Annotated in this window: 51 protein-coding genes and 1 pseudogene (2 of these 52 only partly in view); 26 read left to right on the top strand and 26 right to left on the bottom strand. The window is 70.7% G+C overall.

Annotated features, from left to right (window positions below; genetic code table 11):
* Positions 1 to 156 (top strand): annotated as a pseudogene (locus HNR16_RS03810) (DUF933 domain-containing protein) (its annotated part extends 270 nt beyond the left edge of the window); the annotation flags it as partial.
* Here HNR16_RS03810 and HNR16_RS03815 read toward each other — a convergent pair.
* The 3 genes from HNR16_RS03815 to HNR16_RS03825 all read right to left on the bottom strand — a co-directional run bounded on the left by HNR16_RS03815 (position 136) and on the right by HNR16_RS03825 (position 3628).
* The gene (locus HNR16_RS03815; RefSeq protein ID WP_179558087.1) at positions 136 to 1446 is read right to left on the bottom strand and encodes an ISL3 family transposase; all 1311 of its coding nucleotides are present in this window, start codon (positions 1444 to 1446) and stop codon (positions 136 to 138) included. The pseudogene HNR16_RS03810 and the gene HNR16_RS03815 sit on opposite strands and share 21 nt — an antisense overlap.
* An 86-nt stretch (positions 1447 to 1532) precedes the next feature.
* A complete protein-coding gene (locus HNR16_RS03820; RefSeq protein WP_158041643.1) occupies positions 1533 to 1991 on the bottom strand; it encodes a hypothetical protein in 459 nt (152 codons plus the stop codon).
* Between the two features lie 1211 nt (positions 1992 to 3202).
* On the bottom strand, positions 3203 to 3628 hold the full coding sequence (locus HNR16_RS03825; RefSeq protein WP_225737955.1) for a GNAT family N-acetyltransferase: 426 nt from the start codon (positions 3626 to 3628) through the stop codon (positions 3203 to 3205).
* A 359-nt stretch (positions 3629 to 3987) separates the two neighbouring features.
* Here HNR16_RS03825 and HNR16_RS03830 point away from each other — a divergent pair, with 359 nt between their 5' ends.
* The 4 genes from HNR16_RS03830 (at position 3988) to HNR16_RS03845 (ending at position 5951) form a co-directional block, all read left to right on the top strand.
* Positions 3988 to 4614 (top strand): hypothetical protein, encoded by a 627-nt coding sequence (locus HNR16_RS03830; RefSeq protein WP_158041641.1) that lies wholly within the window; start codon positions 3988 to 3990, stop codon positions 4612 to 4614.
* A gap of 100 nt (positions 4615 to 4714) precedes the next feature.
* Positions 4715 to 5071: a type II toxin-antitoxin system Phd/YefM family antitoxin gene (locus tag HNR16_RS03835; protein ID WP_225737954.1), complete on the top strand. Its 357-nt coding sequence runs from the start codon at positions 4715 to 4717 to the stop codon at positions 5069 to 5071.
* Positions 5068 to 5499 carry a PIN domain-containing protein gene (locus HNR16_RS03840; protein WP_158041640.1) on the top strand — a complete coding sequence of 144 codons (432 nt, stop codon included), beginning with the start codon at positions 5068 to 5070 and terminating at the stop codon, positions 5497 to 5499. Before HNR16_RS03835 ends, HNR16_RS03840 begins: the two co-directional genes overlap by 4 nt.
* The gene (locus HNR16_RS03845) at positions 5496 to 5951 is read left to right on the top strand and encodes an NUDIX hydrolase (protein ID WP_158041639.1); all 456 of its coding nucleotides are present in this window, start codon (positions 5496 to 5498) and stop codon (positions 5949 to 5951) included. The genes HNR16_RS03840 and HNR16_RS03845 overlap by 4 nt, the downstream gene beginning before the upstream one ends.
* Positions 5952 to 6546: 595 nt before the next feature.
* Here the strand turns inward: HNR16_RS03845 and HNR16_RS03850 are convergent.
* The gene (locus HNR16_RS03850) at positions 6547 to 8382 is read right to left on the bottom strand and encodes a histidine-type phosphatase (RefSeq protein WP_158041638.1); all 1836 of its coding nucleotides are present in this window, start codon (positions 8380 to 8382) and stop codon (positions 6547 to 6549) included.
* Positions 8383 to 9110: 728 nt separating this feature from the next.
* Between HNR16_RS03850 and HNR16_RS03855 the strand changes: the two genes are divergently transcribed.
* Both HNR16_RS03855 and HNR16_RS03860 read left to right on the top strand, forming a co-directional pair.
* Positions 9111 to 9755 (top strand): dihydrofolate reductase family protein, encoded by a 645-nt coding sequence (locus HNR16_RS03855; protein WP_158041637.1) that lies wholly within the window; start codon positions 9111 to 9113, stop codon positions 9753 to 9755.
* 91 nt (positions 9756 to 9846) lie between these two features.
* Positions 9847 to 10200: a hypothetical protein gene (locus tag HNR16_RS03860; RefSeq protein ID WP_158041636.1), complete on the top strand. Its 354-nt coding sequence runs from the start codon at positions 9847 to 9849 to the stop codon at positions 10198 to 10200.
* Positions 10201 to 10334: 134 nt separating this feature from the next.
* Here HNR16_RS03860 and HNR16_RS03865 read toward each other — a convergent pair whose 3' ends face one another.
* On the bottom strand, positions 10335 to 10667 hold the full coding sequence (locus HNR16_RS03865) for a hypothetical protein (protein WP_158041635.1): 333 nt from the start codon (positions 10665 to 10667) through the stop codon (positions 10335 to 10337).
* Positions 10668 to 10950: 283 nt separating this feature from the next.
* Here HNR16_RS03865 and HNR16_RS03870 point away from each other — a divergent pair, with 283 nt between their 5' ends.
* Complete coding sequence (locus HNR16_RS03870; protein ID WP_225737953.1) at positions 10951 to 11850, top strand: alpha/beta fold hydrolase; 900 nt, start codon at positions 10951 to 10953, stop codon at positions 11848 to 11850.
* Positions 11847 to 12650, top strand: coding sequence for a DUF4241 domain-containing protein (locus HNR16_RS03875; protein WP_158041633.1), 804 nt, complete (start codon positions 11847 to 11849; stop codon positions 12648 to 12650). The genes HNR16_RS03870 and HNR16_RS03875 overlap by 4 nt, the downstream gene beginning before the upstream one ends.
* A 10-nt stretch (positions 12651 to 12660) precedes the next feature.
* Here the strand turns inward: HNR16_RS03875 and HNR16_RS03880 are convergent, their stop codons facing one another.
* Positions 12661 to 13359 carry a Pr6Pr family membrane protein gene (locus HNR16_RS03880; RefSeq protein ID WP_158041632.1) on the bottom strand — a complete coding sequence of 233 codons (699 nt, stop codon included), beginning with the start codon at positions 13357 to 13359 and terminating at the stop codon, positions 12661 to 12663.
* A 253-nt stretch (positions 13360 to 13612) separates the two neighbouring features.
* Between HNR16_RS03880 and HNR16_RS03885 the strand changes: the two genes are divergently transcribed.
* From HNR16_RS03885 to HNR16_RS03900, 4 genes are all read left to right on the top strand, one after another.
* A complete protein-coding gene (locus HNR16_RS03885) occupies positions 13613 to 14158 on the top strand; it encodes a hypothetical protein (RefSeq protein ID WP_158041631.1) in 546 nt (181 codons plus the stop codon).
* Between the two features lie 430 nt (positions 14159 to 14588).
* On the top strand, positions 14589 to 14957 hold the full coding sequence (locus tag HNR16_RS03890; RefSeq protein ID WP_158041630.1) for a lycopene cyclase domain-containing protein: 369 nt from the start codon (positions 14589 to 14591) through the stop codon (positions 14955 to 14957).
* Complete coding sequence (locus HNR16_RS03895) at positions 14950 to 15312, top strand: lycopene cyclase domain-containing protein (protein WP_158041629.1); 363 nt, start codon at positions 14950 to 14952, stop codon at positions 15310 to 15312. Before HNR16_RS03890 ends, HNR16_RS03895 begins: the two co-directional genes overlap by 8 nt.
* Entirely contained in the window at positions 15309 to 16877 is a 1569-nt protein-coding gene (locus tag HNR16_RS03900; protein ID WP_158041628.1) for an FAD-dependent oxidoreductase, read from the top strand. The genes HNR16_RS03895 and HNR16_RS03900 overlap by 4 nt, the downstream gene beginning before the upstream one ends.
* Here HNR16_RS03900 and HNR16_RS03905 read toward each other — a convergent pair.
* The 4 genes from HNR16_RS03905 to HNR16_RS03920 are packed head-to-tail and all read right to left on the bottom strand — an operon-like array spanning position 16840 to position 21851.
* The gene (locus HNR16_RS03905; protein WP_225737952.1) at positions 16840 to 18189 is read right to left on the bottom strand and encodes a cytochrome P450; all 1350 of its coding nucleotides are present in this window, start codon (positions 18187 to 18189) and stop codon (positions 16840 to 16842) included. The genes HNR16_RS03900 and HNR16_RS03905 overlap by 38 nt on opposite strands.
* Positions 18176 to 19846, bottom strand: a complete 1671-nt coding sequence (gene crtI, locus HNR16_RS03910; RefSeq protein ID WP_158041626.1) for a phytoene desaturase family protein — start codon at positions 19844 to 19846, stop codon at positions 18176 to 18178. Before crtI ends, HNR16_RS03905 begins: the two co-directional genes overlap by 14 nt.
* Positions 19843 to 20736 (bottom strand): phytoene/squalene synthase family protein, encoded by an 894-nt coding sequence (locus tag HNR16_RS03915; protein WP_158041625.1) that lies wholly within the window; start codon positions 20734 to 20736, stop codon positions 19843 to 19845. Before HNR16_RS03915 ends, crtI begins: the two co-directional genes overlap by 4 nt.
* A complete protein-coding gene (locus HNR16_RS03920; RefSeq protein ID WP_158041624.1) occupies positions 20733 to 21851 on the bottom strand; it encodes a polyprenyl synthetase family protein in 1119 nt (372 codons plus the stop codon). Before HNR16_RS03920 ends, HNR16_RS03915 begins: the two co-directional genes overlap by 4 nt.
* A gap of 277 nt (positions 21852 to 22128) precedes the next feature.
* Between HNR16_RS03920 and HNR16_RS03925 the strand changes: the two genes are divergently transcribed.
* The 3 genes from HNR16_RS03925 (at position 22129) to HNR16_RS03935 (ending at position 24207) form a co-directional block, all read left to right on the top strand.
* Positions 22129 to 22656 carry a hypothetical protein gene (locus tag HNR16_RS03925; RefSeq protein ID WP_158041623.1) on the top strand — a complete coding sequence of 176 codons (528 nt, stop codon included), beginning with the start codon at positions 22129 to 22131 and terminating at the stop codon, positions 22654 to 22656.
* Positions 22657 to 22852: 196 nt separating this feature from the next.
* Complete coding sequence (locus HNR16_RS03930) at positions 22853 to 23404, top strand: PadR family transcriptional regulator (protein WP_158041622.1); 552 nt, start codon at positions 22853 to 22855, stop codon at positions 23402 to 23404.
* The gene (locus HNR16_RS03935) at positions 23401 to 24207 is read left to right on the top strand and encodes an alpha/beta fold hydrolase (protein ID WP_225737951.1); all 807 of its coding nucleotides are present in this window, start codon (positions 23401 to 23403) and stop codon (positions 24205 to 24207) included. Before HNR16_RS03930 ends, HNR16_RS03935 begins: the two co-directional genes overlap by 4 nt.
* A gap of 334 nt (positions 24208 to 24541) precedes the next feature.
* Here HNR16_RS03935 and arfB read toward each other — a convergent pair whose 3' ends face one another.
* The 4 genes from arfB to HNR16_RS03955 form a co-directional block, all read right to left on the bottom strand.
* Positions 24542 to 24982, bottom strand: a complete 441-nt coding sequence (arfB, locus tag HNR16_RS03940) for an alternative ribosome rescue aminoacyl-tRNA hydrolase ArfB (protein ID WP_158041620.1) — start codon at positions 24980 to 24982, stop codon at positions 24542 to 24544.
* 70 nt (positions 24983 to 25052) lie between these two features.
* Positions 25053 to 25643, bottom strand: a complete 591-nt coding sequence (locus tag HNR16_RS03945) for a 1-acyl-sn-glycerol-3-phosphate acyltransferase (protein WP_158041619.1) — start codon at positions 25641 to 25643, stop codon at positions 25053 to 25055.
* A 176-nt stretch (positions 25644 to 25819) separates the two neighbouring features.
* Positions 25820 to 26473, bottom strand: coding sequence for a hypothetical protein (locus HNR16_RS03950; RefSeq protein WP_158041618.1), 654 nt, complete (start codon positions 26471 to 26473; stop codon positions 25820 to 25822).
* Positions 26474 to 26560: 87 nt separating this feature from the next.
* The gene (locus tag HNR16_RS03955; protein ID WP_158041617.1) at positions 26561 to 26920 is read right to left on the bottom strand and encodes a TraR/DksA family transcriptional regulator; all 360 of its coding nucleotides are present in this window, start codon (positions 26918 to 26920) and stop codon (positions 26561 to 26563) included.
* A gap of 203 nt (positions 26921 to 27123) precedes the next feature.
* Here HNR16_RS03955 and HNR16_RS03960 point away from each other — a divergent pair, with 203 nt between their 5' ends.
* Positions 27124 to 27504, top strand: coding sequence for a hypothetical protein (locus HNR16_RS03960; protein ID WP_179558088.1), 381 nt, complete (start codon positions 27124 to 27126; stop codon positions 27502 to 27504).
* 622 nt (positions 27505 to 28126) lie between these two features.
* On the opposite strand, the gene HNR16_RS03965 is transcribed toward HNR16_RS03960, so the two are convergent.
* A complete protein-coding gene (locus HNR16_RS03965) occupies positions 28127 to 28888 on the bottom strand; it encodes a GH25 family lysozyme (protein ID WP_158041616.1) in 762 nt (253 codons plus the stop codon).
* A gap of 299 nt (positions 28889 to 29187) precedes the next feature.
* On the opposite strand from HNR16_RS03965, the gene HNR16_RS03970 reads away from it, so the two are divergent.
* From HNR16_RS03970 to argG, 7 genes are all read left to right on the top strand, one after another.
* Positions 29188 to 30903 (top strand): choline/carnitine O-acyltransferase, encoded by a 1716-nt coding sequence (locus HNR16_RS03970; protein ID WP_158041615.1) that lies wholly within the window; start codon positions 29188 to 29190, stop codon positions 30901 to 30903.
* Positions 30904 to 31187: 284 nt separating this feature from the next.
* The gene (locus tag HNR16_RS03975; RefSeq protein ID WP_158041614.1) at positions 31188 to 33449 is read left to right on the top strand and encodes a CocE/NonD family hydrolase; all 2262 of its coding nucleotides are present in this window, start codon (positions 31188 to 31190) and stop codon (positions 33447 to 33449) included.
* A gap of 280 nt (positions 33450 to 33729) precedes the next feature.
* Positions 33730 to 35859, top strand: coding sequence for a CocE/NonD family hydrolase (locus HNR16_RS03980; protein ID WP_158041613.1), 2130 nt, complete (start codon positions 33730 to 33732; stop codon positions 35857 to 35859).
* A 54-nt stretch (positions 35860 to 35913) separates the two neighbouring features.
* The gene (locus tag HNR16_RS03985) at positions 35914 to 36975 is read left to right on the top strand and encodes a 3-oxoacyl-ACP synthase III (protein WP_158041612.1); all 1062 of its coding nucleotides are present in this window, start codon (positions 35914 to 35916) and stop codon (positions 36973 to 36975) included.
* Complete coding sequence (locus tag HNR16_RS03990; RefSeq protein WP_158041611.1) at positions 36972 to 39821, top strand: alpha/beta fold hydrolase; 2850 nt, start codon at positions 36972 to 36974, stop codon at positions 39819 to 39821. The genes HNR16_RS03985 and HNR16_RS03990 overlap by 4 nt, the downstream gene beginning before the upstream one ends.
* Positions 39818 to 40795, top strand: a complete 978-nt coding sequence (locus tag HNR16_RS03995; RefSeq protein WP_158041610.1) for an NAD-dependent epimerase/dehydratase family protein — start codon at positions 39818 to 39820, stop codon at positions 40793 to 40795. Before HNR16_RS03990 ends, HNR16_RS03995 begins: the two co-directional genes overlap by 4 nt.
* Positions 40796 to 40843: 48 nt before the next feature.
* Entirely contained in the window at positions 40844 to 42274 is a 1431-nt protein-coding gene (argG, locus tag HNR16_RS04000) for an argininosuccinate synthase (protein ID WP_158041609.1), read from the top strand.
* Positions 42275 to 42353: 79 nt separating this feature from the next.
* Here the strand turns inward: argG and HNR16_RS04005 are convergent, their stop codons facing one another.
* The 6 genes from HNR16_RS04005 to HNR16_RS04030 all read right to left on the bottom strand — a co-directional run bounded on the left by HNR16_RS04005 (position 42354) and on the right by HNR16_RS04030 (position 48082).
* On the bottom strand, positions 42354 to 43190 hold the full coding sequence (locus HNR16_RS04005; protein WP_158041608.1) for an ABC transporter ATP-binding protein: 837 nt from the start codon (positions 43188 to 43190) through the stop codon (positions 42354 to 42356).
* Positions 43187 to 44230, bottom strand: a complete 1044-nt coding sequence (locus HNR16_RS04010; RefSeq protein WP_225737957.1) for a FecCD family ABC transporter permease — start codon at positions 44228 to 44230, stop codon at positions 43187 to 43189. Before HNR16_RS04010 ends, HNR16_RS04005 begins: the two co-directional genes overlap by 4 nt.
* Before the next feature lie 5 nt (positions 44231 to 44235).
* Positions 44236 to 45279: a FecCD family ABC transporter permease gene (locus tag HNR16_RS04015; protein ID WP_179558089.1), complete on the bottom strand. Its 1044-nt coding sequence runs from the start codon at positions 45277 to 45279 to the stop codon at positions 44236 to 44238.
* On the bottom strand, positions 45276 to 46310 hold the full coding sequence (locus HNR16_RS04020) for an iron-siderophore ABC transporter substrate-binding protein (protein ID WP_158041605.1): 1035 nt from the start codon (positions 46308 to 46310) through the stop codon (positions 45276 to 45278). Before HNR16_RS04020 ends, HNR16_RS04015 begins: the two co-directional genes overlap by 4 nt.
* 113 nt (positions 46311 to 46423) lie before the next feature.
* Entirely contained in the window at positions 46424 to 47272 is an 849-nt protein-coding gene (locus HNR16_RS04025; protein WP_158041604.1) for a helix-turn-helix domain-containing protein, read from the bottom strand.
* 30 nt (positions 47273 to 47302) lie between these two features.
* A complete protein-coding gene (locus tag HNR16_RS04030) occupies positions 47303 to 48082 on the bottom strand; it encodes an alpha/beta fold hydrolase (RefSeq protein ID WP_158041603.1) in 780 nt (259 codons plus the stop codon).
* 53 nt (positions 48083 to 48135) lie between these two features.
* Here HNR16_RS04030 and HNR16_RS04035 point away from each other — a divergent pair, with 53 nt between their 5' ends.
* Positions 48136 to 49902 (top strand): GNAT family N-acetyltransferase, encoded by a 1767-nt coding sequence (locus tag HNR16_RS04035; RefSeq protein ID WP_158041602.1) that lies wholly within the window; start codon positions 48136 to 48138, stop codon positions 49900 to 49902.
* 50 nt (positions 49903 to 49952) lie between these two features.
* On the opposite strand, the gene HNR16_RS04040 is transcribed toward HNR16_RS04035, so the two are convergent.
* From HNR16_RS04040 to HNR16_RS04055, 4 genes are read right to left on the bottom strand one after another with little or no spacing between them, the layout of a single operon-like run.
* The gene (locus HNR16_RS04040) at positions 49953 to 51614 is read right to left on the bottom strand and encodes an ATP-binding cassette domain-containing protein (protein WP_158041601.1); all 1662 of its coding nucleotides are present in this window, start codon (positions 51612 to 51614) and stop codon (positions 49953 to 49955) included.
* A complete protein-coding gene (locus HNR16_RS04045; protein WP_158041600.1) occupies positions 51611 to 52423 on the bottom strand; it encodes an ABC transporter permease in 813 nt (270 codons plus the stop codon). Before HNR16_RS04045 ends, HNR16_RS04040 begins: the two co-directional genes overlap by 4 nt.
* A complete protein-coding gene (locus HNR16_RS04050) occupies positions 52420 to 53502 on the bottom strand; it encodes an ABC transporter permease (RefSeq protein ID WP_158041599.1) in 1083 nt (360 codons plus the stop codon). Before HNR16_RS04050 ends, HNR16_RS04045 begins: the two co-directional genes overlap by 4 nt.
* 56 nt (positions 53503 to 53558) lie before the next feature.
* Positions 53559 to 55127, bottom strand: a complete 1569-nt coding sequence (locus HNR16_RS04055) for an ABC transporter substrate-binding protein (protein ID WP_225737950.1) — start codon at positions 55125 to 55127, stop codon at positions 53559 to 53561.
* 324 nt (positions 55128 to 55451) lie between these two features.
* Between HNR16_RS04055 and HNR16_RS04060 the strand changes: the two genes are divergently transcribed.
* Complete coding sequence (locus HNR16_RS04060) at positions 55452 to 56114, top strand: DUF1345 domain-containing protein (RefSeq protein ID WP_179558090.1); 663 nt, start codon at positions 55452 to 55454, stop codon at positions 56112 to 56114.
* Positions 56115 to 56481: 367 nt separating this feature from the next.
* Here HNR16_RS04060 and HNR16_RS04065 read toward each other — a convergent pair whose 3' ends face one another.
* Positions 56482 to 56824, bottom strand: partial view of a MetQ/NlpA family ABC transporter substrate-binding protein gene (locus HNR16_RS04065; protein ID WP_158041597.1) — the final stretch only. It continues 455 nt past the right edge of the window; only the last 343 of its 798 coding nucleotides appear in the window; its start codon lies beyond the right edge, outside the window — the gene reads right to left on this strand; it ends in the stop codon at positions 56482 to 56484.

Genomic DNA, 56824 nt, shown 5'->3' on the forward strand with positions numbered 1-56824 from the left:
ATCAAGGCCGAGGTCATCTCGTTCGATGACCTCGTCGAGACCGGCTCGGTCGCCGAGGCACGCTCCAAGGGCAAGGCGCGCATGGAGGGCAAGGACTACGCAATGCAGGACGGCGACGTGGTGGAGTTTCGAGGCTCATCGCAATCGAGGGTGTAGCAGCGGTCTGAAGCCGCCGGTCTCGAGTAGGCTCCGGGCGATGTAGTTGGTGAGGTTCCGGAAGCCCAGGGCGGAGCCGCGGAGATGTTCGAGGCGGCCGTTGATCGCCTCGGTCGGGCCGTTGCTGGTGCCGGGTCGGGCGAAGAACGCGAGCACGTCGGTGGCGCGCTGTTTCAATGTCCGGCCGAGGCGGCGGATCTCTGTGAGAGCGGCCGGGACGCCGCTGCTGACAGCATCGATCACCTGCCGCATCATCTCCTTCCCCTTGGTCTTATCGGGTTCGCGGTAGGCAGCGACGATGCGTTGGTAGATGCCCCAGCTCGCTTCGACTTCGACGTGCTCCTCGATGGCGAACACCGCGTCGAGCCGTGCGGTCTGCTTCTCGGTGAGGAAGCTTGCGCCGGTGTGGAGGGTGCGCCGAACGCCGTAGAGCGGGTCACCGGCATGACCACGGTGCCCGAGCGTGTCCTGCTGAACACGCTGCCTCGTCCGGTCGAGCGCGTCGCCGGCGAGCCGGACGACGTGGAACGGGTCCATCACCGGGATGGCGTCGGGGAGCTCTTCGGCTGCGGCGGTCTTGAACCCGGAGAACCCGTCCATCGCAACGACCTCGATCCCGGCGCGGAAGCCTGGCGACTGCTGCGCCAGCCAGGCAGCGAACACGGCTTTCGAACGACCTTCGACCATGTCCAGCAGCCGCGATGGGCCCGTCCCGTCGCGCACCGGCGTCAGGTCGATGACCACGGTCACGAACCGATCACCGAGCCGGGTGTGTCGCCAAGCGTGCTCATCGACACCGATCACCGTGACGCCATCGAGCCGGGTCGGGTCATCGATGAGGCGACGGCGGCCCTCGGCAAGGACCGCGGTGTTCGCGGTGTGCCAGCCGACGCCGAGATTATCCGCGACCCGCGCGACGGTGAGGTGGTCGACCACGAGCGCGGTCAGCGCCCAGGCCAGCGCGCCACGCGACAGCTTCGATCTGGGCTCGGCCGCCATCGTCAGGTCCTGCCGCCAGAGGCGACCGCAGCCCGAGCACCGGTAGCGGCGCACCCGCACCAGGAGCGTGGTCGGACGCATCCCGAACGGCACATGCGCAAGCCTCCGAACCACGCTCCCGCGCGGGATGCCCTCGGCCCCGCAGCGGGAGCACCAGTCGTCTGGCTCGATCACCCGGCACTCGATGACCGCCCGATCCGGCTCGACTACCTGCCGCATCGCGACAAGCCCGAGTTCATCGAGACCACAGAACGCGGACAGGTCAGCAGGGACAAAGGTAGCGTTGAGCACGTCGAGGTCTTTCGGCTGGAAGGCGTAGGAACCTCCATCGTCGGAAGACCTCGACCCCTACCCGGGTAGCGACGCGCTACCCGCCACTACACCCTCGATTGCGATGAGCCTCCAAAGGCCTCAAGCAGGGTCTCCTGGCATATTCGTGCATGCTGATAAGCGAGCTGCGGTAACCAGCTGAATGCGCCGGGGTGGTTGCTGCGAAGTTGATTCGCCTTAAGAAGTTTGTCACTTTCATGGAGGCATTTGTCGCCAAGGTGGATACGCACGATTGGGCTCACCAGGTCATTTCGAAGCGCGTTCCCATCTGCAGTGCCAGCGCCGAAATAGTCAACGAGGACGTACTGGGCTATTTCGTCAATCGACATCGTGTGCGCTCGCCAGTCAGCGAAGTATCGCACGACTGCGTCTGAGGCGGCGAGATTGCTCAGGTGGGACAGGCGTAGAGCCTTGGCCTGATTACTTTTGATCCATACTTGCGCCTTCTCTCGGCCCCGCGTCACAAGATCGGAGGATTTGGGTAAGCCGGTGCGCGCTTGCTGCATTTCGACAGGTTAGGCGAAGCTGGCGGGTCGTGTCCATCGTGGCCGCTTCGTTGTCTCGCCACACCGCTGGGGCTGACGTACCCAGTGGAGTTCGTTTTGCGCGCTAACGTCTGCCAGAAACTTGGACTCAGACAGAGTAGAGTGCGCCTATGGAGAAACCTGGCGAGGTAAGTGAGACCATCGGCGGCTGGCTAGAAGACGCGCTACGGTCACCTGACGGGCCTGCCCTCTTTGCCAGCCCGTACCTCGCATACGACGTTTGTTGTATGTTGGCCGAGGCAGCTGAACGCTCGCCGCAGCCATTTGTCCTGTTGACGGTACTTGACCCAAGTGCCGTAGCGAACGGGTACCTCTCCGTGCAGGGTATGAGGCGATTGGTTGCCAGTGGCGTTCTTGTTCACCAGGTCGACAGACTTCACGCGAAGTGCTTCGTCGTCGGGTCGACGGGAGCTTTGGGGTCGGCCAATCTCACTGGAGCGGGACTCGGATCCTCTGCGAGTCCCAACAGGGAGCTTTCCATGGTCCTCGATTCTGAGCAGGCGGAGTCGGCGCGCCACCGCATGCTCAATTGGCCTTCGCGACTCATTGGCGCGAAAGAGTTTGATGACCTTGAAGTCCGCGCTGCTCGTTTGGGCAAGCAATGCAGTTTTCGAAACGACTCACTCGACCCTGACACAGCCCTTCAGCTCGCTGAATCCCTCCTTGCCGACGCGCGCGACGGGGAACGTGGCCTCTGGTTGAAATTGGAGTACGGAGAGCCTGCGCTCGATGGGTGGCGTGCGGAATCCTGGTTCGCAAGTCCGAAGAAGGGAAAGCCCGGCTTTCGCACGGGGGACCTTGTATTCATTTGTGCCAAAGACACCAAAGACTGTTACGCCGTTGTGGAAGTGAAGGGTGAATCCGAGTTTCAAGCCCACTTCTATGAGGCGTGGACCAGAACTCACGATGCCGAGGCGTTCGCGCGGTGGCCGTGGACCACTGCGACGACTCCTCGGCTCGTTCCGAGTCGACTCCTCGAGTTGAAACTCTCAGAGTTGGGCGTCAGTGGGCAGGCCCTTCAAAATGGGCATGTGCGCCTCAGACTGGACCAATTTACTCACGGAGTGAGAGCCTTGGCAAGGTTGTCCACGACCTGAACTTGCCGACTCGGCGAGCGATCAGGAAGCGTTCCGTAGACGTTGCTCGGCTACGAAGCGTGGTCGAGTTCCGGTTCAACGTGTGACGGGACGCCGGTCGCTGACCGGGCAGAGCGAGTCGAAACGCCCCCTCTCTCCGAACTGCACAAACGTGCGTATGGGGTGATCGAGCTCGCTTGTTTCGGCGAAGCCCATTGATTCGTAGAATGCGCGCTGTGACGGCTCATCGTCGGTGATGAGCACCTTTTGTCGGACGTCACCGAAGGGTGCAAACGCCCGTTGGAACAGCTCTCGTCCGATTCCATGGCGCCGATAGTCGGGCGCAATCAGGATGTCCTGCAGATAAGCGATAGTCAGTCCGTCGCCGACGAGGCGGGCGAGGCCGATCAACGTGCCGTCCTGGCGGGCAGTCACGACAGCGAGAGATGCGCGAACAGCGGCTGCCAGGCGGGCGGGGTCGCGTGTGTACGAAGACCACCCCACGCTGTTGTAGAGCCCCACGAGTTCATCCTGCGTCGGAGTGACACCGGAGTGGTACACGGGTGTGATCATCGGCCCATCGCGTCACATCTCTGGCGATGGCAGTCCGACTCGCTGCCGCCGATGCCTATCGACAACGAATCCGCGTGGAGTTCCGATTTCACCCGGAGCGCTGCGGGGACCGCGCAAGCAATTCGGCCCGGTGACAGCCGTCCTGCCGACGCGCATGGACGCGGCACTCGGGGCGTGCGCGGACAAGCGCCGATGATCGACGCGCAGACCAGGTCGACGGCACGGTCGCGTGGGCCCCTCGTCTGGCTCGTGGACAGGCAGGACTCGCGACTCACGAACGACCGGGCGTGAGTGGCTATGCTCGCGGCATGCTGCTCCCGGTCGACCTTCCCTCGCTCGATGCCATGCGTCATCGCTGGGCGATCACCGCGGCCGTGTATGCCCTGGACAGCTCCGACACCGACATCCGGGTCAAGGCCGATGGACCGCTGTGGCTGTACGACGATCACGGCGGGAGCTGGGCGACCCTGATCCCCCTTGCGTCGGGCGAAGCCGTCCTGGCGGGGAACGACCGAGACCATTCGACTCTCGTCGAGCTCTCGGAGCTCCTCGAGGGCATGCCTGACTGGGTGGGGGATGCCCTGCGCGGCCACGGGCCCGCCGGTTTCGGCTTCGTCTACGCCCACGTCGACGGCGGTTGGTGGCGTGCGCCCTACGGCACCAACGACGGCTTCACCCGGCTCCGTCTGCCCGCCGCCGGCGACGCGGAGCTTGCCGAGTACATCGCCGGCTACGTCGGCGATGGGTTCTCGGCTGACTACGCCGACGAGGACGACCTGACCGACTACCGGGACGTCGACCCGACTGCTCTCGCTGCGGCGGTCGAAGCGGGTCCCGGGGTCACCCGGGAGCAGCTGCTGGCGCTCGTTCGGTTCCCCGAGCTGGACCTCGGTCGCGGGCTGGCCGCGGCGGCCCGGTTCGGCACGAAGCGCTGACGAGTAGCGCCGCCGACCATTGTTTTCGTCGCTCGACGACCTTGTCGATACCGGCTCGGTCGCCGAGGTACGCGCCAAGGGGAGGCCTCGCACGGAGGACATGGGCGACGTCGAACAGATCGACGACTCGGTGGAGCCCCGGTTCAACGTGGAGCGCAGTTGTTACATTCGGCGCATGAGTGCGACGGCTCGGCACGACGAGATTCTGTCGCAGCGCGAGCTGCGCAACGAGTCCGGGCGCGTGCTTCGGGCACTCGGCGAGGGGCGATCCTTCGTGCTGACCAACCGCGGAGTCCCGGTAGCTCGCATCGTCCCTCTCGACGCGCCGACCCCTTCGTTGCCGAGCGTTCGGCCTGCGAACCGCGTCGGCGGCTGGGGTGGGTGGAGACCAGAGAAGGCCGAGAAAGGGCGCCCGATGTCGCACATCCTGAACGAGTTGCGCGAGGATCGAGCGTGAGCGATGCGCCGCTCGTCTACACCGACACCTCCGCGCTCGGAGCGCTCCTGAGCCCGCAGACGGAGACGGAGCCGCTCCTGGTTCGGCTCGACCAGACGACTGCCGGACTCGTCACGAGCGACCTGCTCGAGACCGAGCTGCGTCGCATGGCCGTGAGCGAGGGGCGGGATCAGGCGAAGGTCAGCACGACCCTCGACGGTGTCTCGCTCGCAGCGCTCGGCAGAGCGACGCGCCGCTCCGAAGGGTTCTTGCCGATACCGTTTGTGCAGACGCTCGAGGTGCTGCCTCTGGAGGCGGCGATTCGCTTGGAAGTCGATGCCGTCCTCACGTACGAGCGGCGCCTCGGCCGGGCCGCCAGGGAGCTGGGGCTCGATGTGATCGCACCTGGCGTATCGGACGACGGCCTGGCCCGACAGGGTGGCGAATGAGCCCAGGACCACAACGCCGGTTGGTTCGGAAAGTCGTCGGATACGTCGTGCACGACGACCGGCTGCTCGTGTTCACGCATGACGACGTGCCTCTCGACGTGGCGGGCGTTCAGGTGCCGGCGGGAACGATCGAGACCGGTGAAGCGCCGGCGGCTGCCGTCGTACGCGAAGTGGCCGAGGAAACGGGGCTCGCCCTTCGTGTCGTCGGCGCTCTCGGAATCGAGCGGTACGACATGTGGCCTTCCAAACCCGAAGTGCACGAACGGCACTTCTTCCAACTGATTCCCATGGGCCACGATCTACCTGAGCGATGGACCGCCGGGGAGCAAGATCCTTCGGATGGCGGTGATGCTCAGCGGTGGACGTGTTTCTGGATTCCACTCGCCCAGGGCCATGTGTTGTGTGCAGGGTTCGGGGCTCGACTCGGCGAAGTCGACCGATCCGCAGGGTGATGACTGTCGATGATGAAACGCGGCCGATTTTCGGTTCGACGTCAAGGGCATGTCCGACCGATGCCGGGTCCAGTCGATGACGGCGATGAGGATGTGGGCGGCTCGGGACTCGATCGCGAGCTTGTCGTAGTCGGGAAGGGCCTCGCACGGCGGTCAACGTGCAGGCGACCATTCCGAACGGGAATGCTCCACCAAACCCCTGGGCGATGAAGTTCCGAGGCTCGTCACAGGTGCCGGGCCGGGTCCATCCGCTGATGCAGAATGCGGACGATGTCCACGGCCCCGGCGGCATCGTTCACGCGGGAGAGCGGCACGTGGCTGAGGATGCTGAAACTCGTGTAGCCCTCGCGGTCCTCGTCGTCTGGGCGAAGATCGGAGCCCAGGACGCTTCCTCTCTGCCCTCAGGCTCACGGCCCAATCGGCGATCGACACGACCAGAGACTGCCACCGGTCCCCGCAGCAGCCACTTCGGCCCGTTGGCCCGCCTCGCTCCCCGCGCACTCGGGAGCACGGCAACTCGTCGCAGAGACCGACCGTGCTTCGGAATCCGCCCCGGTTCAGGCTCACCGTGTGCGGGTCCGTGCCGCAGGCGACGTCACCGCCAGGTGCGCCGGGATCGCACGCGTGACGCGGTCAGCGTCGCGCCCGCGAGCAGCGCGCCGATCGCCGCGACGATGACGATGGTCGGCAAGTCCGCACCGGTGCTGGCGAGCTGCTCGCCGCCGGCGGTCGGCGTCGTGGCCGGGGACGCGGGGGTCGACTCGCTCGCGTCGGGCGATCCGTTCGGCGTCGTCGCAGTGGTCGTCGGGCTGGGCGTGCTCTCGGCGATGAGCGGCAATTCGGTGGTCGCGACGCCCGAGAGGCACGACTCCAGCTCGCTCTGCTTGTACCAGTTGGAGCCCGCTGCGACCGGCGTGCAGGAGTCGTTGAACGCGATCTCCTTCTCGTTGTAGAGCATCCGCACGAGCGGCGTGAACGCGTCGCCCGTCGCGGGGTCGACGCCGGCGCGCGTCGCGACGTCCCACTGCACGTTCTGCGCCATGGGCGTGACGGTCTCGCCGCGCCACTCGTTGTTCCCGTAGTCGAAGACGTCCGCCTCACTCGTCGGCGACGCGATGTCGGGCGCCTGCTGCGTCGAACCGGGCAGCTTCAGCAGCGCGGCGAAGGGGATGATCGTCTCGGCGTGCGCGAAGCGGTACACGGCCGCGTTCGAGCCACCCGCCGCGCGCTCGTCGATGCTCACGAAGAAGTCGTCGAGCAGGGGCTGCGCGATGCGGTACGTCTCGTCGTGACCGCTCAGGCTCGGGCCCTTCTCGTAGAAGTCCTCCGTGTCGAGCAGGTACGCGAACCACTCCGTGTCCTCGGCGTGCCCGGCGAAGTAGGGCTCGAAGTCGAAGGTGTGCGGCGCGGTGTTCTCCGCCGCCATGTCCGCGGCGATGATGTAGAGGTTGTAGAGCGTCAGTGCGGCGTCCACGGGCGTGAGGATCTTGTTCTTCTTCGAACCGCACGCATCCTCGTCCGCCGCCGGGTCGGCGCCCGGCGCGCACGCCACGGCACCGTCCTTCGTGCCGTCCGCGGTCGAATACCACGTGTAGCCGGGCGTGCCGATCTTGGCGATGAACTCCTCCGTGAAGATGCCGCCGAGGATGTCCTTCGCCACCTGCTCGCTCTTCGGCAGGCTCTTGATGTACGCCTCGGCGGCGCCGATCGTTCCACCGTCACCGGTCTGCGCGTCGACATAGGCCGTGTACGCCTCGGCGATCTCGAGGGCGGTACCCGACTTCTCCGTGCCGTCGGGGTTCTCGACGTCGTGGAAGTAGAGCGTGTCCGGGTTGGGCTCGATCGGCTGGACGAGCGGGCTCAGCGCGCCGTCGGAGCGCTGCTCGAGGCCCTGCACGAAGTTCTCGCCCGACTCGGTGGCTCGCGACTCGCCCGAGGACTCGACGTCGATCGTGTCGCCGTCCGCGACCGCCCGCTCGAACAACGGCGTGTTGCGGTCGTAGGCACGGCCGCCGATGCCCTGGTGCTGCGTCTCACCCTGGCCGGTGAGCTGCCCGTAGCCGTTCTGGACGTTCGCACCGGTCATGCCCGCGAGGTTCGCGAGGAACGTGTCGCGCACCTCGTCGCTCACGAAGCCGTCCTCGGCGGCAGCTGTCTCGGCCAGGCGCTGCAGCAGCAGGTCGTACTTGTACGACGAGAGTCCGCGGGAGCCGTGACGGGCGACGCCCTCCGTGAACGTGACCTCGTAGCCGCCCGGTGCGTCCGAGTACGCCGCGATGACCGATGCATCGGGTGTGACGTACGGCTGCTTGCTGCTGTAGAAGTGGTCGCCGGCCGCGTGTGCGACCGTCGCCGTCCCCATCACGGCGAGCAGCATGCCCGCGGCGACGACGAGCACGGACGAACGCCGGAGCAGGTTTCGAGTGAACATGTGCCAGGGCTCCCATCGGGTCGGGCTGCCGGTTGCCGGCCGCCTGATGGCTCCAGTTGGTACCAGGCCGACGTGACGGCGCGGTCACCGGTACGTGAACGGGGGAGAGAAACCCCAGGTGCCGACCGACTCGATGGCTGGGCCACCGGTGGTGTCGACGCGATGCCTGCCGCGGTTCAGGGCCCCGCGAACGGACGTGCACCGGTACCGGCGCGGCTGTGTGCCGGGGAGCGCCTCGGCGGGCGCACGGTCGATGTCGACGCGGACGACCTCGATGCCCGCGTCCGGGCGTCCCCGGCGAATCCCGGGGTCGCGTTCAGAGCCCGCGCTGCTCGAGCAGGCCGTCGGCGCGATCGAGGATCACCGTGGCCCAGCCGAGCACGTGATCGTGCTCACGGTCCATCGGTACACCGGGTCGCGGCCACGCCACCGGCGACGTGTCGTGAGCACACCTTCGCCGAGATCGATCGCACGCGGCAGCATGAGCGGAATCCCGTCGATGGCGCGGCCTGGGCGAGCGCCCTGAGTGATGCGGTGACGGTCCGCTCGGGCATCCGACGCCGCCCCGCCCTGGTGACGCGCTCGCCCGAGCTGAACGCGGCGCCCGCCGTCGAACCGCATCGACGTCGCGAACGGACGACCGAGCCGGCTCCGTTCCGATCGCCACGAGCCGGCGGGGCAGGCGTAAGGTCGGGAAGGTACCGTCCGGTCGTCCGACAGGAGGCGCGATGTCGCGCGCGAGAGTCCACAATCTGTTCGTCTCGGCCGACGGGTTCGCGGCCGGCGACCACGTCACGTTCGAGCATCCGATCGGTGACGCCGGAGCGCTGTTCGCGAGGTTCGACGGGCGGGTGATCCACGGTGTGCAGCACATCACCGATGCCGTGACCGTCGACCGCGCCCTGTTCAGCATGTGGGGCCAGGGCATCGGCGCCGAGATCATGGGCCGACGCAAGTTCGGTCCGCAGACCGGCCCCTGGCCGGACGACGGCTGGACGGGCTGGTGGGGCGACGAACCACCGTTCCTCACACCGTGCTTCGTGCTCACCCACCACCCTCGCGAACCGCTCGAGTTCGCGAACGGCACGAGCTTCCACTTCGTCGATGCGTCGCCCGCGGAGGCGCTGCGCATGGCGAGGGACGCGGCGGGCGGCCTCGACGTACGACTCGGCGGCGGCCCCTCGACCGTGAACGAGTTCCTCCGCGCCGACCTCGTCGACGTCCTCCACATCGTCATGGTCCCGGTCGTGCTCGGTCGCGGCGTGCGTGTCTGGGACCATCTCGACGGCCTCGAGGATCGCTTCGCGATCGAATCCGTCAGTACGGAGAGCGGACTCACCCACCAGCTCTGGAACAGGAAGCCGAGGGGATAGCGGACTCGTCTCCGGCTCGCCTCGGTGCAGCACCCCGCCGGGACGTCGAACTCGGCGCGTGCTCCCCGACGGACTCCGAGAGAATCGACACATGAGCTACACCCTCGCCTTCTGGTCGGGCGGCGTCGATCTCGACCCCGCCGACACCTATCGTCGGTTCGGTGACACCGGGGCGGTGGACGGCGTCGAGCCGGTCGACCGGCAGCTCGTGGTGCAGTCGTTCGCCGAACGGCTCCCCGGTTGGACGTGGGGTGGCCAGTTCCTGACCCCACCCGGCGTCGACCCCGAGAACGGCAGCCCGGTGTTCGACGTCCATCTCGGCGAGCAGCTTGTCGAGTTCGTCGGGTACGGCATGACGGGGAGCGCCGCCAACGCCGTCATCGACGCGATGCGCGCGCTAGGGTTCCGGCTCTACGACCCGCAGACCGGCGAGCGATTCGAATAGCGGATCGGATCACGTGACGCGGCGGTGGGGTGGCCGTGCGCCGTCCATCCCCGCTCGTCGGCGGTCCGATCGTGCCGCTGCTGCCGGACTCCGCGCGCTCGACGGCGCTCGACGGCAATCGGTGACGATCGCCGTCAGCCTGGCTGCGTCGGGGGGTCACGGTCGGGGGTGCGCTTCGCCCACCAGACGATCACGAAGATCGTGACGCCGATCAGCGCGAGCGTGGCGAGGCCGAACGCGAGCATGCCGACGAACGCGCCGACCACCTGCAGCCCCTGATCCGGGTACGCCGGCTTCGTCGACTCCTCGACGAGTGCCGAGCCGGCCCACCAGGTCGCGACGCCGAGGCCGACCGTCAACAGCACACACACCGAGATGTTCAGCCACGGATTGAAAAAGACACCGCCCCGCTCCGTGACCTTGCGCGGGTCGGGGTGGAAGTCGGGGTCGAACGCGCGCCCCGTCATCGTCCGCCCCCGAGCTCGGGCGGGCGCGGGAGCGGATGGCCTGGATCCAACATGTCGTGACCTCGCAATCATGTCGTCTCGGCCGTGAATGAACCGTTCGTCCACGACGCTACGTCGTTCGAACGGCGGCACGCTGGACGGAGGCCGACCGGCGTGCGACGCATGGGATCGGCACACCCGGTTTCGGGCGCTCGTGCGGGTCGTCGTACGTGACGTGCGAGACTCGTGGCATGGGTCACACTCGACGGCCGGTGGGGAACGCATGATGCCGGAGCCTCACGTGGTGCGGCGCGGACGCGGGACCCCATTGATCGTCCTGCACGGCAACGGCGTCGATCACCGCCTCCTGCTGTCCCTCGACCACGTTTTCGCGGACGGCCCGTGGGAACGGATCTTCATCGACCTGCCCGGATTCGGCGGCACCGCCGCGCTCACGGGAACGGGTGGCTTGATCGAGCTCGCGTGCTGGCTGGAATCGGCCGTGGACGCGTTGCTCGGTGAGGGCCCGTTCGCGATCCTCGCGAACTCGCTCGGTGGCCTGCTCGCCCTGCACCTCACCGCGCGACTCGGCACCCGCGTGTTCGGCCTCGCGCTCATCGCCCCGGTCGTCGAACCCGATCGAGCGCGCCGGACGCTCCCTGCTCGCACCGTTGTCGAACGCGACGACGCGGTGCTCGCATCACTGCCGCCGGCGGACCGCGAGGCGTTCACCGATGTCGCCGTGCGCCAGACCGCCGAGTCGTGGGCGATGTTCCGTGACCACGCGCTGCCCGGTATCCGTGCGGCCGACGGCGAGGCGATGGCCCGCCTCGCGCGGCACTATCGGCTCGACGACGGGCCGTCGCTCGGCTCGCTCCGCTTCGAGGGTCCGACGGTGATCGTGACCGGACGGCAGGACCACGTCGTCGGGTTCCGCGACCAGTTCGAACTTCTCGACCGCTTCGACGCCGCGAGCTACGTCGTCGTCGACGGTGCCGGCCACAACGTGCACCTCGAACAGCCGGACCTCGTCGACGCGCTCCTGCGCGAGTGGGCGCATCGCGTGGTGTCGACGGGCAAGTCGGCCCCCGGAGCCGCGCCCGGCGCGGGCACGGGCGCGGCGACCGTGGCGGTCGACCGTGCGCCGATCACCGCCGACGAGGACGTCGATACCGGCGAGCATCGGAGCGGGAACCACCCGTGACAACCGTCGGCCTCGAGGGGCGCCTGTGTTGCGCGAACGAAGCCGAGGCCGCGCTCGTCCGACGCCACCTCCCCGCGCACATCCGGCTCACGCATGCCGAGCCCGGCTGCCTGGCGTTCACCGTCGAGCCGAGCGACGATCCGTTCGTCTGGACCGTGCGGGAGCGCTTCGTGGACGCCGCCTCGTTCGAGGCCCACCAGGCCCGGCTCGACGAGACGCACAACTTCACGGAGCGCGAGGTCACGGTGCGGGGTGAGACCACTACGGCCGAGGTCTCCTCGGTCGGCACGCTCGTGACGAGCAGCGGCGTCCTGTCCGTCCTCGATTTCGGCTACGACAACGACGACGCCCGCCCGCTCGCCCGCAGCGTGGCGCCGGGCGCGTACCCCGTCGACCGTGTCACGGGATTCGGACGCAATGCCGCGGTGCGCGTGCGCTTCAGCGATCACGACCCGGTCGCCTGGCACCCGGCCGCGATCCCCGGCAGCGGCCACGTCTTCGGGGTCGATGCGGGCAGTGCCTGCATCGTCGACTACGTCGCGTACGCGAGCATGACCAAGCGTGCCAAGGCGGCTCGCTACGCCCAGTTCGTCGCCGCTCCGCGCCCCGCCGCGGTCGAGGTGTCGCTCGACGCGGGCGACACGGGCATCGTCGTCGACTCCGGGTACGGCGACGGGAGCTATCCCGTCTACTGGGGTGTCGACGCGGACGGGGAGGTCGCGCAACTCGTCGTCGACTTCATGCTCCTCGTCGACGAGGACGAGGACGAGGACGAGGACGGCACGCTCGTCCATCGGTGACGGGCGGTCGTCAGCCCTTCGGTCCGGGCGATGCGCCGTCCCTGCGGCGGCGGGCCGCGAGTCGGTCGAAGCCGACCATCACGTACGCGAGTGCCTCGATGACGATCGTGATGACGAGCAGGTACAGCGCGACCCCGCCCCAGCCCTTGTCGCTCGGGTCGAAGAACGGGTACGGGTAGCGACTGCCATTCGGCCACAGTGCGTCCGTCACGAGCGGGCGCAGGAGCGCGAACGCGACGTACGCGTACGGGATCGCGGCCCACCAGAGCGGGTCCCACCAGCGCAGGGAGCCTCGGCGGGCGAACAGCAGCCAGTCGCCCATCACGAGCGCGGGCCCGATGATGTGCACGAGGTTGTCGGTGAGCGTGAACGGCTCGGAGCCGCTGTCCTGCGTGAACGCACCCGGTGCGACGAGCACGAGATAGATCAGTGCCGTGACGAGCAGGGCAAGCGCGACCCCCGCCCCGACGGGTGGGACGACCGAGGCGTTGCCGCGCACGCCGGAACGGCGGATGCGCGCGATCGTGACGACCGTGGCGACGACCGTCCAGGCGAGCCCGAGCAGATTGCTCACGGACGTGTAGTACAGCAAACCGGCGGGGGAGAAGTCGGGTGTACCGAGGCCGAGCACACGAATCACACCGATCGCGATGATCACGACCCCCGCGAGACGGTAGACGAGCGCGAGGGCGCGGATCGGGAGACGCATCGACAGGACTGTACGGCTGGCAGCCGGCGCGCGGGCCGGGACACGACGGGAGCGATGGATCCGGCACGGCGAGTTCGTGCGGTGGCCGCTGCTACGGCGTCCGTCACCCGGGAGCCGCGCCGCGCGGACGTGGCTCGCGGCGGCGCGCGTGTTGCGGACGCATCACGATCCGGCCCGCATCGACGGATCCCGTCGTTGACTGGCATCCACCGGTGACGCCGATCGAGACGGCCGCCACAGAGGAGGGAGCCCCGTGCTCACGGACTTCGCACGCGACCACGCCTTCACGATCGCCTGGTTCGGACTCATGGCGCTCGTCTGGTTCGGATGGGGGCAGGAGGATCCTCCTACCCGGTGGCGCTGGCGTCTCGGTGTCGGGTCGGCGCTCGGACTCGTCCTGCTCGGCGTGTTCGGTGCCGCGGTCGGCCTGCGCTGGTCGGAGGGCTCCGCGCTCGAGGGGCGCTACCACTGGTTCGGCCTGCTGGTCCTCGTCGAACTGCTCGCGGCCGGGATCGGCTGCGCCGTCCTGTGGCGACGCGAACGTCGCCGCTGGACGGCCTGGTGGGTCGCGCTCGTCGTCGCGCTCCATTTCGTGCCGCTCGCGTTCCTGCTCGACGACTGGTCGCTCGTCGTCCTCGGCCTCGTCCAGTTCGGGACACTGCTCGCGCTGCTGCCCCGACTCCGTCGCGACGATGCGACGACGAGCCGACTGGTCGGCCCCGTCATGGGCGTCACGCTGCTCGGCTTCGCCCTCGTGTCGGTCGTCGTGTTCCTCGCGAAGACCGGTGCCCCGTGGTGACCGGGCGCGTCGACGCTCGGACACGAAGCGTGCCCCCGCCTCGTTGACGACCGCCATCACCTCGCGTCCGCACAGACTGCGGAGGTCCTGACGCGCGAGGGAGGTGATTTCACCGGAACCGCTCACGGCGTCCCAGGGCGGGGCGAGGCTTCGGCGGGGCCCTCGGGCCATGACGCGAACGTGCCTGCCCCGGGGCCTGGGCAGCAGCACGGTTCGCAACGAGCCGCTGAACTCCGTCAGGATGTGACGCCGGTGCGTGGCTCGAGGCTGCTCCCGCGATGTGGCGGTCACCGACCACCGTCACGATGTCGCGGGCGACGTGTGCGTCGTCGAGCGGATTCACCACGTGCCCCGAGTAGACTCGCACGTGCTCGACGCCGACGGACCTTCGCCGTGGGTCACCCCCTTAACGCACATGAGGTGGATCGCGATGGCCGATCTCGATCGATGGCAGTACCTGCTCCTCATGGGAGCCTGCCTCGCGCTCACGCTCCCGCTCGAGTGGGTGCTGCGTGCGCGCGTCTACCGTCGCCCGCTGCGGGCCCTGCAGGCGATCCTCGTGACCGTCGTCGTCTTCTCGATCTGGGACATCATCGCGATCGGCCGCGGACTCTGGCACTACAGCCCGCTCTACACGACCGGGATCATGCTGCCGTTCGGGTTCCCGCTCGAGGAGCTCGTCTTCTTCATCGTCATCCCGCTCTGTGCGCTGCTCACGTACGAGGCCGTCGGCTACGGTCTCGACGTCCTCACGGGGCTGCGACGACGTCGGCGCACGCGGGAGGACGAGGATGCCTGAGTACACCATCGCGACCGCGCTCACGCTCCTCGCCGTCGTGCTCGTCGAACTGCTCTGGCTGCGCACGGGCATCTTCCGCAAACCACGGTTCTGGATCGCGATGGCGATCATGCTCTCGTTCCAGGTCCTCGTCGACGGGTGGCTCACGAAGCTGCACGCACCCATCGTGATCTATGACGACTCGCGCACCTCGGGCATCCGTTGGCCGTTCGACATCCCCGTCGAGGACTTCGGGTTCGGCTTCGCCATGATCACGCTCACCCTCATCGTGTGGCTCCGCGTCACGGGCCGGCACCGTGTGTCCGGCTCGTCCTCCGACGCGGCCGACGATCGCGACGGACGGCGCACCCGATGACGACGGCGCCGCGGGATCCGCGGGCCGTCCGCTTCCCGGCGACGCCGGGGGCGGCGAACTGCGCGGGGACACGGTCCGTCGTCGTCGTGGGCGGGGGCATCGCGGGCGTCGCCGCGGCGATCGGGCTCGCCGAGCGCGGCGTGCGCGTGCGCCTGGTCGAGCCCGAGGCGCAGCTCGGTGGCCGGGTGCGCGCGTGGCCCGAGGACGGCGTCGGTGGCCCGGTGACGATGAGTCGTGGCTTCCACGCCTTCTTCCGGCAGTACTACAACCTGCGCGCGCTGCTGCGGCGGATCGGGCCGCTCGAGGACCTGCTGCGCCCTGTGACCGACTATCCCGTCGTGGGCGCGAACGGCGATCGCGACACGTTCGTCGGCATCCCCCGCACGCCGCCGTGGAACTTCATGACCTTCGTCGCGAAGAGCCCCACGTTCCGGGCGCGCGACCTCGTGCGCGTCGACCTCGACACGGCACTCTCCCTGCTCGACGTGAGCTTCCCACGCACCTACCGCGAACTGAACGGCGAGAGTGCCGAGGCGTTCCTCGATCGTCTCGCGTTCCCGGAACGCGCCCGTCACCTCGCGCTCGAGGTGTTCGCGCGGAGCTTCTTCGCGCACCCGACCGAGTTCTCGGCCGGAGAACTCGTCGCGATGTTCCACAGCTACTTCCTCGGCTCGGCCGAGGGGCTCCTCTTCGACGTGCCCCGCGACGACTTCGAGACGACCCTCTGGCACCCGATGCGGGAGCGCCTCGTCGAACTGGGCGCCGAGGTCGTCCACGGGATCGTCACGAGCGTCGAACGACGGACGAGCGACGACGACCCGGCCGAGCCAGGGTGGACCGTGCGGCTCGCGGACGACCGCACCGTCGACGCGGACGCCGTCGTGCTCGCGGCGGGCCCGGCCGCGAGCGCCGACATCGTCGCGGCGTCCGACGGGCTCGACGACGGCTGGCGCCGACGCGTCGCCGCGGGCCGCATCGCACCGGCGTTCGCGGTGCTCCGGATCTGGACCGACCGGCCCGTACGCGCCGAGCGGCCCGCGTTCCTCGGCACCACCGGCTACGGACCGCTCGACAACGTGAGCGTGCTCGAACGCTTCGAGGACGGCGCCGCTGAGTGGGCACGCCGCAACGGCGGCAGCGTCGTCGAGCTCCACGCGTACGCCCTTGACGACGGCGCGGACCCGGCGGCGCTGCGCGAGCGCCTCCTCGTCGAGCTCGCGCGCGTGTACCCCGAGACGCGGGCGATGGGCATCCGCCACGAGCGGCTGCTCATCGAGCGCGACTGCCCGCTGCCGGGTCTCGGCGACTGGGACGCGCGGCCCGAGGTGCGCACGCCCGAGCCCGGGCTCAAACTCGCGGGGGACTGGTTGCGCTCCGAGCTGCCGATCGCGCTCATGGAGCGCGCGGCCACCAGCGGCTGGCAGGCGGCCAATCAATTGCTCGAACAGTGGGGACTCGCCGGCCACGAACTGTGGAGCGTGCCCATCGCATCCCGGCAGCGGTGGCCGAGGCGCGTGCGGCGACTGCTCAGGGACGTGCGTCGAAGGCGACGCGGAATCCTCTGAGCTGGTAGCCCTCGACGAGCGAGTCCCATTCGACGCGCGGTTCCGACACGACCCGTGGCTCCGCGTCCAGGAGCGCGAGGAGGAGGGCATCGGCCTCCATCATCGCGAGCGCCGAACCCGGGCAGCGGTGCCCGCCGCCGCCGAAGCTCAGGCCGGGGCGGTCGGCGGCACGGAGCGGGCGGTCGGGGTCGAGCCGTGCGGCGTCCCGGCCGAACACCGCGGCGTCGATGTTGGCGGCTCGCACGTCGACGTCGACGAGCGTTCCGTCCGCGTACGGGCAGCCGTCCGCCCCCGTCGCGCTCGTCGCCGCTCGCGTCGACCCGCTCGCCGTAGGTCTCGTCGTCGGTCCCGCGGCGGGGCATCGTCCGTCCGCACGGGTCTCCCGCTCGGCCGACGCACCATGTGGTGTAGGTGCGACCACGCGTCGGTAGAGGTGGGCGACGGGCGGTTCGAGCCGTATGACCTCGGCCAGGATGCGATGGCGCTCGTCCTCCCCGGCAGCGCGGAACCGCGCACGGAGCACGTCGTCGCGCACGAGGTGCCAGAACGCGACGGCGATGAACTCGCGCGTCGTCACCATGCCAGCCGTCCCGTACGTCAGGCACTCCATGAGGATCTCGCTCGGGCGATAGCCGTGATCGAGCAGGCGGCTGATGATGTCGTCGCGACGGTGACGTCGCCGACGGCGGATCGCCGGCCGGACGTCGTGCACGTAGAGCCCGAGCAGGGGCCCGAGGGCACGGCGCGCGGCGAGGATCCACTGCCTCGACGTCCGACCGTGTCCGACGAGCGTGTGGTCGACGGGCGGCTGGCGGAAGAAGCGAGTGAGGCGTCCGGCGAGTGCATCGGTGTCGCTCTCTGTGAGACCCACGATGCCCGACGCGACACCGACGGAGTAGCACAGGGCGAGCTCCTCGACGAGGCAGCCGCCGCGCACGCGGGCCCGTTCCACGTCGTCGCGCGCTCGCGTGCGGATCTCGTCGCCGTGGCGGCGGCGGAGCGCGGCCGGCGAGAAGAACGCCACGAGCTCGGTGCGGTGGGCGTCGTGTTCGGGGCCGTCGTCGAACAGGATCGGGCGCCGCCGGAACATCCAGCGCGGGATGCGCTCCGAGGTGAACCCCGCCTGCCTCGTCCGCGTGCGATCGCGCAGGACGCCCGTGGCCGTCCCGACATCGGTGAGGCGGACGAGCGCGGGCTCCGGCTCGCCCGGCAGGCCGAGCGGGGCGGGGTCGGGAACGAGTCGGTCGGTGCCGAGCCGCTCGGTGCCGTCGCGTCCCGTGCCGCGTCCCCCGTCGCCGTCAGCGGCCGCCACGGCGCAGCCGTCCGCCATCGGTCGGGACACGCTCCGACCCGTCGTCGGTGAGCGTGACGAGCGGGCCGGGGGAGCGGTCGTCGCGGATCCGCTTGAGCACGAGTTCGGCGCTGATGAGACACATCGGCACCCCGACGCCCGGCGCCGTCGTCGCTCCCGCGTAGTACAGGCCCCGCACGCGCCTCGACGCATTCTGCGCCCGGAACATGGCGCTCTGGCGGAGGACGTGTGCCGGGCCGAGCATGCCGCCCCGCCACGAGTGGTAGCGCTCCGCGAACGCCCGCGGGCCGATCTGGCCGCGCGTCACGATGCGGGAGCGCAGATCGGGGATCCCGGCCCATGACGCGAGCTGGTCGATGCTCTGCTCGACCGCCCGGTCGAAGCGTTCGTCGCCCGGGGCACCGAGCGTGGGATCGGCGGGCACGGGGAAGAGGATGAAGAGGTTCTCGTGATCGGGAGGCGCGACGTCCGGGTCGGTCGCGCTCGGTTTGCACACGTAGATGGAGCCGGGGTCGGGCACACGCCCCGGATCACCGAACACGTCGCCGAAGTTGGCGGCCCAGTCCTCGGTGAACAGCAGGGTGTGGTGCGGCAGCTGCGGGAGTCGACCGCTGACGCCGAGGGTGACGATGACGGCACCGGGGCCGCTCTCGACCCGCTCCCACCAGCGTTCCGGGTAGCTCCGGTCGACGTCGTCGAGGAGGCGGGTCTCGGTGTGGTGCAGATCGGCGGCCGACACGACGAGGTCGGCGCGCTCGCGGTGATCCGTACCGTCCGAGCCGCACCACGTGATACCGGTCGCCGTGCGACGGTGCCCGAGGACGCGTCCGCGCCGCGCGGTCGTCGTGATGCGGGTGACCTCGGCGTCCGTCACGATGTCGACCCCGGCATCGATCGCGAGCCGTTCGAGGGTGTCGACGAGGGCCGCGAACCCGCCCATGGGGTACCGCACACCGTCCTCGAGGTCGAGCTTGCTCATCATGTGGTAGATCGCGGGCGCCGCGGCGGGGGAGGTGCCGAGGAACACGGCGGGATACCCGAGGATCTGCCGGAGCACGGGGTGCTCGAACCGCCGTGCGACGAAGCGCTCGAGCGAGGTCCCGAGCAGGCCGAGCAGCTCCGGGAGCGCACGCAGGACGTCGCGGTGCAGGATCGACGAGAGGTCGCGGAACGTGTTGTAGAGGAAGAACCGCTCCGCGAGGTCCTCGGTCCGTGCCGCGGAGCGCAGGTAGCGGACGAGCTTCGCCCGGCCGCCGGGTTCGAGCCGCTCGACGAGCTCTTCGACGGCCGCGCGACCACGGGGAACGGTGATGGGCGTCGAGGCGGCCTGCCCGCGCGTCGGCTCGGGGTACACACGGTAGGCGGGGTCGAGCGTCACGAGGTCGAGTTCGCGCTCGAGTGACGTGCCGGCGAGACGGAAGAACCGCTCGAACACCTTCGGCATGAGGAACCAGGACGGGCCGAGCTCGAATCGGAAGCCGTCCCGACGCTCCGTCGCCGCCCGGCCGCCCACGACGTCGTTCCGCTCGAACAGGCGAACGCGATGACCGTCGTTCGCGAGCAGGATCGACGTCGCGAGACCCGCGATGCCCCCGCCGACGACGATCGTCGACCGACCGGATCCGTGCGGCGCCCGTGGCGTGGCGGCGCCCGTCATCGTCGCTCCAGCGCGGTTCGCACGACCGCCCCGACGAGGATGAGCCCCTTCACGGCGCCGGGCACGCGGACGCGGCGCTGTTGCAGCGACTCGGGTGGCGTGTCGGCGATCCGGCGCGTCAGCTCGGCGAAGAGGTCGAGCGCCGCACGCACCGCGCGCCGCGCGTCCCTGGGCAGGAGCGGGAGTGCGCGTCGCGCATTGCGCAATTGGGCCCGGATGATGCGGATCCAGCGATCGCGCTCCTCGCGGTCGAGGTGTGCCTCGACGCCGAGGTAGTCGCGGCCGAGCCGTTGCGAGTCGTCCGCGAAGTCGCGCAGGAAGTTCACGTTCTGGAACGCCGCACCCAGCTCGCCCGCGCTGTGTTCGAGCGTTCGGCGCTCGGTGTCCGACAGGTGCTCGTCGCGCGTGAACACGCGAAGGCACATGAGCCCGACGACGCGCGCCGAACCGTAGACGTAGTCCTCGTGGTCCTCGGGCGAGAGGCTGCGAACGGCGGTCGACTGCGCCCCCGGCGCAGGGACGTCACTGCGCATGGACGCGAAGAACGGCCGGACGGTCGTCTCGTCGATGCCGCAGCGCCTGGCCGTGTCGGCGAACGCGTGGACGACGGGATTGCTGCTGTATCCCGAGCGGATCGCGTCGGAGCAGTCCTCCTCCAGGCGGGCGAGCTGTTCGAGTTGCTCGGGGCCGCTGAGGCCCGCCTCGCTGCCGACCCCGTCCACGAGTTCGTCCGCGACCCGCACGAGCCCGTACACGTTCCGCACGTGCTGTCGGTGGCGGCGACCGAGCAGTCGCACGGCCCAACCGAACGACGTCGAGTACGCGTCGATGATGCGTCCCGACGAGCGTGCACAGGCCGAGGTGTACTGCTCGTACGCGCCGGTCGTCATGCTGCGCGACCGACCAGTTCGTCGCGCAGCCCGTCGAGCACGCGGACGAGGGGCACCGGGAAGGCCGCGTCGTGCCGGGCGGTGAGCTCGTCGAGGGCGGTCAACTGTTCGGCGATGAGGCCTTCGACGAAGGTGCGCGCCCCACACGCCTCGAGGAGGGTGCTCGCGGTCCTCGCGTCCGCGGCCCGCAGATCGCCCACCCCGAACCACGGCTCGATGTGTCGCCACGTCGTCGTCGTCCGGGCGTAGGCGATGAGGGCCGTCTCCTTGCCCTCGCGCAGGTCCGAGAACGCGTCCTTGCCGTGCCGGGCGGGGTCGCCGAACATCGAGAGCAGGTCGTCCTGCAACTGGAACGCGAGCCCGAGGTGCCTGCCCGCGCGTCCGAGCGAGGGGCCGAGTTCGGCCGGTGCCCCCGCGAGCACGGCCGCCGTCTGCAGCGGCAGGCCGAAGCTGTAGGTGGCCGTCTTGTACTCGCTCATGCGGATGATCGTGGGCAGGTCGGCGCCGAGCATCCCGTCGCTCAGCCCCACGTCCATGAGCTCGCCGGCGACGGACTCGCTGATCGCGTGGTCGAGCAGGGCGAGGGCGTCCGAGCGGGCGTCGGCATCGACCGCGGCGAAGATCTGGTGCACCTCCGCGATGAGCAGGCTGCCCATGAGCATCGCGCAGCTCTGCGCCCAGTGCAGCCGCCGTGCCCGTGATCCCGACTCCTCGTCGCGGGCCGGTTCCGTCGAACGCGTCGCCGCGAGCAGGGCGATGAGGTTCGGGCGGCCACGGCGCGAGAGGTCGTCGTCGATCACGTCGTCGTGCAGGAGGAAACCGAAGTGGAGCAATTCGAGCGATGCCGCGACCCGGAGTTCCGACGGCGAGAACTCGGGCCGCTCCACCGTCTCAGGCGCTCCGCCGGCCGACGGTGCTCGCAGGGCGGCGACCGTCGACAGAAACAGTCGGGGGCGCAGGAGTTTGCCGCCGACGGCGCGCGAGGCGGTCGCCTCCCAGAGGAAGCGGAGGTCGGCACCGTGCGCCGACGGGCGCGCGATCTTCGCGTCGAAGATCGAGTGCAGCTCACGTTCGATCTGCCCGGATGTTCCCTGAATGAGCGAAAGTGCGTTCATGGGCGGCTCTCGGCGGGAGGCGGGCGGGGGGCGAACGGCGCGGCGAGGTCGGCGCGAAACGGAAATCGGGGGTGCTGCGTGCAACTCTACGCATGTCCCACCTGGACGTTCGCCACTTGGGCGTTCACCACCGGGGCGTTCACCGTCGGGACGTGCCCCGGCTCGGTCGGCTGACACGGGCAGCGCGGGGCGTCGACGTAGGCTCGGCAACCCGGGCCGTCTCGCCGCACGACGGCTCGGGTGCGGGATTCGGATCGTGGTCGGGGAGGGGGAGTTCGTGTCCGGAACAGGCGTCGAACCGAGCGACGAACGATCGCGACGACGCGAGGTGGCCGTCGTGCCGGGAGCGACCACGCCACCGAACGGGGCGGACGCGCCGACGTCGGCGGGGTTCGAGATGCTCGCGAGCGTCGTCGCCGATCACGCGCGTCGGACGCGGCGCGACGGTGTGCTGCTCGTCGTCGTCGGTGTCGTCTTCGGACTCGTGGCGGTGGTGCTCCTCCTCATCGGGCAGCCCCTGTCGGCGATCGTCGCACTCGCGCTCGCCGTGTCGACCACGCCCCTCGGAGTGTTCCGCCTCGCGCGCCCGCATCGCGGGCCCCCGAGTTGGTACGGCATCCTCGGCACCTCCTGCTTCGTCGTCATCGGGCTCGTCCTGCTCGTCGGTGGCCTCGTCGTTCCGGAGATCTTCGGCCACCGTCAGGTCAGCGCGGTCCCGATCGGGATCGTGACGCTCGTCGTCGCGGTGCCCGCGTTCGTGCTGTTCGTGTGGCGGGCCGCGCGGAGGTCGTCGCGCGGTCGATGAACGGCGTGCACCGTGGTGTCCGGAGGTCGTCATCGATCTCGTCCGCTTCGACGCGGGAAGGCCGCTTCGCTCGTCCGATCGCCGCGTCCGACGGCACGGTGGGCGGCAAGAACGGTCGGCGCGTGCTGTCCGGATGGTGGACGACCCCGCACTTTTATAGATGCATAGTCCTCTATGTGTGCTGTAGATTATGGACATGGAACTTCGCCACGCGATCCTCGGCCTCCTGAGCATCCGGCCCCTCAGCGGCTACGACCTCGGCACCGCGTTCGCCGGTTCCGTCTCGCACTTCTGGCACGCCGATCGTTCGCAGATCTATCGGACGCTCGAACGCATGGCCGAGCAGGGGCTGATCGAGACGGAGCGCATCGCGCAGGAGACGCGGCCCGACCGCAAGGTGCACTCGCTCACCGCATCGGGGCGCGAGGTCCTCCACGACTGGCTCGCCTCACCGCTCGACCCGGAACGCCCCAAGGAGCCCTTCCTCGCCCGCCTCTTCTTCGCGGCCGAACTCGACGGCGAGGGATGGAGCCGACTGCTCGACGAACGCGAGCTGGCGGTGCGCTCCGAACTCGACGAACTGCGACGCATCGACGTCGTGGACGACGACCTGGCGCACGCCCTCCGCTCCGCGACGCTCCGCTACGGACTCGCCGCCGCGGAGGCCGAGCTCGCATGGATCGACGAGACCCGCACGAGGCTCGACGCAGTCGCGTCCCCGGGCGCAACGGGTGGTGGGGCGTCGTGAACGCGCACGAGTGGAGGGCGCGCGACGCGCAGGAACAGGTGCTCCTCGAGAACGGCCCGCGCTCCGGCGAGAGCATCGTCTTCCTGCACGGTGGCAACACGGCGCGCTGGATGTGGGGCGGGCAGGTCGCGGGGTTGCCCGGGCGCCATCTCCTCACGCCGGACCTCCCCGGCTACGGCGAACGAGCGGGCGAGGACTGGCCGGGCACGGCGGCGGTCACCGACGACGTCGCCCGGACGATCCGCAGCCACGGCATCGACGGCCGCGCGCACGTCGTCGGCCTCTCGCTCGGCGGGCACGTCGCCCTGCACCTGCTGCAACGGGCGCCGGATGTCGTGCGCTCGTGCATCGTGACGGGCGTCGCCGCCGGTGGGCTCACCCCACTCGAGCGGCGCGTGATCACGCCGCAACTCCCGCTCTGGCGGCGACGCTGGTACTGGACGCTGCAGGCGAGGCTGTTCTTCATCCCGCGCGAGGACCGCGCCCGATTCGTCGCGTCGGGCGTCGCGGCGAGCGACGCCACGAACCGGCGCATGTTCGCGGAGGTCGCGTCGGGCACGATGCCGAGCGGTCCGTTCACGTACGGTGGCCCGCTGCTCGTCGTGGCCGGCCAGCGCGAGCCGCGATCGGTGCGCGACGCGTTCGCACTCATCGGCGGCGCGCTGCCGCAGGCGAGCACGTGGATCGCTCCGCGGATGCACCACCCCTGGAACGCGCAGGACCCGGGGCTGTTCAACCGCATGGTGGCCACGTTCGTCGACACGGGGGCGTGGCCAGCCGCCGAGGGTGGGTCGGCGGGCTGAGGTGGCCGCGCGGCCGCCGCGGGCTCGGTCTCGCTCCGGGCTCGCTGTCGCCCCGGGCTCCGTCTCGCCGCGGTCCCGTTCTTGCCGTGGGATCGGTCTCGTCGCGGGCTCGCTGTCGCCTCGGGCTCGGTCTCGCTCCGGGCTCGGTCTCGCTCCGGGCTCGCTGTCGCCCCGGGGCTCGCCGTCGTCCCGGGCTCGCTCTCGCTCCGGCTCGCCGTCGCCCGGGCTCGCTGTAGCCCCGGCTCGCCGTCGCCCCGGTTCGGCGACCGCTTTACTCGTCTTTACTCGTCGCGGACGACCGTGCCGGTGTGAAGCCCCGCACCACGGCGGCAGGTCACTCGGCTGCGGGAGGGCGGCGGTTCCGCTTCGTCTCCGCCCGGCCACGCTTCGCGGCGAGGCGTCGACGCTGCGATCCCTTCGTGGGCTTCGTCGGCCGACGGGGGACGGGCGGGGCGAGCGCCTCGCGCAAGAGCGCCGCGAGCCGATCACGTGCGGCGGCGCGATTGCGCAATTGCGATCGGTGCTCCGCCGCCGCGACGGTGACGACGGTTCCCGTGAGTCGGGGTCCGAGTCGCTTCAGCGCCCGTGTGCGCTGCGCCTCCGTCAGGGCGATCGTCGAGCCGAGGTCGAACCGCAGCTGGACGCGCGAATCACTCGTGTTGACTCCCTGACCTCCCGGCCCGGACGCGTGAGTGAACTGCTCGTCCAGCTCGCCGGACGGCACGACAATCCCCTCGGGTAGGCCGGGGCCCGGCGGAATGCGCAACTCGTCCATGCTCCGAGTGTGCCGCACCGCACCGATCACCGCAGGTGACCGCCCGGCGATCTCGAACGAGGGAGTCGGCTCAGGCGGCCTCGGGTTCGTCGCGGGCGGGACGTTCCTCGCGCAGGCGCGGTTCGACACGGCGCTCGGGTGCGTAGCCGGCCTTGTCGGCGTAGAACGCGCGAATGCGATCCATGTCGGCGGGCACGTCGCCCGTGAGCTCGATCGTCGGGCCGAGCCCGGTCGTCATGGTCGTCCGGTCGACGTAGCCGAGCGTGACGGGCATTCCCGTCTCGCTGGCGATGCGGTAGAAGCCGGACTTCCAGTGCGTGTGCCCACCCCGGGTACCGTCCGGCGTGACTACGAGCCCGAACACCTCGCCGGACTGCACGCGCTCGACGACCTCGCCGACGATCCGCCCGGCATCGGCGCGATCGACGGGGATGCCGCCGAGTGCACGCATGATCGGCCCACGCCATCCGCTGAAGAGGCTCTGCTTGCCGAGCCAGTGGATGCGCATGCGGAGCGTTCCCGTGATCGCGAGCATGAGCACGAAGTCCCAGTTCGACGTGTGCGGTGCGCCGATCAGCACGGTCGGGCGGGTCGGCGCGGGCTCGCTCACGAGCCGCCAACGCGAGAACGTCCAGAACACTCGGGCGATGAGGCGCAGCACGCCCCTACGCTAAGCCAAAACCGCACCCGCCCACGCCATCTCTCGTCAGCCCGACCGCACGGCCGGCCGGACGGCTGGCCGGGTTCCGGGCGAAATCTGGTCTTCCGGGGCACCCGGAACCCCCGAAACCGCCCGGAACACCGTCGTGGTGCATGTGGGCGGAACGAGCGGTTCGGTCAGTCGCAGTTCGGGCAGGCGCCGCCCGCGACCGGGAGTTGGATGAAGCACGTCGGGCACAGCGCGACGACCGGTTCCGCCGGCTGTTGTGATCGCGTGCTCGTCGAGGGCGACGCCGCGGTGGCCCGCGTGGTGTCACGTCCCGCCGTCGCGGTCGTCTGGCGCGGACGCGATGCGGCCGTGCCGCTCGTCCGAGGTCGCCGGTGGCCAGGATCCGTGTTCGGACGAGCGTCCTCCGGGACGTCGTCGCAGAACTCGAGATAGCACCGGAGGCGCGCCTCGGCCGCGAGCTGCTCGCGCTGCGCCTCGTCGGTAGCCGGTGCGTGCCCCTCGACGCGGAGCGCCTCGTCGAAGAACGGCCCCACGCGGCCGTCGTGCGCCCTGATCGCGAGCGCGGTGAGCGGCGGGAGCTCGCGCTCGTGGCACGCGATCGCCACGATGGCGAGCACGGTGTTCAACCACGTCCGCGGCTGTGCGTTGGCCGACAGCCGCGTCCGTTCCTGCACCTCCTCGATGAGGGCGGGGTGCGTGATGACGCCGTCGAAGGTCGTCGCGGTCTCGCGCAGCACATTGATCGTCTCCCGCGCCCACACGACCTGCCCCTGCTTGAGGCCGACCGACCGCATCTCCCGAAGACCATGGCCATCACTCATGACGTTCATTTTCGCAGTTCCGCGGACGAGGTGCCGCGGCGTGTCCGGGTCGGCGCCGAGTCCCGGGCCATTCGGTGTCCGGCTCGATCAGCGTCCGGCCCGTTCGGCGCACGGCACACACCGCACGGCGAAGGGTCGCGCGCGAAGGCGCGCATCCGGGATCGGGCGGCCGCAATCGATGCACACACCGTACGTACCGACATCGAGTCGTGCGAGGGCGTCATCCACCTGGCGCACCTCCGACTCGGCGGCGTCCGCGAGGCCCGTCAGGCGTGACCACTCGGTCGAGAGCGTCGCACCGTCCGGGTCGTGCTCGTCGTCGTCGTTCGCACCCTCGCGGTCGCGCATGAGTGCGGTGAGCATCGCAGAGGTCGCGTCGAGCCGCTCGGCGGCACTCGCGCGCCGCGCCTCGAGTCGCTCACGCGCCCCTGGCTCGCTCCCACTCATCCGTCCATTGTCGCGCACAACGATCGGCGTGAGCCCGACGGAGTTCCGGGCGGTTTTCGGGATTCCGGGGCACCCGGAATCCCGAAAACCACCCGGAACTGCGAGGCGGCGCGACGGTAGTGCGTGGATCGGCCGGGCGTGTGGGGGGACGCGTTCCAGTACCCTTTGTTCAAGTAACCTTGAGTGTTTGGGAGTGGTGGATCGTGACGGTACTGACCTTCGTCGTGGGCGGGATTCTGGCGCTGACCGGGGTGATCGGGTACGTCGTCTCGGGCGCGGAATCGTGGACCGCCCTCATCCCGGCCATCATCGGCGTCATCTTCCTCATCGTCGGATTCATCGCACGGAACGAGAAGTTCCGCCGCCACGCGATCCACGGCGTCCTCGTCGTCGCGCTGCTCGGGCTCGCCGGGACGTTCATGAACGTCATGAAGATCGGCACGCTCTTCGACGGTTCGGCGGAGCGGCCGCTCGCCGTCATCTCGAGCACCATCACCTTCGTCGTGCTGCTCGTCTACATCGCGTTCGGCGTGAACTCGTTCATCCAGGCGCGTCGCAACAAGCGCGCCGCCGTCACGTCCTGAGTTTGCACGTCCCGGTGCTCGTCGCGGCGTCCACGCCGGTTCCGTCGACGTGTGACGTCGCCGTTCGCGCTCGGTATGAACGAGCGGTCACCGGCACCACGCGCCGTCGGTGCGAACCGGTGTCGTCGGCGCGCGGTGTCGGCACGTAGTGGCGTCGAGGGCGCGGGGCGTTGTGCCGTACCGGTGTCGCGGGCGCGGGGAACCGGTGTCGGTATCGGGAGTCGTTCTGACATGGCGTCGAGGGCGCGGGGCGTTGTGCCGTACCGGTGTCGCGGGCGCGGGGAACCGGTGTCGGTATCGGGAGTCGTTCTGACATGGCGTCGAGGGCGTGGGGCGTTGTGACGTACCGGCGTCGCAGGCGCAGTGAGCCGGTGTCGGCGTCGAAGGCGCGGGCAACCGGTGTCGGTGTTGCGAATCGTTCTGACGTGGCGTCGAGGCGTGGGGTCGTGACGTACCGGCATCGCTTGTCGCCGGCGTGAACGGCGTCGTCGGCGCGGGACTGCGACGTTCCCCGGTGTCGATCGTGTGGAGCGCCGGGGCGGGGTCGCCGATCGGCGGCCGAAGCCGCCGGTGGCGACCACCCACGAATCCCGGACGTGCGCCCGTTACCGCCTGATCGCGATCAGCGCGCCGCGAGCGCGGCGAGTTCGTCGCGGGTGAGCGCCGAGACGTTCATGTCGATGAAGTACTCCGTGCCGGTGTAGCCGTCGAGACGGTCCCGATGGGAGTACTGCCAGATCGTCCAGTCCCGTCCGTCGTCGAGCGACGGCGGGAGGACGACCGAGCGGATCCAGATCGGATTCTCGGCGTAGGCGTCCGTGAGGTACCGCGAGTAGGCGGGTGCGGTCGCGTACAGCACGGGCGTGACGCCGTAGTGCGCCTCCAGGCGATCGAGGAGGGGGACGAGGATCGACGTCACTTGGTCGCGACTCGGTGGTGCATCGAAGTACGCGCCGTAGTACTCGACGTCGATCGCGATCGGCAGGGTCCCGTCGGCGGGGACGTTCGCGATGATGTTGTCGGCCTGCGTCTCGCCCGGACTGTCGAAGCTCATGAAGTGGTAGGCGCCGACGAGCAGATCGCTCGACATCGCGCCCGCCCAGTTCGCCGCGAAGAACTCGTCGACATCGGACGATCCCTCGGTGGACTTGATGTACGCGAAATCGATGTCCTGCGCCGCCAGCACGTCCCAGTCGATCTCGCCCTGGTAGGACGACACGTCGACGCCCCGCACGTCGTGCCCCGTCGCGAACACGCGGCCCGGCCAGATCACGCCCCCGAAGGCGAGCGCCCCGAGCACGAGGAGAACGACGAGCACCCCCGACGACACGAATACCCACGTACGGCGGGACGGACGTCGTCGGCTCGCTCGCTCGCTCGGCATGGGCCGAGTGTAGGGCTACGTCCCCCCGTCGCTCAGGCAGAGCGCGACGGAGTTCCGGGCGAAATCTGGGGTTCCGGGTGCCCCTGAACCCCAGATTTCGCCCGGAACTCGGTGGGTTGCGGGGGCTCGGGGCGCGCGGAGGTGCGCGGGGCGCGGGGGTTGGGGCGGACAGGGGCGGACGGGTGGGCACGGTCGGTGAACGGCGCGCGAACGCGCCGCGCACCCTCCGAACGCACGGCCGTGTCGCACGCTCGGTGCGCGACACTGTCGGGAGACCCTCGAGAGAGACGGACCCGCACATGAAGCCACTGCCCGTTCCGCCCCTGTCGCAGACGCTCGAGCGCACGCTCGAGGCCGTCGCGCCCCTCGTCGACGCCCACGAGTTGCACCGCCTGCGCGACGTCGTCGACGCGTTCGCCGCCGGTGAGGGGCCGCGCGTGCAGGCGGAGCTCGAGCGGTTCGCGGCGGCCGAGGAGCGCACCGGACGGAGCTGGCTGTCGGAGGCGTGGCTCGAGGACTACCTCGTCGTGCGCGAACCGCTGCCGCTCACGACGAGCGTCGCGATCCAGGTGAACTGGGACGCGACGCCGGAGCAGGGACGCGGCGTCGAACGCGCCGCGGACATCGTCCACCGGCTCGCGACCGTGCACCTACGCCACCTGCGCGGTGAGCTCGACGCCGAACTCGGATTCCGTGACGAGCCGCTCTCGGCCGAGCAGCGCCGCTACCTCGCGGGCGGCGCGCGCACGCCGCGTCCCGAGGTCGACGGCTTCGTGGCCGGCCCCTCGGACGCGTCGAACCGTGAGATCGGCGTCGTGTGGCGCGGCCACCTCCTCGCGGTCCCCGTGAGCGACGCGTCGGGCGCGCCCGTCGGCCGCGACCGGCTCGCCGCGACCCTCGGCGCGATCTCCCGACTCGGCCCGGCGTCGTCCCCGTCGGTGCTCACACCGTCGTACCTCGGCAGCGCCGCGCTCGCGCCGATCCTCGACGAACTCCTCGCCGAGGACGGCAATCGGCGGACGTATGCGCGGCTCGTCGATCTGCTCTTCGTGACGACACTCGTCGAGGAGCAGGGCGAGGACGCGGCCCAGCTCAAGCGCGCCGGCGTGGGGCTCGATCGGACGTGGACGTACAAGCCCGCGAGCTACGCGATCGGCCTTCGTGATTCGTTCGTCGGCATCCACATGGAGCACAGCATCTACGACGCGGGGAGTGCACTCAGCGTGCTCGAGGCCGCGAAACTCGTCGAACCGGTCGACGAGGGGACGGGTGAGGCCCCGACGGCGACCCCGCTCGTGTGGCGCACCACAGCCGACCTCGCAGAACGGATCGTGGCCGGTGCCGAGACCTACCGCCAGGAGGCGGCGCACTACCGGTGCCGACTCGTGCGTGTCGCGGTCGCCCCGCCACTCACGTCGCGCGTGAGCATCGACGGGCTCATGCAGTTCACGATGCTCGCGGCCCAATTGCGCACCTTCGATCGGATCCGCTCCACCTACGAGGCCGTCGACATGCGCGAGTACCAGGCCGGGCGCACGGAGTGCCTGCGGCCCAACACGGGCGAGGCCGTCGCGCTCGCGCACGCGCTCGTCGACGGGACGGCGACCCCCGCGCACCTCCGCGCCGCGCTCGACGCGCACCGGACCGGTGTCAAGCGCGCGAAGTCGGGCGGTGCCGTCGACCGGCATCTCTGGGGGCTCGAGCGCGCGGCGCGCCGCCTGGGCCTCGCGCCCGCACTGTTCACCGATCCCGCCGTGCGGCTCCTGACGACGAGCGTGCTGTCGACGACCTCGCTCGGGCGACGCGACCTCGTGCTGCGCATCGCGTTCCCGCCCGTCGTGCCGGACGGGCTCGGCATCTACTACGTGAACGACGTCGACGCGTTCGAGTTCCTCGTCAACTGGCGCGACGACGAACTCGATCGTGTGGACGCCTTCGAGGACGCGCTCGACGAGTTCGCGCCACTCGTCTGGGCGCTCGCGGACGCACTCGGGAGCACCTCAGACATCCGATGATCGCGGGTGATCCGTCGGCGTGCCCGGCGGTGCCGTGGAATGTGTGGGCCGTCGGCGGGATCGTGATATCGCGCAACATCTACGTGCGGCGAGAAAAACACGCCGAGGAGGCGACACGCGCGGGACGCGCCCACGGGTGAAACATCAAACTTTCTGGGCTTGCCGTGTGAACTTCCTCGACGTACGGTGCAACCCGTAGTGAATCGCCCCCATCGATGTGGACGACCCGCTCGCAGTTCCGAAACCGCCCGCGCGTCGACGCGCGGCTTCGCTTGAGGAGACGCATGAAGCACCCACGTACGGCAATCCGAGGCACGGTCACGCTCGCGCTCGTCGCGGCCATGACGTTCGCCGGGACGAGCGCCATCGCGTTCGCCGACACGGACGTGTCGCCACCGGATCCGACAACCACCGGCACACCCGAGACCACACCGTCGAGTTCGCCCGGCGACGACGCGACGGGCGACTCCGCGCCCGCGCCGGACGCCGCCCCCGAGGCGCATACCACCGCCTGGGACGGCGTGACGCCCCAGGAGCCCGTGTTCCAGGACGGCCAGGCGCAGCCGGTCTACGCCGACCACCCGCTCGTCCAGCAGGAGGTGTGGATCACCGTCCCGGGCGTCGACAGCGACCGCGACGGAGCCGACGACCGTCTGCGCGCGACCGTCTACCGGCCCAAGGACACCGACCTCGGCGCAGCGAGCATCACGGTGCCGTCGGTCGTGCAGATGTCGCCCTACTACGGCGGCTTCGCGTCGGAGTACTTCCTGCACGACATGCACCAGCCCGGGTGGGACCCGAGCCAGCCCGTTCCGGTCGGTACGGCGGGGACGATCCCCGACACCTCCGGATCGCCCTACGACAACCGTCCGAACAGCCGCTTCTACACCGACCGCGGTTTCGCGTACGTCGCCGTCGCCGCGCTCGGCACGAACCTCTCCACCGGTTGCCCGAGCATGCTCAACGACGACGAGGCGGCATCGACCCGTGCGGTCGTCGACTGGCTCGCCGGCCGCACGCAGGCGCAGGACCTCTCCGGCAATCCCGTGAGCGCGACGTGGTCGTCTGGCAAGGTCGGTATGACGGGGGTCTCCTACGACGGCACGCTCCCGATCCTCGCGTCGACGACCGGCGTCAAGGGCCTCGAGACGGTCGTCCCCGTCTCCGCACTCTCGAGCTTCTACGACTACTACCGCGTCGGCGGCCTCATCGTGGAGCCCGAGGGCTACCCGGGTGAGGACCTCGACAACTACGTGTCGGCACTGCTCAGCACGCCGTCCCTGCAGGAGAAGTGCGCCTCCCTCGCCGAGGAGTTCGCGCAGCAGCAGGACCGCGCGACCGGGCAGTACAGCGACTTCTGGGCCGAGCGGGACTTCTTCGAGAACGTCGGCAACGTCACGACACCGACGCTCATCGCGGCGGGCCTCGCCGACTGGAACGTGCGACTCGACCAGACGACGAAGTGGTACCAGGCGCTCAAGGCACAGGGTGTGCCCGTCAAGCTCGTGCTGCACCAGTACGGGCACGCGACGCCGCCGAGCTCGGGCGACTTCAACTGGCGCGTCCTGCTCAACAAGTGGTTCTCGCACTACCTCTTCGGTGTCGACAACGGCGTGGAGAACACGAGCGAGGTGAGTCTGCAGAACCAGGACAAGACCACGTGGACGTATGCCGACTCGTGGCCGCTGCCGGGCAGCGAGGCGGCGACGCTCAACACGCGCCCCGCGACCGACGGTCGCAGTGGTCTCGTGGTGTTCGACGAGCCCGCCTCGTCGGCCGCGCTCGCGGCCGCCGGTGACACGACGCTGAGTCTCACGGACGACGCGGTCACCTCACAACAGGTGCTCGCGACGAGTGACGATCCGGGGCGCGTGATCCTCGCGACGAACCCCGCCGCGGAGGACATCCGCATCAGCGGCTTCACCCAGGCCGATCTGCGATTGAGCTTCAGCAGCCTCGCGCCGAACCTGTCGCTGCAGCTCATCGACCGCGCGGCAGACGGTTCGGTGCACGTCGTGTCGCGCGGCTGGTGGGACCCGCAGAACCGGAACTCGCTCACGAGCTCCGAGGCGGTCACACCGGGTGAGTTCTACGACATGTCGATTCCGCTCATTTCGACCGAGTACGTGCTGCCCGCCGGGCACACACTCGAGCTCATGGTGTTCTCGACGGACATCGACGGCGCGGATCCCGACAACCCGCTGTGCACGACACTGTGCCTGACACCGGGCACGGTCATCACGATCGACACCGCGGCGAGCACGCTGAGTGTGCCGTTCGTGGGCGGCGGTGCGCGCGCTGCCGAGGTGTTCGGCAGCGAGCCGGCGCCCGCCGAGCCGACGACCGAGCCGACCGCGACGCCGGGGGAGCCGACGGCCTCCTCGACGATCGGGCCGAACCCGACGCAGACGGACGCCACGGGGCCGCTCGCGAACACGGGCGGTGAGGGGGTGCCGTTCGCCTGGCCGATCGCGGCGCTGCTCGCGGCGCTCGGTGTCGGGCTCGCCTGGCGGGCACGTCATTCGGGGACCCGACGGTCGAGCTGACCCGGTCGGGGTGTCCGCTCCGGCGGGGACCCCGATGTGACGGCCGGTGTCCGCGATCGCGGACACCGGCCGTTTCGTTCGCGGACTCGCACCCGTGCCCCGTCCGAGTCGCGTCCGCGCGCGTCTCGCGCTCCCGTGCCGTGCCGTGCCGTGCCTCGTCCGGCTGGCGTCGCATCCGGTCCCTCTCGCCCCCGATGGTGTCGGTACCCCGGTCGTGGCATGATCCGGGAACGGGCGTCCGTCAGGGTGCGTCCTGTTCACCGCGGGGGACGGAGCGAACATGGTCCGATGGTGGACGGCCGATGCGGGGCATTTCCTCGCCGCGCTCGTGGCCGGTTCCACCGTGCTCCTCGGCGGGGTCGTGACAGCGCACCCCGTGGAGGCGACCGTCGGGACGACATCCGTCACGGGGCCTGCGCTCACTGACGAGGCGGAACCCATGGCGTGGGACGGCCGGACTCCGCAACAGCCCGTCGCCGTCGACGGCGAGGCGCAGCCGGTCTACGAGGGGCATCCGGTCGTGGAGGAGGGCGTGTGGATCATCGTCCCGGGCGTCGACAGCGACCTCGACGGGCGCGACGATCGAGTGCGGGCGGTCGTGTACCGCGCGGCCGACACCGAGCTCGGTGCCGCGAGCATCCGCGTGCCCGTGGTCGTCCAGATGTCGCCCTACTTCGCGGGGACCTCGACGGAAACGGGGGTGCACGACATGCACGAGCCGCCCTGGGATCCGAGCATGCCCGTTCCCGAGGGGACCGTCGGTGCCGTGCCGGCACCGTACCCGCCCTGGCCACCCTCGCGCGGTGGCAACACCTTCTTCACCGATCGCGGCTACGCGTTCGTCGAGGTCGCCGCGCTCGGCACGGCCGAGTCGGACGGCTGCCCGGGCATGCTGAACGGCGACGACGTCGCTTCGGCACGGGCCGTCGTCGACTGGGTCGCGGGCCGCACGCTCGCGCAGGACGACGCCGGGGGCGAGCGTCGCGCGACGTGGTCGAACGGCTCCGTCGGCATGACCGGGATGTCCCACGACGGCGCGCTCGCACTCGCGGCATCGACGACCGGGGTGGACGGGCTCGACGCGGTCGTGTCCGCATCGGCACCGACGAGCATGTACGACTTCGAACGCATGGGCGGTGCGGCGATCTCGACCGACGGCGCTCCGGGAACCGACCTCGACGACTACATCCGGTTCCTCCTCACCACGCCTGAACTCCGCGAGCGCTGCCACCACGCGGTCATGGCGGTCGCGCACGGGCAGGCGCGGGCGACGGGGGAGTACAACGCGTTCTGGGCCGAGCGGAATCTGCGCGACGGCGTCGACGGCGTCACCGCGCCGACCCTCCTCGCGGCGGGGACGAGCGACTGGAACGTGCGCCTCGACCACACGACGCGGTGGTACACGGCACTGCACGACCGCGGCGTGCCCGTCGAACTCGTGCTGCACCGGTACGGGCACGAGTCCCTCGGGCCGATCTGGAACGCTCACGTCAACCGCTGGTTCACGCGCTACCTGTTCGGGATCGACGACGGTGCCACGCACGACGGCACCGTGACGACGCAGACCGAGGACCGCACCGGCTGGACGACTACGGCGTCGTGGCCGACGCCGGGGAGCTCCATCGTGCGGTTCGGACTGCGCCCACCCGACGGGGCGCGGAGCGGGCTCGCCCTGTTCGACCGGGACGTCGATGCGGCCGGTGCGGCCGCGGCGGGGTGGACGAGCGCAACCCTCGTCGACGACGCGCTCGCGACGCACGCGGAACTCGCCGCGAGCGACCACCCCGGCCGCGTCCTGTACGCCACGAATCGGGCATCGCGGGACGTCGCCGTGAGCGGCACACCCGTCGCCGAGCTGCGCGTGAGCTTCAGCAGCGTCGCGCCGAACCTCTCGCTCCAGCTCCTCGACCGCGCGCCGGACGGCAGCACGCAGATCGTGAGCCGTGCGTGGTGGGACCCGCAGAACCGCTCGTCCCTCACGGCGTCCGAACCCGTCGTGCCGGGAACGGCCTACGACATGGTGATTCCGCTCGTGCCCGTGCAACACACGATCGAGTCGGGGCACCGGCTCGAGCTCATGGTGTTCGCGACCGACATCGCGGACGATCTCGACCGCAGTTGCGTCACCCTGTGCGGCACGCCCGGAACGGCAATCACGGTCTTCCCCCTGGGAAGCGCGCTCGAGGTCCCCGTCGTCGGCGGCCTCGACCACGCCGGAACCGCACTCGGCCTCGCCTCGCCGCCCGATGCGGCATGGTCGCCGGTGCGTGCGCTCGCCGATCCGAGCGCTGCGGTCGCGCTCGCGATGGCGCTCGCGCCACTCGTGGCCACGCTCGTGTTCGCCCTCCTGTGGGGCGGGCGACGCCGATACCGCCTCGTCGCGGAGCGGCGCACTAGGACACCCGGCTGAGCCCCGGCCCGGAACGGGTACGGTGCGTTCTCCACGTGGCGATAAACTGCGAGGATGCGTCAAACCACCTCCTCCGCTCGTCGCGGGGAGTCGTCCACCGGGAACGCCACCACGCGTTTCGAGAACGTCTCGCTCCTGTCGGTCGCGAGCACCATTCCGGGGCGGGTGACGACGTCGGACAGCCTCGAGGACCGCCTCCTCGCCGCACTATCGCGCCTCAAGCTCCGCCCCGGCCTGCTGCGACGCGTCGCGGGCGTGCTCGAACGACGCAACTGGGCTCCCGGGGAGTCCTCCGAGGAGGGCACGGTCGATGCGGGGCGGCGCGCGCTCGCGGAGGCCGGCGTCGACCCGTCGCAGGTCGGGCTCATGATCAACACCTCCGTCACGCGCAAGCACCTCGAACCGTCGGTGGCGGTGCGGCTGCACCACGAACTCGGCCTGCCCTCGTCTGCCGTCAACTTCGACATCACGAACGCGTGCCTCGGGTTCATCAACGGCATGAGTCTCGCGGCGGGCATGATCGAATCCGGCCAGATCCGCTACGCGATGGTCGTCAACGGCGAGGACGCCGACGACATCCAGGTCAACACGGTCGAGCGGCTCCTGCGGGACGACATCGACCGGGAGGGCTTCATGAGCGAATTCGCGTCGCTCACCCTCGGCTCCGGTTCGGCCGTGGCCGTGCTCGGCCCGAGTGACGCCCACGCCGACGGACACCGCATCCTCGGCGGCGTCACCCGCGCCGCGACGCAGTTCCACGAGCTCTGCGTCGGGAGTGTCGACGGCATGTTCACCGATGCGAAGGCGCTCCTGCGCGGTGGTCTCGATCTCGTCGTGGCCGCGTGGAAGGAAGCTTCCGCCGAGTGGGACTGGGCGACGATGGACCGCTACATCACGCATCAGGTGTCGAGCGTCCACACGAACGCGATCGTGAAGGCCGCGCACCTCGACGCGTCCAAGGTGCCGACGACCTTCCCGCGATTCGGGAACGTCGGCCCGGCCTCGGTGCCGATCACGCTCGTCGAGGAGCAGTCGACACTGCGTCGCGGGGATCGCGTGCTCCTCATGGGCGTCGGCTCGGGGCTCAACACGGCCATGATGGAGCTGGCCTGGTGAGTCGCGCCGCGGCGACACCGCCCGAGGGACTGCCGGGGCTCGACCCGGCGTGGAGCCGGATCGTCGCCGCGCCGGGTGTCGTCGCGGATGCCGGCCGCACCCGCGAGTGGCACGTCCTCGACACGGGCGGCGCGCTCGCGGCCCTCGGCGTCCGGCCGCGCGGCACGATCCTCGCCGTGCACGGCAATCCCACGTGGTCGTACCTCTGGCGCTCGCTCCTCGCCGCGTCCCTCGAGCGTGCCGCCGCGGGAGAGGTCGCGTGGCGCGTCGTCGCGGTCGATCAGCTCGACATGGGGTACTCCGAGCGAACGGGCACCGAACGGCCGCTGCCGCAGCGGGTCGCCGAGCTCGGCGCACTCACGGCCGCGCTCGGGCTCGACGGGCCCGTCGTCACGATGGGGCACGACTGGGGCGGTGTCGTGTCGCTCGGCTGGGCCGTCGATCACCCCGATTCGCTCGCCGGTGTGCTGCTGCTCAACACGGCCGTGCACCACCCCGCAGGCGTGCCCATTCCCGCGCCGCTCCGCTTCGCACGTGCCCGTGGCGTACTCGCGGCGAGCACGGTGTCGACGACCGCGTTCCTCGACACGACGCTCTCGCTCGCCCGGCCTCGCCTCGACGCCGCCGTGCGGAACGCCTACCGGGCCCCGTACGCGAGCGCCGCTCGGCGGGGCGGGATCGGCGGGTTCGTGCGCGACATCCCCGTCGACGCGACCCACGACAGCTTCGCCGAGCTCGAACGCATCGCGACCGGCGTCGCCCGGCTCCGGGTGCCGGCGTTCCTGCAGTGGGGGCCGGAGGACCCGATCTTCGGCGACCGCTATCTCGCGGATCTCGTCGAGCGCCTGCCGCAGGCGGATGTGCACCGGTACGAGCGGGCGGGACACCTCGTCGCCGAGGAGCGGCCGTACGCCGACGCCGCGTTCGAGTGGCTCGCCGGTGCACTCGGGGGAGCCGGTGCACTCGGGGGAGCCGGTGCACTCGGGGGAGCCGGTGCACTCGGGGGAGCGGATGCCTCGGCCCGGCCCACCGACCTCGGCACGGGCCCCGAGGACGCGGCCGGGTCGATCGACGCGTCCACCGACGCCGGGGACCACTCGGGCGACGACGCGCATTCGGGCGACGACGCGCACTCGGGCGACGATGCGGACTCGGATGGCAACACCCGATCCGTCGGTGACGCCGACTTCGTACCCCTGTGGCGTGCCCTCGACGAGCGGGCGGCCGACGACGCTACCGCGGTCATCGACATGTCCTCCGGCGCGAGCGGGGCGGGCGAGGTGAGCTGGCGGCGACTGCACGATCGAGTGCAGCGCATAGCGGCGGGACTCCACGCGCTCGGCGTGCGCCGCGGCACCCGCGTCTCGCTGCTCGTGCAGCCCGGCCCGACGCTCACTGCGGTCGTGTACGCGTGCGTGCGCATCGGCGCGATTGTCGTCGTCGCGGACGCCGGGCTCGGCGTGCGCGGGCTCACGCGCGCCGTCCGCGGGGCGCGCCCCGAGTTCATCATCGGTCAACGCCCGGGGCTCGCCGCGGCGAGCGTCCTCGGCTGGCCCGGCGTGCGTATCTCGGCCGAACGACTCACGGCGCCGCTCGCTCGCACGCTCGGCGTGACGCACAGCCTCGGTGAGGTGGCCCGGCTCGGCCGCGGCCGATCGCTTCCGCCCGAGCCCTCGTCGTCCGACGTCGCGGCGATCCTGTTCACGTCCGGTTCGACGGGCCCCGCGAAGGGGGTCGTCTACACGCACGCGCAGCTCGCGGCGGTCCGCGACGTACTCGCCGCGCACTTCGAGGTGACGGCCGACACGGGACTCGTCACCGGTTTCGCGCCGTTCGCGCTGCTCGGGCCGGCGCTCGGCACGCGCTCGGCGACACCCGACATGGACGTGTCCTCCCCGCGGACGCTCACGGCGCGTGCGGTCGCCGCGGCCGTCCGCGCCTCCGACGCCCGCATCGTGTTCCTCTCGCCGGCCGCGATCCTCAACGTCGTCGCGACGGCGGGCGAACTCGACGCGGCCGACCACGCCGCACTCGGGCGCGTGCACACGTTCCTCTCGACGGGTGCGCCCGTCGGCCCCGGCACGCTCGAGTCGGCGGCGTCGCTCATGCCCGCCGCGACCGCACACACGCCGTACGGCATGACCGAGTGCCTTCTCGTGACCGACATCACCCTCGACGAACTGCGCGCGGCCGACGCCGCGCCGGACGCGGGCGTGTGCGTCGGCGCGCCGATCGGTGACAACCGCGTGCTCGTGAGTGCGCTCGACGACGACGGCCTGGCGACGGGCGCCGCGAGCGCACGCCCCGGCGTGCTCGGCGAGGTGCTCGTCTCGGCACCGCACCTGAAGCAGCGGTACGACCGTCTCTGGATCACCGACCGCGAGGCGGTGCGCGAGACCGCGGCGATCGACACGGGTGACACGGGTGCGCGGCGCTGGCACCGGACGGGCGATGTCGGCCACCTCGACGGTGACGGCAGGCTGTGGATCGAGGGGCGAGTGCCGCACGTGCTCGTGACCGAGCGCGGTCCGCTCGCGCCCGTGGGAACGGAGCAGGACGTCGAGCGGGTGCCCGAGGTGCGCCGCGCGGCGCTCGCCGGGGTCGGGCCGCGCGGCGTGCAGCAGGCCGTCGCCGTCGTCGAGACGCTGGACCCGGCGGCGCGGCCGGCGCTCGCGGATCCCGCGCTCACGGCCGCGATCCGCGCGAGCACGGCCACGCCGCTCGCGGCCGTATTCGTCGTGCCCAAGCTCCCGACCGACATCCGACACAACTCCAAGATCGATCGCTCGCGACTGTCGGCGTGGGCCGAACACGTCCTCGCGGGCGGCAGGGTGACGGGGCCGTGAACGTGCTCGTCACGGGCGCGTCCGGATTCCTCGGCCGGGCCGTCGCGGCGACGCTCGTCGCCGTTGGCCACGACGTGCGCACGCTGCAGCGCCGGCCCTCGACCGTGCCCGGCGTGACGGATCTGTCGGGCTCGATCACCGACGTCGACCTCGTCGCGCGCGCGGTGGACGGTGCCGACGGTGTCGTGCACCTCGCCGCGAAGGTGTCGCTCGCGGGCGACCCGGCGCAGTTCCGCGCGATCAACGTCGACGGCACCGCCGGGCTGCTCGACGCCGCCGAACGGGCGGGCGTCTCGCGGTTCGTGCAGGTGTCCTCACCCTCGGTCGCGCACGCGGGCCATGCGCTCGCGGGCGTCGGTGCCGAGCCGGCGTCGCCCGAACACGCGCGCGGCGAGTACGCGCGCACGAAGGCCGAGGCCGAGTTGCTCGCGCTCGCGCGCGACCGTGACGGCTTCGCGGTCGTCGCGGTGCGACCGCACCTCGTGTGGGGACCGGGCGACACCCAGCTCGTCGCCCGCATCGTCGACCGGGCGCGTCGAGGCCGCCTGCCGCTCCTCGACGGTGGCACGGCGCTCATCGACACGACCTATGTCGACAACGCGGCGAGCGGCATCGTCGCGGCCCTCCATCGCGCCGAGGACGCGCACGGCAATGCCTACGTCATCACGAACGGGGAACCCCGGCCCGTCGCCGATCTGCTCGCGGGCATCTGCCTCGCCTCGGGCGTCGAGCCGCCCGCGTGGAGCGTCCCCGCGATACTCGGCCGCGCGGTCGGCACCGTCGTCGAGCGCGTCTGGGCCGTCCGGCCGGGCCAGGACGAGCCGCCCATGACGGCGTTCCTCGCCGAACAGCTCTCGACCGCACACTGGTTCGACCAGCGCGCCACGCGCCGCGACCTCGACTGGGCGCCGCACGTGTCGATCGACGAGGGGCTGCGCCTGCTCGCGGCGCACGCCGCCGACACGGCCCGCTGATCGCGCCGGATTGGTCCTGAGTGCCCCGGACGCCGTAGATTTGGAGTCGTGTCTAAGGTCCTCGAATCCCTCCCCGTCGGCGAGCGCGTCGGCATCGCCTTCTCCGGAGGTCTCGACACCTCCGTCGCCGTCGCCTGGATGCGCGACAAGGGGGCCGTGCCCTGCACCTATACGGGCGACCTCGGGCAGCCCGACGAGGACGACATCGCCGCGATCCCCGGCCGCGCGCTCGAGTACGGCGCCGAGGTCTCGCGCCTCGTCGACTGCAAGACGGCGCTCGTTGAGGAGGGCTTCGTCGCCCTCGCGTGCGGTGCGTTCCACATCCGCTCCGGCGGCCGCACCTACTTCAACACGACGCCGCTCGGCCGTGCCGTGACGGGCACGATGCTCGTGCGCGCCATGAAGGAGGACGGCGTCGACATCTGGGGCGACGGCTCCACCTATAAGGGCAACGACATCGAGCGGTTCTACCGCTACGGGCTGCTCGCGAACCCGGCGCTGCGCATCTACAAGCCCTGGCTCGACGCGGAGTTCGTCACCGAGCTCGGCGGTCGCGCCGAGATGAGCGAGTGGCTCGTCGAGCACGGCTTCCCGTACCGCGACTCGGCCGAGAAGGCCTACTCGACCGACGCGAACATCTGGGGCGCGACGCACGAGGCGAAGACCCTCGAGCACCTCGACGTGTCGCTCGAGACGGTCGAGCCGATCATGGGCGTCAAGTTCTGGGACCCGGCCGTCGAGATCGAGACGGAGGACGTGACCGTCGAGTTCAGCGCCGGCCGCCCCGTCGCGCTCAACGGCGTCCAGTTCACCGACCCGGTCGAACTCGTGTTCGAGGCGAACCGCATCGCCGGCCGGCACGGCTTCGGCATGAGCGACCAGATCGAGAACCGCATCATCGAGGCGAAGTCGCGCGGCATCTACGAGGCGCCCGGCATGGCGCTGCTGTTCACCGCGTACGAGCGGCTCGTGAACGGGATCCTGAACGAGGACACGCTCGCGACGTATCACGAGCAGGGTCGTCGCCTCGGCCGGCTCATGTACGAGGGGCGTTGGCTCGAGCCGCAGTCGCTCATGCTGCGCGAGTCGATCCAGAAGTGGGTCGGGTCGATGATCACGGGCACCGTGACGCTGCGTCTGCGTCGCGGAGACGACTACACGATCCTCGACACCGTCTCGCCGAACCTCTCCTACGCGCCCGAGAAGCTGTCGATGGAGCGCGTGGGCGATGCCGCGTTCGGTCCGACGGACCGCATCGGTCAGCTCACGATGCGCAACCTCGACATCGCCGACTCGCGTTCGCGGCTCGAGCAGTACTTCCAGTTCGGCCTCATCGGTGGCGCGACGGGCGAGCTCGTCGGCCGCATCGCGGCGGGGCAGGCGAACGAGATCACCGAGAAGTCGGTGCGCGAGGAGCAGCTCTCCGACGCGTTCGACACGGCGGGCGAGGGCGCGGCCTTCGACTCCGGCACGGACTGACCGGCACCGACCGACCTCGCCCCGACGAGCGCCCGACGCCCGGCACCGCCCACGCGGTGCCGGGCGTCGGGCGTTGCTGCTAGTGCGCTCCCGCGTCAGCCGCGCTCGTCTCGCCCGTCGTCGTGCGGTGCCGTCCGATGGGCAGCATGAGTGGGCGGCCAGAGGTGGGATCCGCGATGATGCGGCTCTCGAGCCCGAACACCGTGCGCACCGTGTCGACCGTGAGCACGTCGTCGGGTGCGCCGGCCGAGTGCACGCGCCCGTCGGCGAGCGCGACGAGGTGGTCGGCGTAGCGCGCCGCGAGGTTCAGGTCGTGGAGCACCATGAGGATCGTCGTGCCGCGCTCCCGGTTCAGGTCGACGAGCAGGTCGAGCACCTCGACCTGGTGGGCGACGTCGAGGAAGGTCGTCGGCTCGTCGAGCAACAGCAGCTCCGTCTGCTGCGCGAGGGCCATCGCGATCCAGACGCGTTGCCGCTGGCCACCCGACAGCTCGTCGACCGCGAGCTCCGCGAGCTCGAGCGTGTCCGTCGCCTCGAGCGCCGCGGCGACGGCCTCGTCGTCGCCTCGCGACCACCGCGCGAACGCCCGCTGATGCGGATTCCGACCCCGGCCGACGAGGTCGGAGACCGTGATGCCCTCGGGCGCGATCGGTGACTGGGGGAGCAGCCCGAGCGTGCGCGCGAGCGCTTTCGCGGGCATGCGGTGCACCTCCTTCCCGTCGAGCAGCACGTGGCCCGCGCGCGGGGCGAGGAGACGCGACATCGAGCGCAGGAGCGTCGACTTGCCGCATGCGTTCGCGCCGACGATCGCCGTGATCGCGCCATCGGGCACGGTGAGCTCGAGCCCCTCGATGACGCCATGGTCGCCGTAGCCGAGCGACAGGCCGGCGGCCTCGAGCGTGTGCCTGGCGGTCACAGGGATCCTCCCGAACGGTTGGTGCGGATGATGAGGTACACGAGATACGGCGCACCGAGCGCGCCGGTGACGACACCGACCGGGTACTTCGTCCCGAACGCGAACTGCCCGACGAGGTCCGCCGTCAGGACGAGCAGCGCCCCGACGAACGCGGCCGGGAGCAACAGGGAGCCGTGCGGCCCGAACACGCGCGCCGCGATGGGCCCCGCGAGGAACGCGACGAACGCGATGGGCCCCGTCGCCGAGGTCGCGAACGCGATGAGGCCGACCGCCGCGACGATGAGCAGGATGCGGGTCCGCTCGGTGCGCACACCGAGCGCGGCCGCCGCGTCGTCGCCGAGCTGCAGCATCGACAGGTCGCGGCCGCGCGAGAGCAGGACCGGGCCCAGCACGCCGAGCGCGACGAGCACGGGCAGGACGTCGCCCCACGACGAGCCGTTGAGGCTTCCCGTCAACCAGCGCATGGCCTCCTGCAGCTCCCACTGCGGCGCCTTCTCGAGCACGAACGACGTCACGGCGTCGAGCATCGCCGCGATGCCGATGCCGATGAGCACGAGCCGCGTCCCGGCGACGCCGCCCCGGAACGAGAGGAGGTAGACGGCGACGGCGACCGCGAGTCCGACGACGATCGCGAGGACCGACACCCGGGCGCCCGTCAGCCCGAGGACGACGATCGAGAACGCGGCCGCGGCGCTCGCCCCGGCGCTGATGCCGATGATGTCCGGACTCGCGAGCGGATTGCGGAGCATCGTCTGGAACGTCACGCCGCCGAGCCCGAAGCACACGCCCACGAGAACGGCGAGCACGGCGCGCGGCAGACGGAGACGGCCGACCGTGAAGCTCGCACCGGGTACGTCGCCGCCCAGCACGACCGCGAGGACGTCCGCCGGCGGGTAGAAGCGTTCGCCGACCATGAGCGAGGCGGCGAACACAGCGAGCACGAGGACGCCCACGACGCCGAGCAGTAGCGTGCGCCGTCGTTCGCGGCGCCGGCGGAGCGTGCCGACGAATGCCGCCGTCCGTTCGGTCGCGGGTGCGATCCCGGTCACAGCTCCTTCACCTTCCGGCGCCGCACGATCGCGATGAGGACGGGGGCACCGAGGAGGGCCGTGATGATGCCCACGTCGATCTCGTCGGGGCGGGCGACGACGCGCCCCACGATGTCGGACGCGAGCACGAGCGCGGCACCGGCGAGCGCCGAGAACGGGACGAGCCACCGGTGGTCGACCCCGACGAGCAGCCGACACACGTGCGGGACGATGAGCCCCACGAAGCCGATCGGGCCGGCGACGGCGGTCGCCGCGCCGCACAGCAGGACGGCGCCGAGCGACGCGACGGCGCGCGTCGCGGCGACGCGTTCGCCGAGGCCCGCCGCGACGTCGTCGCCGAGCGCGAGGGAGTTCAGGCCGCGCGTCGTGAGCAGGCACGCGAGCGCACCGACGACGAGGAAGGGCACGACCTGTGCCGTCGCGTCGAAGGTCGCACCGCCGACGCCACCGATCTGCCACGAACGCACGCCGCCCGCGATGTCACCGCGCGGCAGCACGACCGCGCTGATGAAGGAGGCCGCCGCGGCAGACGTCGCGGCACCGGCGAGCGCGAGCTTGAGCGGCGTCGCACCGCCGCGACCGATCGACGCGACGACGTACACGAACACCGCGGTGACGGCGGCACCGAGGATCGCGGTCCAGATGAATGCCGTGTACGTCCACATCCCGAACCACGCGATGCCCGTGACGACCGCGAGCGACGCCCCCATGTTGACGCCGAGGATGCCCGGATCGGCAAGAGGATTGCGCGTGACGCCCTGCATGACGCAGCCCGCGATGCCGAGTGCCGCGCCCACGAGGAGCGCGAGGAGGGTCCGGGCGACCCGTTTGCCGACTGCCGCCGGGCCGAGCCCGTCGACCGAGCCCGAGAGCCCGGCCACGATCTCATCCCACGTGACGACCCGCGATCCCACGGCGACCGACGCCGCGCAGAGCGCCGCGACGACCACGACGAGTGCGACGAGCCACAGCACGCGCACGCGCGCCGGGCGCCGCACGATGGCGGCACCCGGCGTCGGGGGCGTTGCGGTGCTCGTCAACCGGCGTGACCCGCGGCGGTCGCGAGCTGGTTCACGTAGTCGTCGAGCACCCACGGGATCGCGAGCGGCGTCGGGTTCGCCGCCGTGCCCTGCGGGCCCGTGCCGTCGAGGAACACGACCGCGTCGTTCGCGATGGCGGGCATCTGCGACAGCAGCGGATCCGCCTTGAGCGTGTCGACGAGCGCCTGATCGCCGTACGTGACGATGAGCTGCACGTCGTCGAACTGATCGACCTGCTCCGCGCTGATGCTGCCCGAGAACTCGCCCGACGTCGAGGCCTCGACGACCGCGTCCGGCGCCGCGAGCCCGAGGTCCTCGAAGAACATCGCCCGGGTGTCGTTGCTCGTGTAGAAGTTGACGGTGCTGAGGTCGGTCTCGTCGACGTGCGTGAGGAACATCGTCTTCGTGCCCGCGAGCCCCGGGTGGGCGCCGACGGCCGTCTGGATCTGTCCCTCGATGTCGGTGATGAGCGCGTCACCCTCGGCGGCGAGGCCGAGCGCCTCGCTGTTGAAGCGGATCATGTCGCGCCACGGGGTCGCCCACGGCGTCGTCGGGTACGCGACGACGGGCGCGATCTCCGAGAGGGTGTCGTAGTCCTCCTGCGTGAGCCCGGAGTACGCGGCGAGGATCACGTCGGGCTCGGTGTTGGCCACGGCCTCGAAGTCGATGCCGTCGGTCTCGTCGAACAGCACCGGGGTCTGCGCGCCGAGCTCGTCGAGCTTCTCCTTCACCCAGGGGAGGAGGCCGTCGCCGTCGTCGTCGCCGAAGTTCGCGGCCGCCATCCCGACGGGGACGACGCCGAGCGCGAGCGGGACCTCGTGGTTGCCCCACGCGACCGTCGCGACGCGCTCCGGTTTCGCCTCGATCGTGGTCGTGCCGAGCGCGTGTTCGATGACGATCGGGAACTCGCCCGAGCCGGCGGAACCGCCCGCGGCATCGTCGGCGGGGGTGCCACCGGTACCACAGGCGGACAGGACGAGCGCCACGGCGGCGGCGAGGGCCGTCGCGAGGACGCTTCTGCGAGAACGCATGCTGAAGGGACTCACTCTCGTGAAGGGGTGAACGGAAAACCCTTGCCGGAGCCGAGACGGGCAGATGAGGGAAGGGTTACCTAAACCCTAGGCACGTGCGGCGGACGGTGCAATCAAGCGATACCGACGGAACCTGTCGCGTTTCGGACATCACCGGGTGCGCCGTCACCGCGCACGCGACCGGGCGTCAGACCGATCGTCCGACGGAACACCGCACCGAACGCGCTCGCCGAGGCGTAGCCGACCCGCTCCGCGACGACGGCGACGGGAGCGCCCTCGGTGAGCAGCGCGGCGGCGTACTGCATGCGGAACTCGGTCTGCCACGCCTTGAAGCTCATCGTCGTCTCAGCACTGAACGCGCGCGTGATGGTGCGTTCGCTCACGCCGAGCTCCGTCGCCCAGTCGGTGAGGCTCCGCGGGTCGCCCGGATCGGTGTCGAGCGCCGCCACGATCGGTTGCAGCAGCGTGGATTCCGGACGGTGCACGAGCAGGGTGTGCGGCGACGGCGCCAGGACGTCGAGGACGAGCCGCTCGGTCAGATCGCGCGATGCGGGCGCGAGCGCCGGATAGGCGAGGCGCTCGAGCAACTCGGTCAGCAGCGGGGTGATCTCGATCGCGACGGGGGATGCGGCGATGGGGGCCGTCGCTCGCACGTCGAAGTGCGCCGTGCGATACCAGGTGCCGGCCGGGGCGCGGCCCGAGTGCAGGAGGCCCGCCGGCACCCACAGCCCGATCGTCGGCGTGATCGTCCAGGTGCGGCTGCCGATCGTGACGCTCGACGCGCCCGCGAGGTTCCAGAGCAGTTCGTGCGTGGGGTGCGCGTGTGGCGCCCAGGCCGTGTCCTGTTCGACCCGCTCGTCCATGCCCGCGATGACGAACGACGACTCGTTCTCACCCGCCCGGTAGACGGGCAGCCTCCGCCGGTCGACGACGGGCGGTCGTCTCCTCGCTCGTCCGGGCATGCCTCGATTATCGCCGCGTCGTCGGTGCCATCAGCTGCGGTGGGCCACGTCGTCACGCAACACGCCGGGCCACGTCCCGACGTCCGCCGGGGTCGAGGCGATGGTGAGCGTGCTGTGGGGGAGCAGGCCGTGCAGCCGTTCGGCCGTCGAGACGGGGTGGCCGGGGTCGTCGATCCACGCGAGCAGCGTCGTCGGGACGTCGATGCGGGCGATCTGCTCCGGATCGGGCAGGTCGCTCGCCGCCGCGCCACGGAAGACGGTCGGGAACAGGGCCTCGGACACCTCCGGCAGGCTGTCGGGGAGGCGCTTCGCGGCGGGCGGCGACGGCTTCAGCCGGTTGAGGGCGACGAACGCGCCGATGCCCCGCGACTCGACGAGGTCGGCCGCGACGCGGTACTCCTCGGCCTTCGCGGCCCGCGTGTCCCAGGCCGTCGGCGGCAACATGAGCGTGAAGCCCGAGAAGCGACCCGGGTCGCGCACCGCGGCGTGCAGCAGGGTGCCCGCACCCATCGACGGACCGACCCCGTGCACGCGCTCACCGGGGAACCACGCGTCGAGCAGGCGCAGCAGATCGTCCGCGAGCGAGGTCCAACGGTAGTCGTCGGGCACCGTGCGGCCCGTCGAGCGTCCGTGGCCGCGCGCGTCGTAGCGCAGCAGGCGGGTACCGTGCAGTCCCGTCCCGAGGTCGAGGTTCAGTTGTCGGTCGCGCCGCCGGCTCGACGTGAGACCGTGCAATTGCACGACCGGCGCGCCGCCCTCGTCGCTCAGCTCGACATCCAGATCGGCCCCCGGAACATGGAACGTGGTCATCGTGGCTCCCTCGGGTTCGCGACTCGGTGCGGTGTGGCGATAGCGTACCGATCATGCGGCTCACCAACGTGGCCCACCTGCGGCTCCCATTCGGCAGGCTGCTGGGGTACGACGTGCGCGTCCGGCCGACTGGCCGGTTCCTGCCCGCCTCGTTCGACCAGCGGCGGCACGTCTCGGCGGGCGATCGACCCGGTTCGTGGATGGCGCTTCTGCTGCGACTCCCGGCGCCCGTCGACCTCGACGCGCTCGCGGCCGCGTGGCTCGACGTCGTCGCGCGTCACGGCACGCTGCGCACGCGATTCGTGCGCGGCGACGACGGCGAGCCGCGGCTCGAGGAGATCGAGATCGGGCCGGGCACGTGGACCGAGCACGACATCGCCGCGGGGCAGGCCGTCAACGACGCGCTGCGCGAGACGCTCGACGCGCACTGCCGGCCGTACTCGTCGCCGTCGCACCGCCTGTGCGTCGTCGACACCGATGCGGGGCCGACCGTCGTCGTCGCGGCCGACCACTCGCACGTCGACATGTGGTCGATGCTCGTCATCGCGCGTGATCTGCTGACGGCGCTCGGCGCGCGGGCGGACGGCCACGATCCGCAGCTCGCCCCGGCGCGTCCCTTCGCGGAGCACACGGCGGCGCTGCGCGAGCGGCCCACTGCACCCGAGGACGTCCGCACCCGCTGGGCCGAGGTGCTCGCCGCGAGCGGCGACGTGATGCCCCGCTTCCCGCTGCCCCTCGGCGACGCCGATCCGCAGTCCGAGCGCGTCGAGGTGCGCGATGTGCTCGACGTCGACGACGCGGCCGCGTTCTCGGCCCAGGCGCGCGAGGACGGCGTGTCGACGCTCACCCTCGCGGTGTCCGCCATGACGGCCGTCACGCTCGAACTCGCGGGGGAGCCGCTGCGTGCCGTGTTCCCCGTGCACAGCCGCTACGACCCGGGCTGGCACGAGTCGGTCGGCTGGTTCATCACCAATGCCGTGCTCGAGTCGACCGATCCGGACCCGGCCGCGTGCGCCGCCGCCGTCAAGGAGGCCGTCCGGCTCGGTTCGTGTCCGCTCGAGGACGTGCTCCGGCCGTGGGGCGGCATGCCGGAGGCACCGGGCATGTTCGCGATCTCGTGGCTCGACCTTCGCCGCCTGCCGGTGCGCGTCGACGCGCGCGGCTACGAGGCGCAGTACGTCGGCGCGACGATCCGCACCGACGGCGTCATGCTCTGGTTCATCCTCGACGACGACGGGCTGCACCTGCGCTGCCGCTACCCCGACACGCACGAGGCGCGGCGAAACGTGGGCGAGTGGCTCGACCGGCTCATCGCCAGGCTGCGGCGCGAGGCGCGGACGTCCCCCGGTGGTCGATTGCGCCTCGACGGGCGCGAGTACCGGCTCCGCCGGGCCGAGCGACGCGACGTTCCCGCGATCGTCGCGCTCCTCGCCGACGACGAGATCGCGGCCGAGCGCGAGCGCGCGGATCTCGCACACTACGAGTCCGCCTACGACGCCGTCTCACGGGATTCGACGCACTTCCTCGCCGTCGTGACCGACGAGTCCGAGCGCGTGGTCGGCACGATGCAGCTCTCGATCATCCCCGGACTCTCGCGCGGCGGCGCGACGCGGCTGCAGATCGAGGGGGTGCGTGTGCTCGCGGCCGAGCGCTCGCACGGCCTCGGCACGGCCATGCTCGGCTGGGCCCACGAACACGGCCGCGCCCGCGGCGCCTCGCTCTCGCAGATCACCATGGATCGCGCCCGACAGCGTGCCCTGCGCTTCTACCGCCGGCTCGGCTACCAGGACTCGCACATCGGGCTCAAGCTGCCGCTCTGAGGCGATGGTCTACCGCGTCGAAGCGCGGTTCGGTCTGCGTTCGCCCGACGTCACGTTGCGAACGCGCGGTCGACGCTCGGGGTGTTCGCGACGAGTTCGCGCGTGTAGGGGGCCTGCGGGTCGCCGAGCACCTGCTCGGTCGGGCCGGATTCGACGAGTGCGCCGTTCTCGAGCACGAGCACGCGGTCGGCGATCGTTCGCACCAGGGCGAGGTCGTGGGTGACGAACAGCATCGCGATGCCGCGCTCGTCACGCAGGCGCAGCAGCAGATCGATGATCGCGCGCTGGATCGACACATCGAGTGCCGAGGTGATCTCGTCGCACACGAGCACGCGCGGTTCGGCCGCGAGCGCCCGCGCGATCGCGACGCGCTGCCGCTCGCCGCCCGACAGTCGATCGGTGCGCATCGTCGCGAGTCGCTCGTCGAGCTGCACGTCGGCGAGCAGCTCCCGCGTGCGGTCGCGCGCGGCACGCCCCGACGCGAGCCCGAACAGTTCGAGCGGCCGGCGCAGGATCTGCTCGACCGTGCGGCGCGGATTGAGCGACTGGTAGGGGTTCTGGAAGATGTACTGCAGGGCCCGGGGCTGCGACGCCTGCCGATGCCTCGCACCCGGCGCGAGCGCCTCGTCACCGAGCAGTACCTCGCCGCGCCAATCCTGCAAGAGTCCGCCGACGGCGCGCGAGGTCGTCGTCTTCCCCGAACCCGAACCACCCACGAGCGCGACGATCTCGCCCTCGCGCACGTCGAACGAGATGCCGTGCACGACGCGGCTCGCGCCGTAGCTCACCTCGAGCTCGCACACACGCAGCACGAGCGGTGCACGCACCGCGCGCGGCTCCTCGGAGTGATCCTCGTCGTCGCGGCTCGTCGGGTCGAGCGTCGGATCGCTCGGGCGCAGGCGGGGGATCGCGCTCACCAGCGCGCGCGTGTACCCGTGCTGCGGGTGCTGGAACAGTGCTCGCGTCGTGTTCGTCTCGACGAGCACACCGTCGTGCATGACGGCGACCTCGTCGGCGATCGTCGCGACGACGGCGAGGTCGTGCGTCACGTAGAGCGCGGCGACGTCGAAGCGATCGCACAGCTCGTCGAGCGTCGCGAGCACGCGCCCCTGGGTCGTCACATCCAGGCCGGTCGTCGGCTCGTCGAGCACGAGCACCCGCGGCCGCGGCAGGAACACCATCGCGAGCGCCACGCGCTGCGCCTGACCGCCCGAGAGCTGGTGGGGATAGCGAGCGAGGAACTGGTCGTCGGCGGGCAGTCCGACCTCGGGCATGATCTCGCGGATCCGCTCCTCGCGCTCCGCCGGGGTGCCGATGTCGTGCAGATCGAGGGCCTCACGCAATTGCCGCCCGATGCGGATCGCGGGATTGAGCGCGCTCGACGGGTCCTGCGGGACATAGCCGATGTCGACGCCGCGGATCCGGCGCACCTCGGCCGGCGACAGCGAGCGCACGTCGTGGCCCGCGATGCGGATCGTGCCGCCCGTGATCGCCGCGCCGCGCCGCGCGTAGCCGAGCAGCGCCGTCCCCGTCGTCGTCTTCCCCGATCCGGACTCACCGACGAGCCCGAGGATGCGCCCCGAGCGCAGGCGCAGGTCGACACCGCGGACGATGTCGGTGCCCGTCGAGGTGACCGTGACGACGAGGTCGTCGACCACGCCGACGTCGCCGCCGTCCGCGGGGCCGGGCGCACCGGCGTCGTGCTCGCTCATGGGTTCCCCCTCGCCGTCCGCTGCGCGATGCCGTCGGCGACGAGGTTCGTGCCGATCGTGAACAGCGCGATGATGATGACCGGCGCGAGCACGCCCCACGGCTGCACGAGCAGCGCGAGGCGGTTCTCGTTCGTCATCTGCCCCCAATCGGCCGCGCTGGCATCGGTCGTGAAACCGAGGAAGCCGATCGCCGCGACCATGCCGATCGAGTACGTGAGCCGCAGCCCGGCCTCGGCGAGCAGCGGCACGGTCACGTTCGGACGCAGCTCGGTGAGTACGATCCGCCAGCGTGGCTCGCCGAGCGCCTCCGCCGCGACGACGAAGTCCTGGGACACGATCGGCAGCGCGACACCGCGCGCGACGCGGGCGACGCGGGAGATGTGCGTGAAGCCGACGAGCGCGACGATGATCCACATGTTCGGTTCGGGGACGGCGCTCAGCACGAGGAGCGTGACGAGGATCTGCGGCAGGGCGAGGAAGACGTCGTTCGTGCGCATGAGCACCTCGTCGAGCCAGCCGCCGGAGTATGCGGCGACGACGCCCCACAGCGCACCGACGACGACCCCGAGCAGCGTCGCGAGCACCGCCGTGAGCAGGATCGAGCGGCCGCCGTACAGGACGCGTGAGAGCACGTCCTGGCCGAGGTAGTCGGTGCCGAGCGGACCACCCTCCGAGGTGTAGGGCCGGCCGACGATGTCGTACTCGCCGTACGGCGCGAGCCAGGGCCCGAACACGGCCAGCCCGACGACGAGGAGCGTGAGCACCCCGCCGATGACGATGCGCGGATCGCGCAGCAGATCCCGGATCATGCGAGCATCCCCGTCCTCGCGCGCGGCGTGAGCAGGATCGAGAGCAGGTCGGCGACGAGGTTCACGACGATGTAGGCGGCCGCGATGATCATCGCGAGCGCCTGCACGACGGGGAAGTCGGCGTTGCGCACCGAGTCGACGAGGAGCGCGCCGATGCCCGGATAGTTGAACAGGTACTCGACGAGCACGACACCGCCGAGGAGCCACGCGAGTTGCAGTGCGGTCACCTGCACGGCCGGCACGAGCGTGTTCGGCAGTGCGTGCCGGAGGAGGACGGCGCTCTCGGGGACACCCTTGAGTCTCGCGAGTTCGGCGTAGTCGGCGTCCATGGCCTCGAGGAGGTTCGCGCGCAGGATGCGCGCGAGATAGGGCACGATCGCGAGGACGAGCGTCGCGACGGGGAGCACCATCGACGACGGCCGCTGCCACGCCATCTCGCCCGGCGGCAGCACCGTCACGGCGGGCAGGAGGTGCAGCACGGTCGTCGAGAACAGGGCGACGAGCAGGATGCCGGTCACGAACTCGGGGATCCCGGCGAGCGTGAGGTTGATCACCTGCAGGGTCTGATCGATCGGCCCGCCGCGGAATCGGGCCGAGACGAGCGCGACGAGCATCGCGAGCGGGATCATGATGAGCGCCACGATCGTGACGAGGAAGAGGCTGTTCGTGAGCCGCTCGCCGATGAGCTCGCCGACGGGCAGCCCGTTCACGACGGAGTTGCCGAGATTTCCGGAGAGGAGATCGCCGAGCCAGATGACGTACCGCTCGACGGGACTGCGGTCGAGGTGCAGCTCGGCGCTGATCGCGGCGACGCGTTCGGGGCTCACCTCATAGTCCTTGCCGAGGATCGCGCGCACGGGGTCCCCGAGCGCGGTCGTCGAGAGGAAGACGATGACCGAGACGGCCCACAGGGTCAGCACGGCGAGACCGACGCGGCGCAGGAGCCACCACGCCCACGCCCGGACGGCGGATCGCGGTCGGCCGTCCGTCCGCGGGCCCGACGCGGCGAGCGCGACCGAGGCGGTCGTGAGCTGCTCGCCCGCACCGCCCACGTCGCCGGGTGGCTTCGCGCTGCTCATTCGTCCTCCCTGCCGCTCATGTCAGGTCCCGTCCTCCGCGCATCGTCCACAGGGCATCACGCTTCGTCCACGGGTGACGCCCGGTTGAAGCGGAACCCCGACATGGGCATCTCGATCACCGGTTCGAAGCCGGTCACGAAGTCGCTGTACGCGTCGACGTGACTCTTGAACCCCCACACGACGAGCCCGCCCTCCTCGTACTCGATGCGCTGCGCGTCCTGCAGCAGCGTGCGGCGCTTGGCGTCGTCGACCTCCCGCTGGGCGTCGTGGATGAGCTGTTCGAACACCGGATGGCTGAAGTGCGTCTCGTTGTACGGCGAATCGGACAGCGCGCACGCCTCGGCCTGCAGGAGGTACATGCGGGTCTCCCAGAAGTCCTGCGCGAAGGGCCACGAGAGGTACTGGTCACCGTAGAAGATCGAGCTGTCGACCTTGTTCACGCGCACGTCGATGCCGGCCTTGCGCGCGTGCTGCGCGAACAGGTTGGCCGATTCGACGGCGCCCGCGCCGATCCCGCTCGAGGTGACGAGCTCGACCTGCAGATCCTCCTGCCCGGCCTGCTTGAGGAGGCTCTTCGCCTCGTCGATGTCCTGCACGCGCTGGGGGAGCTCGTCGCCGATGTATGCCGGATCGAAGGGGGCGTAGAGGTCGTTCGCGACCCGGCCGAAGCCGCTGAACGCCTGATCGATCATCTCCTGCCGGTCGACGACGAGTCGGAGCGCCTGTCGGACGCGCACGTCGCTGAACGGCTCCTGGTCGACGCGGATCGTGAACGGCGTCCAACCCCCGGATTCGGACACGAGCGCGTGCGCGCCCTGCTCCTCGATCGCCCCCGCCAGGTAGCGGGGGAGGTTGTCGACGCTCTGCACCTGTCCGGCGAGGAGCGCGTTGACCTTCGCGGCGTCGTCGGCGAAGTCGAGGATCACGAGCTCCTCGAAGTCGGCGGTGCGCTCCCAGTGGTCGGTGTGCCGGACGAACAGGCTGCGCTGGCCGGGCACGAAACTCTCGTAGCGGAAGGGGCCCGTGCCGATCGGGTGGTCGGGGTCGTAGTCGGCGGGCACCATGCCGAGCGTGTAGTTGGCCATCGTCTGGTCGAGCACGGCATAGGGGGACGTGAGCACCATGCGGTACGTGTGCTCGTCGAGGGCGCCCGACGACTCGCGGTCGATGATCTTCGAGATCGTGAGCGCGTAGGCGCTCGGCTGCTCCGGATCGCACATGCGGAGCACCGAGGCGGCGACGTCGTCGGCCGTGAACGGGCGCCCGTCGTGGAAGGTCACGCCGCGGCGGAGCGAGAACGTCCACACCGTGGCGTCGGCGTTGCGCTCCCACGATTCGGCGAGGCACGGTTCGATCTCGTACTCGGGCGAGTAGCGCAGGAGCGTCTCGTAGAGGTTGCGCACGCGCGCGATGTCGGGGACGGTCACGGGGAAGTGCGCATCGAGCGTGTCCTTGAGTCCGCCGCCCGTCGCCCCGTGCAGGAGGCGGGACGTCGTCGCGCCGACCGGGTCGGCGGCACACCCGGCGAGCGAGCTCACGGCACCGAGTGCGAGGCCGGCCGCACCGAACTGCAGGAGGCGTCGCCGGGTGATTCCCGGATTCGGTCGAGCCCCACTGCCGCCCATGCGTCCTCCCTGATGCCGGTGCCCAATTGGATACCACAGCTCGAGGACGCGGAGCGGGCGTTCGGGCGTCGCGGCGCACCACACGCCGCAGAACAGTGGCCTGCGCGAACGTATATCCAGGGGATCCTCAGCTTCGACGGTGTCGGTCACGTCGGGTCGAGCGACCGATCCCGGTGCGCGCCGGCCCGCCGGATGTCGCATTCAGCAGAACCGTCGCGTCGGCGATACAGCGGCCACCGGAACGAGCGGGCATGCTTGGACGGCGGCGCATCACCTGCGTCGCGCCGATGCGCCGGCTCATCGCGTGAACGGGAGGACACCGGGATGCGTGGAACACGATCGGACGGCGCGGCTCGGCGCCGCCGCCGCGTCGCCGTCTGGATCGAGGTCGTCGCGGAACTCGTCATGATCGGTGCGAGCTGCTGGTACGTGATCGCGGGCGACCTGACGGCCCTGTTCGCGTGGGAGGGCGTCGCCGTCGCGTATCTCCTGCTCGTCTTCGGGACCGCCTGGTCGGGGGAGCGACGACCGCCCGCGACGCGCGAGGAGGCGGGTTTCGTGGAGCGCTGGAACTGGCTGCTCCCGCTGCTGTCGAGCGTCGTGGGAGCCTACTCGGCGGTCGTCGCGCTCGGTGCTCGCGCCGATCTCGCGCGCGGCGTCGACAGCGCCGTCCTCGCGGGAGCCGCCTCGCTCGGCGTCGTGCTGTCGTGGATGCTCCTGCAGGTCGGGTTCGCGCACGTGTACGAGGCGCTCGCGCATCGGGACGGGCGGACGCGGGCGATCGACATCCCCGGGACGAACGCCCCGTCGGTGCTCGATCACCTGTACTTCTCGTTCGTCATCGGCACGTCGTTCGCGACGAGCGATGCGTCGATCCGCGGCGTGCGCGTGCGGCGGACGGTGCTCGTCCAGAGCGTCGTGTGTTTCTTCTACAACGCGCTCGTCGTGGCCGTCGCCTTCCAGGTGCTGCAGCAGCTCGTCGGCTGAACGGGGCGGCCGCCGCCCCGCGTGGGTCGGGGTGTTCGTCAGTGGGGTGCGCAACGGCGTCGCACGGCCGACGTCCGCGCGGCGCTCCGCATCGCCGGATCGTGAGGCCGGGGCGGTGATGGACCGGGCCTCGAGGCTCGGCGCCCCGTTCGCGACCGAGTCGGGGCACCGCCGGGGCCGGGGCCGGGGCCGGGGCCGGCGCGTGGTCGTGTCGGGCACGTGTGATCCAGCGCCGGGAAGGGCGCGGGCCACGTGCGCGACGGAACGCGAGTGGTCGTGCAACCGAGGGGGCGTGCTCGGCCGTGTTTCGAGCACGCCCCCTCGGGCGTATTCATGGCGTGCGGCAGCGGGGCGCCGCACGCGAGCATCAGAACGCCGTGTGCATGCCGAACTCCTCGACGACGGCCTTGACCTGCTCGCTCGTGAACGCCGTCTTGAGCGCCGCGACCTCCGGTGAGTCCTGGTTGTCGGCGCGCGTCACGAGCGTCACCGCGAACTGCGGGTCCTCCTCGAGCGTGAGCCCCTCGGCGAACGGGTCGAGCCCGATCTGGCGCGCGAACGCCGGAAGGTTGAACACCGCATCCGACTCCTCGTAGGCCGCGTTGAGCTGCAACAGCTCGACCTGGTTGAACTGCAGGTTGCGCGGGTTGTCGGTGACGTCGTCGAGCGTCGCCTGATACTTCTCGACGGCAGGGTCGAGCGAGATGATG

Source organism: Pseudoclavibacter chungangensis, from assembly GCF_013410545.1.
In the GTDB taxonomy this organism is placed as follows: Bacteria; Actinomycetota; Actinomycetes; order Actinomycetales; family Microbacteriaceae; genus Pseudoclavibacter; species Pseudoclavibacter chungangensis.

What these genes read in the sequence shown, in the direction of transcription:
- HNR16_RS03820 (WP_158041643.1), bottom strand. Translation starts at nt 1,991, where the DNA reads ATGCAGCAAGCGCGCACCGGCTTACCCAAATCCTCCGATCTTGTGACG.
- HNR16_RS03830 (WP_158041641.1), top strand. Translation starts at nt 3,988, where the DNA reads ATGCTGCTCCCGGTCGACCTTCCCTCGCTCGATGCCATGCGTCATCGC.
- HNR16_RS03835 (WP_225737954.1), top strand. Translation starts at nt 4,715, where the DNA reads ATGGGCGACGTCGAACAGATCGACGACTCGGTGGAGCCCCGGTTCAAC.
- HNR16_RS03845 (WP_158041639.1), top strand. Translation starts at nt 5,496, where the DNA reads ATGAGCCCAGGACCACAACGCCGGTTGGTTCGGAAAGTCGTCGGATAC.
- HNR16_RS03850 (WP_158041638.1), bottom strand. Translation starts at nt 8,382, where the DNA reads ATGTTCACTCGAAACCTGCTCCGGCGTTCGTCCGTGCTCGTCGTCGCC.
- HNR16_RS03855 (WP_158041637.1), top strand. Translation starts at nt 9,111, where the DNA reads ATGTCGCGCGCGAGAGTCCACAATCTGTTCGTCTCGGCCGACGGGTTC.
- HNR16_RS03860 (WP_158041636.1), top strand. Translation starts at nt 9,847, where the DNA reads ATGAGCTACACCCTCGCCTTCTGGTCGGGCGGCGTCGATCTCGACCCC.
- HNR16_RS03865 (WP_158041635.1), bottom strand. Translation starts at nt 10,667, where the DNA reads ATGACGGGGCGCGCGTTCGACCCCGACTTCCACCCCGACCCGCGCAAG.
- HNR16_RS03880 (WP_158041632.1), bottom strand. Translation starts at nt 13,359, where the DNA reads ATGCGTCTCCCGATCCGCGCCCTCGCGCTCGTCTACCGTCTCGCGGGG.
- HNR16_RS03890 (WP_158041630.1), top strand. Translation starts at nt 14,589, where the DNA reads ATGGCCGATCTCGATCGATGGCAGTACCTGCTCCTCATGGGAGCCTGC.
- HNR16_RS03895 (WP_158041629.1), top strand. Translation starts at nt 14,950, where the DNA reads ATGCCTGAGTACACCATCGCGACCGCGCTCACGCTCCTCGCCGTCGTG.
- HNR16_RS03900 (WP_158041628.1), top strand. Translation starts at nt 15,309, where the DNA reads ATGACGACGGCGCCGCGGGATCCGCGGGCCGTCCGCTTCCCGGCGACG.
- crtI (WP_158041626.1), bottom strand. Translation starts at nt 19,846, where the DNA reads ATGACGGGCGCCGCCACGCCACGGGCGCCGCACGGATCCGGTCGGTCG.
- HNR16_RS03915 (WP_158041625.1), bottom strand. Translation starts at nt 20,736, where the DNA reads ATGACGACCGGCGCGTACGAGCAGTACACCTCGGCCTGTGCACGCTCG.
- HNR16_RS03920 (WP_158041624.1), bottom strand. Translation starts at nt 21,851, where the DNA reads ATGAACGCACTTTCGCTCATTCAGGGAACATCCGGGCAGATCGAACGT.
- HNR16_RS03930 (WP_158041622.1), top strand. Translation starts at nt 22,853, where the DNA reads ATGGAACTTCGCCACGCGATCCTCGGCCTCCTGAGCATCCGGCCCCTC.
- arfB (WP_158041620.1), bottom strand. Translation starts at nt 24,982, where the DNA reads ATGGACGAGTTGCGCATTCCGCCGGGCCCCGGCCTACCCGAGGGGATT.
- HNR16_RS03950 (WP_158041618.1), bottom strand. Translation starts at nt 26,473, where the DNA reads ATGAGTGATGGCCATGGTCTTCGGGAGATGCGGTCGGTCGGCCTCAAG.
- HNR16_RS03955 (WP_158041617.1), bottom strand. Translation starts at nt 26,920, where the DNA reads ATGAGTGGGAGCGAGCCAGGGGCGCGTGAGCGACTCGAGGCGCGGCGC.
- HNR16_RS03965 (WP_158041616.1), bottom strand. Translation starts at nt 28,888, where the DNA reads ATGCCGAGCGAGCGAGCGAGCCGACGACGTCCGTCCCGCCGTACGTGG.
- HNR16_RS03970 (WP_158041615.1), top strand. Translation starts at nt 29,188, where the DNA reads ATGAAGCCACTGCCCGTTCCGCCCCTGTCGCAGACGCTCGAGCGCACG.
- HNR16_RS03975 (WP_158041614.1), top strand. Translation starts at nt 31,188, where the DNA reads ATGAAGCACCCACGTACGGCAATCCGAGGCACGGTCACGCTCGCGCTC.
- HNR16_RS03980 (WP_158041613.1), top strand. Translation starts at nt 33,730, where the DNA reads ATGGTCCGATGGTGGACGGCCGATGCGGGGCATTTCCTCGCCGCGCTC.
- HNR16_RS03985 (WP_158041612.1), top strand. Translation starts at nt 35,914, where the DNA reads ATGCGTCAAACCACCTCCTCCGCTCGTCGCGGGGAGTCGTCCACCGGG.
- HNR16_RS04020 (WP_158041605.1), bottom strand. Translation starts at nt 46,310, where the DNA reads ATGCGTTCTCGCAGAAGCGTCCTCGCGACGGCCCTCGCCGCCGCCGTG.
- HNR16_RS04025 (WP_158041604.1), bottom strand. Translation starts at nt 47,272, where the DNA reads ATGCCCGGACGAGCGAGGAGACGACCGCCCGTCGTCGACCGGCGGAGG.
- HNR16_RS04030 (WP_158041603.1), bottom strand. Translation starts at nt 48,082, where the DNA reads ATGACCACGTTCCATGTTCCGGGGGCCGATCTGGATGTCGAGCTGAGC.
- HNR16_RS04035 (WP_158041602.1), top strand. Translation starts at nt 48,136, where the DNA reads ATGCGGCTCACCAACGTGGCCCACCTGCGGCTCCCATTCGGCAGGCTG.
- HNR16_RS04040 (WP_158041601.1), bottom strand. Translation starts at nt 51,614, where the DNA reads ATGAGCGAGCACGACGCCGGTGCGCCCGGCCCCGCGGACGGCGGCGAC.
- HNR16_RS04045 (WP_158041600.1), bottom strand. Translation starts at nt 52,423, where the DNA reads ATGATCCGGGATCTGCTGCGCGATCCGCGCATCGTCATCGGCGGGGTG.
- HNR16_RS04050 (WP_158041599.1), bottom strand. Translation starts at nt 53,502, where the DNA reads ATGAGCAGCGCGAAGCCACCCGGCGACGTGGGCGGTGCGGGCGAGCAG.
- HNR16_RS04055 (WP_225737950.1), bottom strand. Translation starts at nt 55,127, where the DNA reads ATGGGCGGCAGTGGGGCTCGACCGAATCCGGGAATCACCCGGCGACGC.
- HNR16_RS04060 (WP_179558090.1), top strand. Translation starts at nt 55,452, where the DNA reads ATGCGTGGAACACGATCGGACGGCGCGGCTCGGCGCCGCCGCCGCGTC.